The sequence below is a fragment of the Flavobacterium sp. SORGH_AS_0622 genome, from assembly GCF_030818825.1.
In the GTDB taxonomy this organism is placed as follows: Bacteria; Bacteroidota; Bacteroidia; order Flavobacteriales; family Flavobacteriaceae; genus Flavobacterium.
This window is the reverse complement of sequence record NZ_JAUTAX010000001.1, coordinates 5,075,091-5,132,761: the sequence shown is the minus strand read 5'-3', so window position 1 is coordinate 5,132,761 and position 57,671 is coordinate 5,075,091. Positions and strand designations below refer to the sequence as shown.

Here is a 57,671-nt window from a genome sequence, read left to right as displayed (position 1 = left end):
GCTAAAGACGATCAACCTGCTGCTAAAAAACAAGAGGAAGAAACAAAATAGTAACCTTCAACTTATTAATTAATCCCAGACTATAATTATAGTCTGGGATTTTTTTGTGCTAAAAATCCCAGTAAATACAAAATTTTAGCTTATAAGTGTTTTCTTTAAAAAATAAAAAAATCAACGTAGTTATACGGTTTTTATTGTTCTTTTAACATAATTTTATCATTTGCATTTTTCTTTTACTTATTTTTATCAAGAATTTGTAACTGATAAGCAGATAATTATGATTAATTCAACACGTAGGAGTTTTATAAAAAACGTTGGCATTGCAGGAGCTGCAACATTATTCAGCAGTTCTCTTATTGCCCAAAATACCTTTACAGACTTTTGGGATTTAAAGCATTCAAATGATGAAAATATTCTATCAAAGTTTTTAAAATTATCCGCTTCAAGTACTTTTCAACTTGACCATTCTTTGCAGGAATGCTATACTAAAGGCATTATAACTTGGCAAAAAAATGGATATGAAGCAGCTTCAGATGTTTGTTACAGTTCTCAGGATGGTTTTTTAAAAATGTTTCCAATGCATCTTCATACCGAAACAACTGGAAAAATAGATGATGTTTTATTATGTTTTGGAAAAAATGAAAACGGCGAATGGAAACCTGTAAAATCTTTATCAGGTTTTGATTTGGAAGCGATTTCTCATGCAATGGCAGAATTAAAGAAAAATAATCCTAATGTTGATTTATCAAAATATTTATTTCCTGCTCCAACGCAGCAATTAAATCCGTATTCTTTTGATACACAAAAAGGAAGCGTTTCTTTTGCAAACTATTTTAGCTTCAGATCAAACTTCAACAAAAATTATCATAAAAGAAGGTAATTCTATTGTTTACCAGAAAGAAGTAATTTCTAAGCATAAGCTTACTGTTAATTCTTTTTTGATTTAAAAAAAATCTTCTTTAACCTATAAATACTCAAAATTATGGCACAACCTTTTTTAGGAGAAATACGCATCATGTCATTTAACTTTGCTCCAAAAAACTGGGCGATGTGTAATGGACAGCTTTTACCGATAAATCAAAACCAAGCATTGTTTTCATTATTGGGAACGATGTATGGTGGAGATGGAAGAGTTAATTTTGCTTTACCTAATTTACGCGGCAGGACCCCTATTCATTTTGGAAATGGACATATTATTGGTGAACAAGCTGGCGAATATGCACATACCTTAAATATTTCTGAGCTGCCACAGCATACTCATGCCTTGAAGGTGAAAACAGATGCAGTAAATACAAATATTCCTGCTTCTGCAAATTATTTAGGAAATACAGCTCCAAATTTAGTTTATAGCGGCCAAAGTCAAAATTTTACTGCTATGAACTCTGGATCAATTACAAATGTGGGTGGAAGTCAGGCACATTTAAATATGCAGCCTTTCTTAACGTTGAATTTTTGTATTTCGTTAGTAGGTGTTTTTCCAAGTCAAAATTAAAATAATTAGAAAAAATTAGATATGTCACAACCTTACATTGGTGAAATCAGAATGTTTGCGGGAAATTTTGCTCCTAACGGATGGCAATTTTGTGAAGGACAAATTCTCCCTATTTCGGAAAATGAAACGCTATTTCAATTAATTGGTACTACGTATGGAGGTGACGGCCAAAGTACATTTGCACTACCCGATTTAAGAGGCAGAGTTCCTATACATACGGGTAATGCTAATTATGGTACAAACTTTACATTAGCAGAAACAGGTGGTGCTGAAGAAGTGACTCTTACTGTTAATCAAATTCCTGCGCATAGTCATTCATTATTGGCGGCAACAGATTTAGCAGATACTGCAAGCGCTGCAAGCGCTCAATTAAGTACAACTCCGCCGGGAAGTAAAATGTATTCAAGTGCTACTCCTACAACAGCTCTAAATTCAGCTGTAATTACTCCGGTTGGAGGTAGTCAGCCACATACTAATTTTCAGCCGTATTTATGTATCAATTTTATTATCTCGTTGTTTGGAATATTTCCCATTCAAAATTAGAACTTAAAATTTAATTCTTTTTAGTAAAATATAACAATATAAACTATGGATCAATTTGTTGCCGAGATACGCCTGTTCCCATTTAACTTTGCACCCACAGGTTGGGCTATGTGTAATGGCCAATTATTACCCATATCTCAAAATACAGCACTTTTCTCTTTACTGGGGACAACTTATGGAGGTGATGGGAAAAGTAATTTTGCATTACCCGATTTACAAGGGAGTGTACCAATGCACCCCGGACAAGGTCCGGGTTTATCATTACATAATTTGGGAGAAATTGGTGGATCTGAAACGGTTACTTTACTAGAATCTGAAATTCCATTACATACTCATTCATTAATGGCGGCTACTTTAAATTCTCAATCAACTTCTCCCGCTAATAATAGTTTAGGTCGAGGTAATCCTATAAGAGTTTATACTAATGCTGGTACAGATGCTCTTATGGGAGAAAAGACAATTGCTACCAGTGGATCGAGCATCCCTCACAATAATATGATGCCTTATTTGACAATGAATTTTTGTATCGCTCTTCAAGGAATTTTTCCTCAAAGACCCTAATTTTATTAATGATTTGGAATTAGAAATAAAAGATATTGGTTTTCGCAGCATTGAGGAAATGGACATGCCACTTCTTCGTGAAATATATGGCAGTACACGTCAAGAAGAATTAGATAAAGGAACGAATTGGAATGATGAACAAAAAAAGCTTTTTATTGACCAGCAGTTTTATGCTCAACATCAATATTATCAGAAAACTTTTTTAAAAACTAAATACTATATAATTGAAAAAGAGAATATACCAATCGGAAGATTATATATTGATTTTTCTTTTGAAAACGAAGGGATTAAAATTATAGACATTACAATATTACCAGAGTGGCGAAATAAAAGTATTGGCAGCTCTATTTTAAAAGAAATTCTGAAAAAAGCGGCTGATCATAATCGAAGTGTAGAGATACATGTAGAAGTTTTTAACCCTGCGATGGAATTATACAAAAGATTAGGATTTAAAAAAATAAGCGAAACAAATGGAGTTTATCATTTAATGGAATGGACCTCTAAATAATTGAAATATAACGACTAACTATACTCTATGGATATAACTTTACTCTCTGTAAATAACTTTAATTCATTACTTAATACAATTTTTGTCATTAAAATTTCGGAAGAAGTTCAGCTTGACGCGGAATTAATTTCGGCAACAGAATTCAACAGTTATTCTCCCTTAGAAAGAACTCCATTTTCTTTAGTTTTTCGTACTCAACAAAAAGATGAATATTACGAGCAGGGTATTTTTACTGTAATCCACCCTCAAGAAGGCAATTTAGAATTATTTCTGACTCCACTTGGTTTTGATGAAGTGGGAATGAAATATGAAGCAGTATTTTCTTAATCAGGCAATTTAAAGCAAAAAAAATGAAAAATAACAAACTCTTAGTTGTAATAATATTATTAGGATTTCTAAGCTTCGGTATGAAATACAATAGTATTATCAAGAAAAATGTTGTTGCCCCTATAGTTGAAAGTTTAGCAAAAGCTGAAATAACTTTTATTAATCAAAAAGAAGAAAAAAATAAAAGTAAAAAGCCTGAGATTAAGAAAATCCAGAAAACTACCTCTGCAGTTGCTGCAACTGTTACTCTAACAAATGCTGTAGCTGTAAATGGTGGTGGGAATGCACAACCTGGTTCTCAGCTTGATTATACTATTACAATTGCAAACACGGGCGCAGATGATGCATTAGGAACCACTTTTCAGGATATATTAGATTCAAATTTAACCTTAGTGCCTAATTCTTTTAAAGCCACTCCAATTGGTAATAATGATTCTTATTCTTGTATAGGAAATGTTGGTATTACTGTAAATGCTGCACAAGGAGTTTTAGTAAATGATATAAGTCCAGACGGAACAACTTTAACCGCTGGTGTTTTAACTAATCCGACAAACGGAACTGTTAATCTGGCATCAAATGGCTCTTTTACTTATAATTCTAATGCAGGATATTCTGGAGCGGATAGTTTTACTTACACTGTAACAACTGGAAGCGGAAAAACCTCAACAGCCACAGTAAACATTACTGTTACTACACCTATCATATTTGTTAACGGAGCCGCTGCAACAGCAGGAAACGGTACTTTGGCTACACCTTATAAAGCTTTAAGCAGTATTACAGGTACAAGCGCAAATCCTATTTTTATATATAGTGGAACAGCTCTTGGAACTTTGAATTTAAATAATGATCAAAAAGTAATTGGCCAAGGTGCGGCGCTAAGTTTAGTTTCTATATTAAGCCTTACAGTGCCAAGTTATAGTAACACACTACCTTCAACAGCAGGAACAAATCCTATTATTGCAGGTATTAATTTAAAAGCAAATAATGATATTCAGGCTGTAGCAATGACTGGAACCTTGTCTGGGTCTGCTGTTGGTAATTTAAAAATCAAAAATGCTACGATTAATGTAACAAATGGTCAAGCTGTAAGTATTGGTAATGCAAGTACAGCAAGTACCATAGATTGCGTTTTTCAAAGTATTTCTTGTAATAATGCTGTAAAAGGAATCTCGGTTACAAATGCTGCAGGAAATTTTCAAATAACAGGAACTGGAACTACAGCAGGATCTGGAGGTACTATTTTAAATATTCAAGATAGAGGTGTTGAATTTATTTCATGTGCCAATATCTCACTTAAAAACATGAATTTTACGAATGCAAATAGTTCAACTTCAATCGCAAGTAATCCAGAAGATGATAACAGCAGTTCTTTTGGAGCGATGTTTTTTAAATCTATTTCTGGTGGTGTTACTTTAGATAACATTGCTATTACAGGAACAACTAATTCTATGGGTATTAACCTTAATAATGTTACTAATTTTGCTTTAAGTAATAGTACATTAACTGGTTGCGGAAGTTATAATGGCGGAAATGTAAATGTCGGCGGAATATTTGCTCTTAACTTAAAAGGAACTTGCTCCATAACCAACACAAATGTAAATGACTCTTGGGGACGAGGCTTTTTTGGATTTAATGGACTTCTTTCTCAGAATCCAAATCTTTCATTGGCCGTTACAGGATGTCAATTTAAAAATTCTTTCAATAAATCAAACGGAGATAGTAACTTTATTTTTCAGGCTAAAGGGAGCACCATTAACAATTTAGTTTTTAAGAAAAATGATTTTTCGAATTCTAAAAGTACTGGTTTAGCACTAAACTTTTATGGAACATCTTCAAATACTGTACAAATAGGTGGTAATAATGCTGCTACAGATGCAAATACTATAAATGCAGCAACCTCTAGTCCAGGAAGCAGTGGTTTATCATTACAAGTAAATGAATCTGCAACTGTAAATTATAATATTATAAACAATACTATAAAATCAAGTTATAATGCCCTTTATACATGCAATGTTGGAAATCAAGGATCTGGAACTGTTAAAGGACGAATAAATAATAATATCATTGATGCAGGTGGTGTATCATCTTCTACTACTGCAATTACTGTTTCTGCATACGGAAGTGCCAAACATATTACTGAAATAATTGGTAACACCATTACCAATGCTGGTACTTATGGTATTTCTTCTGAGGCAAATGATAATAATATAGTAAGTACTGCTAGAATCGATGCTACAATTAAAAATAATAACATATCGCTTATTAACGGTGGCTATGCTCATATAGCAATAGTATCTTATGCTGATAATAATTCAAGTAACATGATAAGTGCTGCCAATATAACAGGAAACATAACAAACGCTCCTACTGGATTAATAGCAGGAACATTTGATGTTGTCTCTCAAGGTACAAATTCTCAAGTAATATTGCAGGGTACAGCTGCCTTTGTTCCTGGAACAAATTTTACCAATAATTCTGTGCAGCTAAAAACATTCTGGGACGCAAATAATAGCACTGGGACAGCATTACATGAGCCTCCATATACTGGAAAAATAGTTTCAGGTACAGTTACTGCTCCTGACAATGCTTCAGCTTCAAAAATGGCTCCTACTCAAACCGTTCCTACAGAAGAAACAGCTCCAACAGTAGAAACTGTTGCTGCAAATCTTCAAAACAATAATTCAGTTACTGCAAAAAGTGCATCTGCTGCTGCAACAACACTTTCTGCTGGACCATTTACTTTACCAGCAGGGAAATCTACAGTAATTACATTTAGTGCAACAATTAATGCTGCTGCGACATTACCACAAAACACTTGTTCTGTTACAAATCAAGCGACGGTAAGTGGTTCAAATTTTGCAACGGTAAATTCAAATATTACTACCACATCGATCAAACCAGCAAATGCTACAGTTACTACTGATACACAAAATATTACTTGTTTAGGAAGTACTGCAGTTACTTTGAACGCTGTTTGCCCTCTTAATACAACTGCTACTTGGTATACTGCAATGACTGGAGGAACAAGTTTTGCAACTGGAGCTTCCGTTTCAGCAACTCCAACGGCAAATAATACAACTTACTGCGTAGCGTGTGAAACTGCATATTGTGCAAGTGACAGAGTTTTGGTAAAAACGGTTACTGGTACACCTTCCACTGCTTCTCCACCAGAAAATGTAGTCGCGTGCGATACTTACAAATGGAGTGTAAATGGAACAACTTATACTAGTTCAGGTACATATACATCGACTGTAGGCTGCGATACTAAAACGTTGAATTTAACCATAACACCTTCTACAACTTCTGCACCAGAAAATGTAGTTGCATGTGATACTTATAAATGGAGTGTTAATGGAGTAACTTATAATAGTTCTGGTACATATACAGCAACTGTTGGCTGTGATACTAAAACATTGAATTTAACCATAACACCTTCTACATCATCTCCTGTGGAAACAATTTCTAGATGTGATTCATATACTTGGCCTGTAAATGGACAAACATACACAGCTTCTGGAACTTATACAGATAAGATAGGTTGTGATACAAAAACTTTAGCATTAACAATAACTAATACAACGAATTCTACACAGACAGAATCTGTTTGTGACAGTTACACTTGGCCAGTAAATGGAGAAACATACACAACTTCTGGAACATACACAAAAACTGTAGGATGCGATACTAAAACTTTAGTATTAACAATAACTAATACTACAAGCTCTACCCAAACAGAATCCGTTTGTGATAGTTATACTTGGCCTGTAAATGGGGTAACATACACAACTTCTGGAACATACACAAAAACTATAGGATGCGATACTAAGACTTTAGTATTAACAGTAACTAATACTACAAGTTCTACGCAGACAGAATCCGTTTGTGACAGTTACACTTGGCCTGTGAATGGAGAAACTTATACAACTTCTGGAACATACACAAAAACTGTAGGATGCGATACTAAGACTTTAGTATTAACAGTAACTAATACTACAAGTTCTACGCAGACAGAATCTGTTTGTGACAGTTACACCTGGCCTGTGAATGGGCTAACATACACAACTTCTGGAACATACACAAATACTGTGGGATGTGATACTAAAACTTTAGTATTAACAATAACTAATGCAACAAATTCTACGCAGACAGAATTAGCTTGTGACAGTTACACTTGGCCTGCAAATGGGGTAACATACACAACTTCTGGAACTTACACAAATACTGCGGGATGTGATACTAAAACTTTAGCATTAACAATAACTAATGCAACAAATTCTACGCAGACAGAATTAGCTTGTGACAGTTACAGTTGGCCTGTGAATGGGGTAACATACACAACTTCTGGAACTTACACTTATAGTGCTGGCTGTGATACTAAAACGTTACAATTAACTATCAACAATTCATCTGCCATTTTAAAATCTGTAAGTTTAAATTCAGGAATATTAACATCTGATCATGCAGGAGCCGCATACCAATGGTATAAATGTCCAAATACATTATTAGCTAACGAAAACAATCAATCCTTTACACCATCTGTTGTTGGAGAATATAAGGTTGAAATTACAGTGGCAGGCTGTACAATTGTTTCAGATTGTATAAATGTATCAACATTAGGTGTTGATGATTTTAAATCAGCCGAATTTAGAATGTATCCTATTCCAAGTAAAGGAATATTAAATATTGTAACTAAATATAATGGAAATTATATCATTATTGATGCTTCTGGTAAAATTGTAAAATCAGTAAATCTAGATTCAAATATTCTAAATACAATTCACATAGAAAATCTTTCTGATGGTGTTTATTTAATTAAAAACAGCAATCATAATACATTTAAAGCTCAAAAATTTATTCTAAAAAAATAATATATTTTAATATTTAAAGCAGCCCCGAATTAAAATTTAATTCGGGGTTTTTTATATCTAAAAAATCTTACTTTTAGAGTCCCTAAATCTATTAAACAATAATTATGAAAAACCTACTTCTAATTACTGTTGCTTTTTGGTGCCTCAAAAGTAATGCACAAAAGCAGCCGTTTCCTGCCAATGTTGTTTTTGCAAATGGCTTAATGCCCTCGCCCAAAAACAGCCAAGATGCCCAAAACAATTATGATCTTTGGAAAAACAATTTTGTTGAGCCTTGTTCTAACGGAAGATACAGAGTAAAATTTGATGATCCATCTCAAACCGTTTCTGAAGGAATTGGTTATGGAATGCTATTATCTGTTTATAAGGCAGACAAGGACCTTTTTGACGGACTTTGGTTGTATTACAAAGACAATGTAAACGGCAACAAAGTAATGAACTGGAAAATTAATGGCTGTTCTGGAGCTATTGGTCAAAACGGAGCTACAGATGCAGAGCTTGATGCTGCATTTGCCCTTATCGTTGCCGATTATCAATGGGGAAGCATTGGAATCATTAACTACAAAACCGATGCGACTGCTTTAATTTCTGCTATTAAAAATTATGAAGTGGAAGCCAATACTTATGTTTTAAAACCTGGAGATCAATTCGGCGGTAGCCAAATCACAAATCCTTCTTACTTCTCACCTGCTTATTACAGAGCATTTGGAGTTTTTACAAATGATGTCGTTTTTTGGAATCAGGTTGCAGCGAAATCTTATACAGTTATTAACAATAATCTTACTGTAAACAATGCTGTTGGCGGATTAGTTTCGGACTGGTGCGAAGCTTCTGGCGCTTATTCTGCTATAGCTGCAGCAAACGGATATAACAATGCCGGAAAAAGTTATACGTATGATGCTGCCAGAACGCCTTGGCGTATTGCGGTTGATTATTTATGGTATGGAAATGCCGATGCCAAAACGTATGGTAAGAAATCATCTGATTTTGTTCGTGTTAATCTTGGAGGTTCGGCAAATATTAAAGATGGATACAATCAAAACGGAACAGTAAGCGGCCAATGGCACAATGCTACTTTTGTGGGCGCATTTGCCTGTGCTGCTATGGCGGGAGAAAATCAAGCGCATTTAGATGCTTCTTACACCGATTTAAAAAACCTCAACGAACCAAACAGCTACTTCAATCACACCCTAAAAACATTATATTCTTTTTTACTAACTGGTAATTTTTATCTGCCTCCAACTGCTACTTTGTCCAATGAAAATTTTGATATTGAAAAATCTACTGTTACGCTTTTTCCAAATCCGAGCGCTGATCGAATCACAGTTAGTGCACCTGGGAAATCTACTATCTCGATAATTTCTCCTTCAGGAAGTGTTATTCATCAACAAAAAACAACTTCAGAATTGACAGAAATAAATTTAGCCAACCAAGCGCGAGGAGTTTATTTGGTAAAAATATCCAATGATGATTTTAAAAACATTACCAAAAAAGTGATTTTGAAATAGTCTAAAAATAGAAACTCCCAAATTACAATTGTAATTTGGGAGTTTTTCATTTAAAGATTCCAAACAGTTTGGAATTTGGAATTTTATAAATTGGAATTTTATAAAATCATCGTCAGTTGAATTCTCTTTCTATCTTCATCAACTTCCGTAACCTTCACATCAACATGCTGATGTAATTTTACAACCTCGTTTACATCGCTTACAAATCCAGCTTTTAACTGTGAAATATGTACTAAACCGCTTTCTTTGATTCCGATATCAACAAAACAGCCAAAGTTGGTAATGTTATTCACAATTCCAGGTAAAATCATTCCTGTTTTCAAATCTTTGATTGATTTTACATTGGCATCAAACTCAAATACCTTAGCCGACTTTCTTGGATCTAAACCAGGCTTTTCAAGCTCTTTTATGATGTCTTTTAGCGTAAGTAAACCAATTTCAGGTGTAATATAGTTTTCGGCCTTAATAAGCGCTGTTTTCTCTTTATTAGCAATTAATTCGTTTACAGAAATTTTCAAATCTTTTGCCATTTTCTCCACAACTGGATAAGCCTCTGGATGCACTGCCGAATTATCCAGCGGATTTTTAGCATTTGTAATTCTAATGAACGCTGCTCCTTGTTGATAAGCCTTATCTCCCAAACGAGGCACTTTTTTCAACTGTTTTCTGTCTTCAAAAGGTCCGTTTTCAGAGCGGTATTGTACAATGTTTTCTGCCAGCTTCTCTCCTATTCCACTCACATAACTCAGTAAATGTTTACTTGCGGTGTTGATGTTAATTCCAACCGAGTTTACGCAGCGAATTACGGTGTTATCCAATTCTTCTTTTAATTTCGTTTGGTCAACATCGTGCTGATACTGTCCTACTCCAATCGCTTTTGGATCAATTTTTACCAATTCGGCCAGAGGATCTGAAAGTCGTCTTCCGATAGAAACCGAACCACGAACCGTTACATCATAATTTGGAAATTCTTCCCTCGCAATTTTTGATGCCGAATAAACTGAAGCTCCAGCCTCAGAAACTATAAAAACCTGCACTGGTTTGTCGAACGCGATTTTTTTGATGAAAAATTCGGTTTCGCGCGAAGCAGTTCCATTTCCAATAGAAATCGCATCAATTTGATAGGCATTTACCATCGAACGGATTTTTTTAATCGCCATAGTTTCCTCATGTTGAGGCGCGTGCGGGTAAATCGTTTCGTTATATAACAAATCGCCTTTTTCGTCCAGACAAACTACTTTACAACCACTTCTAAATCCTGGATCGATTGCCAGAATACGTTTTTCTCCCAAAGGCGGCGCCAATAATAATTGTCCTAAATTGTTGGCAAAAACCTGAATGGAATTCGCATCGGCTTTTGCTTTTGCTTCCTGTAGTGTTTCGTTTCCAATTGCTGGGTTTAATAAACGTTTGTAACTATCTTCAATTGCTAACTGCAAATGAGCTGTTGTGCTATTTTGTTTTTTAATAATGATTTCGTCAATAACATCGTAAGCATCATCGATATCAACATCTATTTTCATTTTAATAAAACCTTCATTTTCAGCGCGAAGCATTGCCAATAAACGATGCGCCGGCGCTTTTGTCAAAGGCTCCTCCCAATCAAAATACTGACTGAATTTTTGTGCTCCTTCTTCTTCCGCTTTCTTTTTTACGACTTTGGTTGCAATTGTTGCTTTTCGTTGATATAATCTACGAAGCTGTTTACGAACATAAATATTTTCATTAATCCATTCTGCCACAATATCTCGCGCGCCTTGCATAGCCGCTTCTTCATTAATCACATTTTCATTAATGTATTGTGTCGAAACAAAATCGACATCAACATCACTTTCAGACATTATGATTTTTGCCAAAGGCTCTAAACCAAACTCGCGGGCAACATCTGCTTTTGTTTTTTTCTTCTTTTTGTACGGAAGATAGAAATCTTCAATTTCCTGCAGATCAAAACTGTCTTCAATTTTTTTCTTCAAATCCGCCGTGAGCGCTTTTTGTTCTTCAATAGATTTCAGAACTGCTTCTTTACGCTTTACAAGTGTGTCATAATCTTTCTGCAATTTTGCAATCTGCTCAATTACAGTTTCATCAAGATTACCAGTCGCATCTTTTCGATATCTCGAAATAAACGGAATTGTACAATCTTCCTCTAATAATTTTACGGTGTTTTGAATGCTGACTGCAGGTGCCTGAACAGATTTGGCAATGAATTGAATATTAGTCATACGTTTAATGAAATAAATTCTTAATTACAACATGATATAATTTACTTGTTAAAACGATTTGTAAATTCATCAATGATTCGGCTAAAATAATATCTTTGTTTTTAATTTTACGCCAATGGAAATTTTTTTACTCTATTTTTTATTTATAAATATTCTCCTTTTTATTCTTGCTGGATACGATAAATATCTGGCTCGAAAAAATAAACGAAGAATTCCTGAAAATACTTTGTTTTTTCTTCAAACAATTGGCGGAACAATAGGTTTATTAACAGCTATGTTTTTCTTTAAACATAAAACGAGTAAAACTTCATTTATTGTCAAATTCTTATTGATTCTTTTACTACAAGTTGTTTTAATTTACTTCATGCTAACTCAAAAAATATAGATATTAACATTGTTAATAACCTTAAAAAGTATAATTTAAAATAACTTCAATATATTGAATTTAAGTACTTTAAATAAAAAAACCGGATGAATTTTAAAAATCCGCCCGGCTTGTTTATTTACATTGGTGCGAAGCACCCGATTTTTTTTGACTTTTTACGAACAAGCAATCTTATTAACTCTGTTTTGATGTCTTCCGCCTTCAAAAGCTGTTGTCAGGAAAGTTTCAACGATTTCAACTGCTTGATGAATAGAAGTAAAGCGCGCCGGAATACTTACAATATTAGCATCGTTATGCAAACGTGTTAAATAAGCAATTTCCTTAGTCCAGCATAAACCAGCTCTCACTTTCGGATGTTTATTAACAGTCATTGCAATTCCGTTACCGCTTCCGCAGATCACAATTCCAAAATCAGCTTTTCCTTCAGATACATCATTTGCAACAGGATGCCCAAAATCTGGATAATCTACAGAAGCATCAGTATCAGTTCCGTAGTTCGTTACTTCATATCCTTTTGCTTTAAGCATTTCAACAATTGCTTTTTTATATTCTGGTCCAGCGTGGTCGTTTCCTATCGATATTTTCATTTTCTATACTATTAAGTTGTGTAGTACAAATTTACTCAATTAATAAATGGTTGCCACGAATTACACCAATTTTCACAAATTATTTTCTTTTTGAATACTATATAAACATTCCAATAGAAATTCGTGTACATTCGTGAAATTCAAAGCAAAAAGCTTAGAACATAACTTACTTAATATCAAATCCTTACCACTTATTAACAATTTTGATAACTTCATAAGTATCTCATAATCAATAAAGAATAACCAGAATATTTGTTAAAATTTTAAGGTGTTAATAGGAGTTTGTAATTCGTTGATATTCAGTTAACTTTAAATTAACAGAAACTGTTAATAAGTTCGAAAAGAAAATTAGAAGTTTTTTTTGGTTGTGTCGAAAAAAAAACTAATCCAAAACTGGAATCAAAAAACCTAATAAAGTTTCGGGAATTTTTAGAAAAGTTATCAATATCAAAAATGCCATTTTCAACAAATATCAACATATGAACTTATCTACAAAATCAATTCATTTTTGGTTGTCAACCGTTGTTAATTAAAATACAAAAAGTCTTATAAATTAATCTTTTAGCTCAAAATAACTATGTTGATAACTCAAAATAACTAAGAGAAACTTCATTTCAATGCTTTTAAAAATAAATTTATTCGACATATTAACACACTATAATAACCAACAAATTTTTTTAAATTTTTAAAAATCTTTTTTGTTGTATTTAATATATGTTGAAAACTAAAAAAGTTTAAAAAGAAAAAATTGAATTTAGTTTGAAAAAAGAATCTCTTTAAACGATTTTGAGAGGATTGTTTAAGTTGTCAAGGATTTCCTGAACTTGTTCGAAATCGTTGGGATGAACTTTGAGTTTGATTCCACCCAGCGCCGAAGTGTACATTGGAACGACTGAAAGTGTCATTTCGTTTTCGAAAAAATAAGGGATTTGTTCTTGTTCTAGTAAGTGTTTGAGAACCACTGTTTCGTGCTGATAATTGAATATGGCGATGGTCTTAAAGCTTTCCATATGAGGTGTTTTTGTAAATGTACGAAAAGTTATATTTTTAATAATTCTATTTGTTAAAAAGTATTATCTGATTTCTTATTTGTAATTTTAAACCTTATAAGAAAAGATATATGAGTAAGAAAATTAGAAAGCCGATAAAAAAAGAGAAAGATTTCTCTGGAAAAATAATAAAGATTTTATCGCAAAATGCTAATAAACCATTCAATTATAAACAAATAGGAGCAAAGCTTGAACTTGACGATACCAATAGCAGGAATCAAATTATAAAAGAATTAAAAATTCTAGCTTCGCAGAAGAAAATTATAGAAACAGAACCTGGAAAGTATCTAGTAAAAGCCGAAAGTCAGGATTACTACGAAGGAACAATAGATATGACAAGCAGAAAAACGGCATATTTTATTTGTCCAGATTTTGCAGAAGATGTTTTTATTCCGACCAATAATTTGAATCGTGCATTAGATAAAGACAAAGTAAAAGTCTATGTTTATAATAGAAGAAAAGGTAAAAGACCTGAAGGTGAAGTAATTGAAGTTGTAGAAAGGGATAAAACAGAATTTGTTGGTGTAATTGATATGCAGCCAAATTTTGCATTTGTTTCTACTGCAAATCCTAAAATGTATACCGATATTTTTATTCCGAAGGATAAAATTGGTGAAGCAGAAAACGGTGATGTTGTTTTAGTTAAGATCGAAGATTGGCCAAAAAGAGCTGATAGTCCGTTTGGATCTGTCATAAAAGTTTTAGGAAAACCTGGAGAACACAATACTGAGATTCACGCTATTTTAGCGGAATATGGACTTCCATCAGATTTTCCGGTAGAAGTAGAGGTTTATGCACAAAAAATAGATACTTCGATCCAGGAATCTGAAATTGCGAAACGTCGTGATATGCGTGATACGCTTACGTTTACGATAGATCCAAAAGATGCAAAAGATTTTGATGATGCCTTGTCTTTCAAAAAGTTAGAGAATGGAAACTTCGAAATTGGAATTCACATTGCCGATGTTTCTTATTATTTGGAAGAAGGTACAATCTTGGATGATGAAGCTTATCAAAGAGCTACTTCTGTTTACTTAGTAGATAGGGTAGTGCCAATGCTTCCTGAAGTTTTATCTAATTTTGCCTGTTCACTTCGTCCGAATGAAGAGAAATATACATTCTCTGCGATATTCGAAGTTTCGCCAACTGCACAAGTTATTAACCAATGGTTTGGTAGAACAGTAATTTATTCAGATCAGCGTTTTGCTTACGAAGAAGCACAATATATCATTGAAACAAAAGACAATACAATTCCAGTTGATGTTTCAATTACTGGCGAATCTTATGTTGTTTCAGATGAAATTACAGAAGCAACTTTAAAATTAGATGAATTAGCGAAGATTTTAAGAAAGAAAAGAATGCAGAATGGTGCAATTTCTTTTGATAAAGTTGAAGTGAAATTTAATTTGGATGCAGAAGGTGAACCAGAAGGAGTTTACTTTAAAGTATCTAAAGATGCCAATCATTTGATTGAAGAATTTATGCTTTTAGCCAACAGAAAAGTGGCTGAATACATTGGAAAACAAAAGAAAACATTTGTTTACAGGATTCACGACGAACCAAACGAAGACAAATTAATTGCGATGCAAACCGTAATTGCTAAATTTGGTTATAAAATAGATTTCCGTAACAAAGGCGATATTTCAAAGTCTTTGAATGCATTGATGGAAGAAGTAAATGGTAAAAAAGAACAGAACTTAATCGACACTCTTGCGATTAGAAGTATGAGTAAAGCCAAATATTCTACAGATAATATTGGTCATTACGGTTTAGCTTTTGATTATTACAGCCATTTTACATCGCCAATTCGTCGTTATCCAGACGTTATGGTACACCGTTTGCTGCAGTATTATCTGGATGGTGGAGCTTCTGTAGACGAAGAAGTGTACGAAACAAAATGTCTGCATTGTTCCAATATGGAAAGTTTAGCGACAAATGCTGAGCGTGACAGTATTAAATACATGCAGGTTAAATACATGCAGGATCATCAGGACGAAGAATTTTTGGGAGTTATTTCAGGAGTTACAGAATGGGGAATTTATGTTGAAATTGTTTCTAACAAATGCGAAGGAATGGTAAGAATCAGAGAAATAAAAGATGATTACTATACTTTTGATGAAAAGCAGTATGCTTTAGTTGGAGCAACTTCAAACAGTATTTTACAATTAGGAGATGAAATTTATGTTAAAGTAAAAAATGCCGATTTAGTTAAAAAACAATTGGATTTTCATTTTTTAAGAAGAGCAGAATAAAGTTTAATTTTAAAAAAATAAAAGTATGAAAAAGTTAATTATAGGAGCTGCAATTTTATTTGTTCAAATGTCTTTTGGTCAGGTTACCAAAGAGTTAGGTGAATTCGATACCGTAAAAGTTTACGATAAATTAAGTGTAAAATTAGTTCAATCTTCAGAGAATAAAGTTGTTATAAAAGGAGCAAGAGAAGCAGAGGTTGAAGCTGTCAATAAAAATGGAATATTAAAATTAAGAATGCCTTTTCCTAAACTATTATCAGGAAATGATTTAGATATTACTTTGTATTACAAAAGAATAGAATTGATTGATGTTAATGAAGGAGCAGAAGTTACAAGTAAAGAAACACTAAAAGCAACTTCGTTTAAAGTAAGTGCGCAGGAAGGTGGAAAAATTAATGTAGATTTGAATGTTGATAAGTTAAAAGTAAGTTCAGTTTCTGGTGGAGAAATCACTGCAACTGGTAAAGCAGATAACCTTGATGCCAGTTTAGGAGCTGGTGGTTATTTCCTTGGAAGTAAATTAGCGACTTCTCAGACTAATGTAAGCGTTTCTGCGGGAGGAAAAGCTGATGTTAATGCTTCGACCTTAGTTGATGCAAAAGTAAGCGCAGGAGGCTCTATTTACATTTATGGAAAACCAAAGCAAATAAATCAAAAAACAGTTTTTGGAGGTAAAATCGAAGAAGTAAAATAACAAGTTGTATTTTGATGGTAAATGATATTTTGGCTGGACTGCCATGGGGACTTTTTCTAAGTTTTATGGTAGGTCCAGTATTTTTTATACTACTAGAAACCAGTATTACAAAAGGATTCAGAGCAGCAATTGTATTTGACTTCGGTGTAGTTCTAGGTGATATTTTTTTTATAGCTATCGCGTATTTAGGAAGTTACAGATTAATTCAGAGTTTAAAAGATAAACCAGCTTTGTTTATTTTTGGAGGAATAATAATGCTGGCTTATGGTATAATTTCTTTCGTTCGTTTAAAAAATGAAGAAAAAATAGATGATGAGGAAATTGACCGTGATATCATTAAAAGAAACTACGGAAGTCTATTTATAAAAGGCTTTTTACTCAACGTTATCAACATTGGAGTATTAGGTTTTTGGCTGGCTGTTATCATTTCTGTAGGACCAAAATTAGAAATGCAAAACTCAAGAATGATTACATTTTTTGCATCCGTAATCATTACTTATTTACTTGTGGATTGTCTTAAAATATTATTAGCCAAACAATTAAAATCAAAAATGACACCGACCAATATTCTTAAAATCAAAAAGGCAATTAGTATTGTTTTAATGGTTTTTGGAGTTGTGTTAATAACTCAGGGATGGTTTCCAAAAGAAAAAGAAATGGTTCGAAATGCTTTCGAGAAAATCGAAAAGTAGTTTGTTAATAACTCTAAAATACAAAATTAAGCCTCTGAATTTCAGGGGCTTTTTTGTGTTTATAAGTCCTTACGAGGAACGAAATAATCTCACGAAGTAATATCAACATTTAAAATATTACTTTGTTCCTCGCAAGGACCAAAAGAGCATAAATAAAATCTTCAAATTGCTTTGAAGGTTAGAAGCATCGTCTGGATTCGAACATAAATCTTTATCTAATTTTTTCTAAAAATTAAACATAAAAAAACCTCCAAGTTTCCTTGAAAGTTTTAAAACATTTTTGGAATTTTAACGTACATCTTTATCTATTTTTTCTAAATTAAACATAAAAAAACCTCCAAGTTTCCTTGAAGGTTTTGAAGTATCGTCAAGATTCGAACATAAATCTTTATCTAATTTTTTCAAAAAATTAAACATAAAAAACCTCCAAGTTTCCTTGAAGGTTTTTGAGGTATCGTCTGGATTCGAACCGATATATTTTAATTAATTTTTTCTAAAAATTAGACATAAAAAAACCTTCAAAGTAATTTGAAGGTTTTAGAGGCATCGTCCGGATTCGAACCGGAGTAGGAGCTTTTGCAGAGCCCAGCCTAGCCGCTCGGCCACGACGCCATTGCTTGAACGGATGGCAAAAGTAACTAAAATCTTTAAATTTCAAAAGTTTCATATGAACTATTTTGAAAAAATACGATTTTAAATAAAATAATTACTTTCTAATTTCTGTCATTTTTATAGTAACTGACTCAACATCACCACCAATAGGAGGATTAATTTTAGAAACCCAAACTGTTGTTTTTTCTACAGTTTCTATCTCTGCCAGCACACGAATATTGATTCTTTTGGCTACATGTTCTAGTAAATGCGAACGAATCGCCATTTCTTCGGTAACAATTTTGTTCAAATGAACGTAATCAACAGTGTCTAAAAGATGATCTGTTTCAGCCGATTTCTGAAGATTTGTTTTAATTTTTAGATCTACAGTGTAGTCAGATCCTATTTTTCCTTCTTCAATTAAACATCCGTGGTACGAAAAAGTGCGAATGTTTTTAAGTTTAATAACTCCCATTTTTATCTTGTTTCAAGTTTAAAGTTTCAGGTTTTGCGCTAGTTAAATGACTTTAAACCTGAAACCTGAAACCTTTTTTTTATCTTTGCTAAAATTACTATAAAATAATGGCATCAGAAGAGAAATCACTCAATTTTATTGAACAAATCATAGAGGAAGATCTAAAATCAGGTCTTTCACAAACTAAACTTCATTTTCGTTTTCCACCAGAACCAAACGGTTATTTACACATTGGGCACGCTAGTTCTATTGCTTTAAATTTTGGTTTAGGTATTGATTATCAGTCACCTGTAAATTTACGTTTTGACGATACAAATCCAGAAAAAGAAGAGCAGGAATTTGTTGACGCCATTAAAAAAGACGTTGAATGGCTCGGTTATACATGGGCAGAAGAACGTTATGCATCAGATTATTTTCAACAATTATACGATTGGGCTGTTTTATTAATTAAAAAAGATAAAGCCTATGTTGATAGCCAGTCTTCTGAAGATATGGCCATTCAAAAAGGTACGCCATCAACTGTAGGAACAGATAGTCCGTACAGAAATCGTTCTGTTGAAGAAAATTTAGATTTATTTGAAAGAATGAAAAATGGTGAATTTGAGGCTGGTACACATATTCTTCGTGCAAAAATAGACATGAAATCAACCAATATGTTGATGCGTGATCCTATCATGTACAGAATTTTACATAAGCATCATCATAGAACTGGAGATGCCTGGAAAATTTATCCAATGTACGATTGGGCACACGGACAAAGTGATTATTTAGAAGAAATCTCACATTCATTTTGTACACTTGAATTCTTGCCTCACCGTGAATTATACGATTGGTTTTTAGACCAGATTTTAGACGAAAATAAACTGCGTCCGAAACAAAGAGAATTTGCCAGACGTAATTTATCACATACCGTTGTTAGTAAAAGAAAATTACAGCAACTAGTTAAGGAAAAGCATGTTAACGGTTGGGATGATCCTAGAATGTCAACAATTTCTGGGTTAAGAAGACGTGGTTATACAGCAGCATCTTTACGTAATTTTGCCAACACAATTGGAATTGCAAAACGTGATAATTTAATTAATGTATCGGTTTTAGAATTCTGTATTCGTGAAGATTTGAACAAAATTGCACCTCGTGTAATGGCTGTTTTAGATCCGGTAAAATTGGTAATTACAAATTATCCAGAAGGGAAAGAGGAGTGGTTAGAAGCTGAAAATAATCAGGAAGATGAAAATGCAGGTTTCAGAAAAGTACCTTTTTCTCGTGAATTATACATCGAAAGAGAAGACTTTTTAGAAGAAGCTCCAGCTAAATTTTTCCGTTTGACATTAGGAAAAGAAGTACGTCTTAAAAATGCATATATCATTAAAGGTGAATCTGTTATAAAAGATGCAGAAGGAAATATCACAGAAATTCATGTAACATATGATACTGATTCTTTAAGCGGAAGCGGGACAGAAGCAAGCCAAAGAAAAGTATCTGGAACATTGCATTGGGTTTCAATTCAGCATGCATTAGAAGCAGAAGTTCGTTTATACGATCGTTTGTTTACAGATGAAGCTCCAGACAGTTATAAAGAGAAAAATTTCTTAGATTTTGTGAATCCAAATTCATTAGAAATTGTAACTGGATATGTTGAACCAAGTTTAGCTACAGCTCAAAATGAAGATAAATTCCAGTTTCAACGTTTGGGTTATTTTACTGTTGATAAAGACTCAACTGCTTCAAAATTAGTGTTTAACAAAACTGTTGGACTAAAAGATGCTTGGGAAGAAAAAGGTAAAAAAGAAGAAAACAGCATTAATAATTCGTTAAAAGAAATCAACAAATATTTTAAAGTTGAAAGTAAACCAGAACGTATTGCAATTGAAAGTGCAATAGGGGAGAACATTAAAAATGTTACTAGTTTTTCACTTTTACAAAATTCTTTAAAGAAGAATATCAACAATAATAAGGCTTCGTTGTTGTTTGCTCAATTTATTTTGAAATATGGAAGTTGGAAATCGACCGATTTTGAAGAACAAGATATTAAGAAATTATATTTAATGTCTTTAAAAAGTGAATCAACTTATGTTCGATCTAAAGCATTATTAAATTTGAGAGATATTGAAGAAGTAAGTTTCAAAAATCAATTTGATGATGAAATTTTAAAATTATATTCAAATCCTCCCAAAAATGCATCGGAGAGAGAAATTGAAATTCTTGCCGAGATGGTAAAAAAATAAAATAATTAGAATCTATGGAGAAGCGCTTTTTAAAAGCGCTTTTTTATTATATATAAAATTTATTAAAATATTAAAATCTATAAATTTTATAAATTAAAAACAGCTTTCATAAATTAATTTTAAAGCATTTTTTTAATTCTTCCACCTCATTAATCTTATTTTAAAAGATCTTTTATTAAAAGTCTTTATTTTAAATTTTACTTTTTTTACTACCTATTTTACGTTTTTTGAACCAGATTTTTTTCTTTAAAAATTTTTAAATGAAATTTTGGTATAATTTTTTAGTGTATTTTAAATTATAAAATAGTTTTATCGATATTTTATATATGATAATTTATTTTTATTATTATTAAAATTGATGTGTATAATAAAAAATATAGATTTTATAAATAAAAAGTGACCTTTATAAATTTATTATAAGAGGCTTTTTAAATTTATCCATCTCTAGAATCCTATTTTTTAAATTGATTGAAATTTGCTGCTTATTTTAAGTTTTGAATTTTTTGACCCAATTTTTACCTTCTACTAACTTTTTTATTTTTTCATAATGTAAAACCGATTTTTATTATATAAATTAATATGATTAAAATTTTAAAACGATAGTTTAATTTAATAATTAATATAATTGATTAAAATCATATTTATTATAGTTTTTATATATTAAAAATAGCTTAAATAAATTAATTTTAACGCATTTTTTTATTCAAGTTGATATGTAACTCGTTTTTTGATTTATTGTTTATTTATGAGCTTTATTTTAGTTTTAGCTGTTATTTTTGTCAGTTTAACGGGTTGTTAACATACAATTGTTTATAAAGTTGCTATTTTTAACTCAATACCAAAAGTCAGAGATGATTTTTATAAAAATTAAAATTTGCCGTTAAAGAAACTAAACTGAAATTTATTGTTTTTAAAAACTCGAAATTTTTACAACAGTAAATTTTCAAAATTGATTTCTTGAAAAGACAATTTTATGTTCTCATTTTTATTGTGATGTAATCCTGATAATATTTCGCGTAAAAGGTATTTTTCAAATTGTATCATAATGTACAAAATTCCATAATGTTGAATTTGTGTTAAGCTTTAGTTTTTAAATTTCAAATCTGATCATTTTTAATTTAAATCTAATTATCATGAAAATTTTATATTTTACGCTAGCAATGTTATTTGCAAATGTTGCAATTTCACAAACACATCAAATTACAAAACATAATGGTGAACAACTTGATGTTAATTTCATAAAAAACGAAAATGGTTTAATTTATTATTCACTAAACGGAAGTTCAGAAGAAATTAAAATTAGCAAACATGCTGTTTCATCAATTACGAATAAGCAAACCAAACAAACTCAAAAAATTTCTGATAAAATAATAGTAGATTCAAAAGACGATTACAAAATGGTAACTGTTCTGCCTCAGGAAAAGACAATAGGACTGAAGCAAGCTGCTAGTTTTACTGGTGTCTCGACAAGGACAAAAGGTGAACCGCCAATTGCAAACCAGAAACAAACTGCTATGAGAATAAAATCTAAGTCGGCTTCAAATGGTTCTCCTTTTGTGAGTATTGTTGAAAAAGGTGATGGAAAATATGAAGCAGTTACTTATGTGTATTAATTCTATTGTTAAATTTTGAATTTTACTGTTTAGCATTTTAAAAAAGAACTATCTTTATTAATCACTTAAAAAGAAATATTATGTCTAATAATTCAAATACAATTGCAGCAATTTTAGCTGGTGCTGCAGTAGGAGCGGCAATCGGGATTTTATTTGCTCCAGAAAAAGGATCAAAAACCCGAGCTAAAATTAAAGAAGGAATTGATGATGCAAAACATAATTTGCAGGATTCATTTGAAGCAAGTTCTGAAGTACTACGTGAAAAATTCACAGGTGCAACAAAAAATCTTGATGGAACTTTGAATGATTTACTTTCAAATGTAAGTCATAAGACAGAAGAAGTGATCACTTTTTTAGAATCTAAATTGGCTGATTTAAAAGCACAAAACGCTAAACTTCAAAAATAAAATCTATTAATTTGTACCAAAAGCACTTAACTTGCTTATTTTTATAAGACAGTTTTGTGCTTTTTTTATTTTAAAAATCTATTTATGGCTTTTGAAGAATTAAAAGAAAACACCGAAAAAATTCAGGATCAGACTAAAGTTTACATCGACAGTCATTTGGCCTATTATAAACTTTGGGGTTTTAAAGTAGCAATGAAATCAACAACTTTAATTTTTAAATTCACGTTGATATTATTGTGTTTTAGTATGGTTTTGATTTTTGGATCTTTTGCAGCAGCTTATGCTTTTGGAGATTTGTTAGGCAGTAATGCTCTAGGATTTTTAGCAGTAGGAGGGATTTATCTATTATTTACTATTTTACTTTTCTTTATAAAAGATAAAATGGTTGAAGGTCCAATTTTAGAAAAATTTTCAGAAATATTTTTTAACGATTGAGAATTATGGAAAAGAAAAAATACTCATCTTATGCTGAAATTGACAGAGATTTAGAAATCTTAAAATTGGAAAAAGATATCAATTATCAGAAATTGGTTTTAAGTTTTCAGAGAACAAAAGAAAGCATAACTCCTCAAAATATAGTAAACGGATTTGTTTCATCGTATACAGATTATTTTAAAAATTCGTATCCGCAAATACTTCAATCTATAATACCATTTGTTATCAATTGGTTTACCAATAAAAAAAGAGGCCGTTAAGCCTCTTTTTTATTTTACAATTATTGTTGAACATCTGGTTGAATATCATCTTCATAACCAGATTGAGGTTTTATTTGTTTTGGTTTTTCTACTTTTTTATTATTTTTCTTCATCATTTCGCCAACTTGGTTAGAAGCTGAAAAAGAAGCAACCATATTATTCAACATGTCACTTCCGGCTTGTGGTGAGTTTGGTAAAAGAATCAAGTTAGAGTTCGTATCAGATCCGATAGATTGTAGAGTATCATAATGTTGTGTAACTACAATTAAGGCAGATGCTTCTTGAGAATTAATTCCAACATTGTTCAAAACTTCAACACTTTCTACAAGACCTCTAGCAATTTCACGACGTTGATCTGCAATACCTTGACCTTGTAAACGTTTACTTTCTGCTTCTGCTTTTGCTTTTGCAACGATTCTAATTCTTGAACTTTCTGCTTCAAATTCTGCTGCAGTTTTTTCTCTATCAGCAGCATTAATTCTGTTCATTGCATTTTTTACCTGGATATCTGGATCAATATCAGTTACCAAGGTATTGATAATATCATAACCGTAAGTAGTCATTGCTTCATTCAATTCTCTTTTTACCGCAATTGCAATATCATCTTTTCTTTCAAAAACATCGTCCAGTTTTAGTTTCGGAACTTCGGCACGGACAACGTCAAAAACGTAAGCCGTAATCTGATCGTGTGGATATTCTAGTTTGTAAAATGCATCATACACTTTGTCTTGAATTACTTTAAACTGAACTGAAACTTTCATTTTAATAAAAACGTTGTCTTTAGTTTTAGTTTCGATGATAACATCTAATTGCTGGATTTTAAGATTTACACGTCCGGCCAATCTATCTACCAACGGAATTTTAAGTTGTAATCCTGAATTTCTAACACTCTGAAATTTTCCGAACCTTTCTATTATGACAGAACTCTGTTGTTTTACTGTAAAGAAAGAAGACATGAAAATGAAGAATGCCAATACTAAAAAGATAATTAATCCTGTACCCATGGTTATAAAATTTATGTTTATGATTTTGGTAAATTACGAAAATTCTTCTAAAATAAAATTTTTAGACATTAAAAAAACGCTAAGAACATTTGTGATATGTTTCTTAGCGTTTCAATTTTAATTCGAATTCTAATTATAAAGTAGCTATCGCTTTCTGAATTCTCGAAATAGTTTCTTCTTTTCCAATGATTTCAACAATGTCAAATAGGTGAGGACCTTTAAGTGCTCCAACCAAACTTAAGCGGAAAGGCTGCATAACTTTACCCATTCCGATTTCGTTTTTGGTTAACCAATCTTTTACAATTGCTTCGATATTTGCAGAATCAAAACCATCAATATATTCTAGAGTAGAAATCAATTCCTGCATTAAAGCTGGAGTTTCTTCTTTCCAGTTCTTGCTTGCTTTTTCATCATAAGATGTTGGAGCTTGGAAAAAGAAATCTGTTAGATCCCAAAATTCAGAAACAAAATGCGCTCTTTCTTTTATTAATGAAACAATTCTTGTGATGTCATATTTAGAAATGTCAATTCCTTTTTCTTCTAAAATAGGAGTGAAGGCTTTAGCTAAATTCTCGTCATTTTGTTTTACTAAATATTGGTGATTGAACCATTTGTTTTTCTCCGGATCAAATTTAGCTCCAGCTTTATGCACTCTGTTCAAGTCAAAAGATTGAGCTAATTCTTCTAAAGAAAATAATTCTTTATCAGTTCCATCATTCCATCCTAATAAAGCCAGGAAGTTGACAACCGCTTCTGGGAAAAATCCTTTTTCTCTGTAACCAGATGAAACTCCTTCTTCAGTTTTCCATTCTAAAGGAAATACTGGGAATCCCATTTTATCACCATCTCTTTTTGATAATTTACCATTTCCAATTGGTTTTAAAATCAAAGGTAAATGAGCAAATTCTGGAGCTTCCCAACCAAATGCTTTGTATAACAAAACGTGAAGTGGCATAGATGGCAGCCATTCTTCGCCACGAATAACGTGTGAAGTTTCCATCAAATGATCATCTACAATATTTGCTAAATGGTATGTTGGCATTCCATCACTTTTAAACAAAACTTTATCATCCAAAAGATTAGTTTCAAACTTCACATCTCCGCGAATAATATCTTTCAAATGTAAAGTTTCATCAACCGGAGTTTTAAAACGGATTACATAATGTTCGCCATTTGCAATTCTTTTAGCAGTTTCTTCTGCAGAAATTACTAAAGAAGTATCTAATTTTTCACGGTTGTGATGATTGTAAATAAATGTTTTTCCTTCAGCTTCGTGTTGTTTTCTATGTGCATCCAAAGCTTCAGAAGTATCAAAAGCATAATAAGCCCAGCCAGAATTTATTAATTGATCTGCATATTGCTGGTACAAATCTTTACGTTCGCTTTGTCTGTATGGACCAAATTTTTCATTTTTCCCTACAGTTTCTTCAGGAGCAATTCCTAACCATTCAAGTGCTTCCATAATGTAAGCCTCTGCACCTGGAACAAAACGGGTCTGATCTGTATCTTCAATTCGAAGATAAAAAACACCGTTATGTTTTTTTGCAAATAAATAATTAAATAGGGCAGTACGAACTCCGCCAATATGTAATGGTCCAGTTGGACTTGGTGCAAAACGCACGCGAACTTGCTTTGACATTTGTTTAAAATTTTGATGCAAAGATACAACTTTAGATAAATCCCAATTTTTTAAAATTCCAAATTCCAAACACAGTGAATAGTTGGAATTTGGAATTTAATTTTTTGGAATTTGAATCTTTATAATTACTACTTTTATAGGTTATAATCAAAACAGATTTATTTTGAAAACAACATCTGCTATATACCAGAAGCTCGAGGCTTTCATTAAGAAATATTATACCAACGAACTGATAAAAGGAATGCTTCTTTTTACTGGTTTTGGATTATTGTATTTTTTATTTACGCTTTTCGTAGAGTACTTTCTATGGTTAAAACCTTTAGGAAGAACTTTTCTATTCTGGTTATTTATTGCAGTTGAAGTTTTCCTTCTGGTTAGATTAATTATTTTCCCTTTGTTTAAATTATTTAAACTTCAAAAAGGAATAGATTATACTCAGGCATCTAAAATTATTGGAAACCATTTCACAGAAGTAAGTGATAAGTTGACTAACTTTTTACAATTATCAGCTGATAATAATGCTGAAAGTTCTGAATTGGTTTTGGCTTCAATAGAACAAAAAGCAAATTCTTTACAGCCAATTCCTTTTGGAAATGCCATTAATTTTAAAGCCAATAAAAAATATCTGCCATTAGCATTAGTTCCAGTTTTGCTTTTTGCAGTGTTTTATATTTCTGGAAATAGCAATATAATTTCGCAGAGTTTGAATAGAGTAGTGCATTTCAATTCTGCATTTTTGCCACCGGCTCCTTTTAAATTTGTCGTTTTAAATTCTAATTTACAAGCAGAACAAAACAAAGATTTCGTGATCAAAATGGAATCAGTTGGGAATGTTGTTCCAGAAAATGTCATGATCCATATTGGTGATGAAAGTTATTTTATGGAATCTTCACAGCCAGGAAAGTTTGAATTTAAAGTTGAAAAACCAGCAGAAGATATTAGCTTTTCTTTTGAAGGAAATAATGTTACTTCTCAAGAATATGAATTGAAAGTTATTACAGTTCCATCTATTGCAAACTTCGAAATGGTTTTAAATTTTCCTTCTTACTTAAAGAAAAAATCTGAGACAATTCAGGGAACTGGAAACGCAATTGTACCAGAGGGAACAACAGTAACTTGGAAAATGAATACCAAATCAACTCAAGAAATTATATGGAAAAGAAATAATGAAGTTTTTAGATTTAATAAGATAGAAAATGACTTTAAATTGGCTAAAAATATTAGTCAAAATACAGAATATCAAATTCTTACGTCAAATGATAAGGTTAAAAACTACGAGAAATTAGACTATCAGCTATCTGTTATTAAAGATCAATATCCAACCATCAATGTTGGTCCAGCACCAGACAGTTTAAAGCTGGATAAGAACTATATTTTAGGAAGATTAGGTGATGATTACGGACTTTCAAAACTACAAATTGTATACTACGAACGTAACAAACCTCAGTCTGCTAAACGTGGAAACATTCCGGTAAAGGCTGGTGTATTTGATCAGTTTGTTTTTAATTTTCCGAGTAACCTTCCAGTAGAAGAAGGAGTTTCATACGAATACTATTTTGAAGTTTTTGATAATGATGCGCCACATGGTTTTAAGAGTACAAAGTCTTCAACGTTTTCAGATCGAGTAGCTACAACAGAGGAGATTCAAGATCAAGAATTGCAACAGCAAAATCAAAACATTAATAGTTTATCTAAATCTTTGAAGAACCAAAACAAGCAGATTTCAGAAATGGATAAGCTTCAAAATACCGGAAAAGAGAAAGATAATTTAGAGTTTAAAGATCAGCAGAAGATCAATGATTTTATCAAACGTCAGAAACAACAAGACGAAATGATGAAACAGTTTTCTGAAAAAATGAATCAGAACTTAGATAAATTTAAGGATGATAAGAAAGATAAAACGGCTGAAGATTTACAAAAACGTTTAGATAATGCACAAAAAGATTTAGAAAAGAATCAGAAATTATTAGACGAATTGAAGAACTTAAACGATAAATTAAACAGTGAAGAATTGTTTGATAAGATGGAAAAGTTCAAACAAATAAGCAAAAACCAATCTCGTAATTTAGAACAATTGGTTGAGTTGACCAAGCGTTTTTATGTTTCTAAGAAAGCAGAACAAGTTGCTGAGAAACTAAATAAACTGTCAGAACAACAGGAACAGTTATCTAATAAAGAGAAAGAAAACACTAAAGAAAAACAAGATGAAATCAATAAATCTTTTGATAAGATTCAAGAAGATTTAAAAGATTTGAAAGAGGAAAATAAGACTTTGAAGAAACCTTTGGATATTCCATCTGATGCTTCAAAAGAGAAAGATGTAGATAATGATCTTCAAAAAGCTTCAGAAGAATTAAGTAAAAAGAATACTTCTTCGGCTAAGCCAAAACAGAAAAGTGCTTCAAAGAAAATGAAAAGCATGGCTCAGGAAATGCAGAGCGAAATGGAAGGCGGCGAGCAAGAACAGATGGAAGAAGATGTAGCAATGCTTCGTCAGATTCTAGACAACCTTTTAGCATATTCTTTATCACAAGAAGATGTAATGAAACAGTTTAAATCTATGAAATTAGGTTCATCTGCATTTACAAAAAATATTAAAATTCAGCAGAATTTAAAACAACAATTCAGACATGTTGATGATAGTTTGTTTGCACTTTCACTACGTAATCCAAAAGTAGCTGAAGACGTAACCAAAGAAATTGGCAACGTACAATATAACATGGATAAAGCTATAGAAACTCTAACCGATGTTCAAATTCCAAGAGGAGTTTCACACCAGCAATATGCAGTTTCATCTGCGAATAAGTTAGCTGATTTCTTGAGTGATTTATTGAATAATATGCAGATGTCCATGTCTAAACCGGGAGCGGGAAAACCTAAACCAGGAGATGGTCAAGGGATGCAACTACCAGATATTATTCAGAAACAAAAAGGACTTGCTGATAAAATGAAAGAAGGAATGAAACCAGGTCAAAAGCCTGGTGATAAACCGGGGGAAGGTCAAGAAGGAAAGTCTGGTCAAGGACAAAGTGGAAAAGGAAAAGAAGGTCAGGGTAAAGAAGGGCAAGGTAACAAAAGCGGTGATAAAGGTTCTTCTGGTAAAGATGGAAAAAGCGGTAAAGGAGAAAAGGGAGATAAGAATGGAAATGAAGGTGAAGATGGAGAAGGAGATGCAGAAGCTATAATGGAGATATACAAAGAACAGGTTAAACTTCGTGAAGCTTTACAAAAAGAATTAGCGAAGAAAGGTTTAGATTCTCAAGGCAAATCTGTAATCGATCAGATGAAGCAATCAGAAAAGCAAATTTTAAATAAAGGATTTAAGAATGAAAACCTGCAGCGTATCTTAAATATTCAACAAGAATTATGGAAACTAAACAACGCAGTTCAGCAACAAGGACAAGATACACAAAGGCAATCTGAAACCAATAAAGCTGAATTTAGTAATCGTTCGAATGTTTTACCAAGTTCATTATTGGAATATTTAAACAGTGTAGAGATATTAAACAGACAATCACTACCTTTGCGCTCGAATTTTAATCAAAAAGTTCAAGAATACTTTAATACAAAATGATAAATTTTAATTACGAAACTGATTTTACTTTAGGAGACGAGCAGGCTTTTAGTGACTGGCTTAGTGCTGTGATTGTTTCTGAAAAGAAAAAAGAAGGAGAGATCAATTATATATTTTGTGATGATGAATATCTACATAAGATCAATGTTGAATATCTAGATCACGATACACTTACAGATATTATTAGTTTTGACTATACTGTTGGCAACGAGTTAAATGGAGATATTTTTGTATCTGTAGAACGTGTTGCAGACAATGCTAAAGACTTCAATGTTTCGTTTGCTGAAGAATTGAAAAGAGTACTTTCTCATGGAATACTTCATTACTGCGGTTACAAAGACAAAACAGAAGAAGATGCTCAATTAATGAGAGCAAAGGAAGAAGAAAAGATGAAGATGTTTCACGTGGAACAGTAATTAAATCTCTTTTTTATTTTTCAATGTTCCACGTGAAACGTTGTGGTTTTTAATTTTTAAGAACGTTCCACGTGAAACATGTTTATAGGAAATGAAAGTTTTTTATAACGTTCCACGTGGAACATAAAGTAATGAATTCAATAAAACAATAAATCGTTCCACGTGGAACATGATTCTTGATAGGTTTTTAGAAGTAGAGAATGGAAGTTTAGGAAATGTTTCACGTGAAACATTTCGTTTTAAAGATTGTATTTTGAAAGTATGGATTTGAAGTTCTATTTTGAAGATTCTGTTTTGAAGATTCTGTTTTGAAGATTCTGTTTTGAAGATTCTATTTTGAAGATTCTATTTTGAAGATTCTATTTTGAAGATTCTATTTTGAAGATTCTATTTTGAAGATTCTATTTTGAAGATTCTATTTTGAAGATTCTATTTTGAAGATTCTATTTTGAAGATTCTATTTTGAAGATTCGGGTTTGAAGACTCCAGTTTTGGAATTTGGAATTTTATAGATTGAAAATTAAATATGCGTTCCACGTGGAACAAGGAAAATATAAATGTAATTCTAAAAACCGCGTTAGAGGTTTTTGGAGAATAATAAAACAAAATGTTTTTAGAAGAATACGATGTTATTGTGGTGGGTGCAGGCCATGCTGGTTCTGAAGCTGCGGCTGCGGCTGCAAATTTGGGATCGAAAACTTTATTGGTTACAATGAGTTTGCAAAACATTGCACAAATGTCTTGTAATCCTGCGATGGGAGGAATTGCAAAAGGACAGATCGTTCGAGAAATTGACGCGCTTGGTGGATATTCGGGAATTGTTTCGGATAGAACGGCAATTCAATTTAAAATGTTGAATAAATCAAAAGGACCTGCAATGTGGTCGCCGAGAGTTCAAAGTGACAGAATGCGTTTTGCTGAGGAATGGAGAATGATGTTGGAGGGAACTCCAAATCTTGATTTCTACCAAGAAATGGTAAAAGGACTGATTATTGAGAATGGAAAGATAAAAGGAATTAGAACTTCACTTGGTGTGGAGATTCGTTCCAAATCTGTGGTTTTGACAAATGGTACTTTTTTGAATGGTTTAATTCATATTGGAGAAAAACAATTCGGAGGAGGAAGAGCAGGCGAAAGTGCTGCGACTGGAATTACCGAGGATTTGATTAAAGCAGGTTTTGAAGCTGGAAGAATGAAAACAGGAACGCCACCTCGAGTAGATGGACGTTCTTTAGATTATTCTAAAATGAATGAAGAAAAAGGAGATGCGAAGCCATCTAAATTTTCGTATTCAGATGTGACAGCTCCATTAACACATCAGCGTTCTTGTTACATGACTTACACTTCGTTGAATGTTCATGATATTTTAAGAGAAGGTTTTGATCGTTCTCCAATGTTCAACGGAAGAATCAAAAGTTTAGGTCCGAGATATTGTCCTTCGATTGAAGATAAAATAAATCGTTTTGCAGATAAAGAGCGTCATCAATTATTTGTTGAACCAGAAGGATGGAATACTTGTGAAGTTTATGTAAACGGATTTTCAACTTCGCTTCCTGAGGATATTCAGTTTAAAGCGCTTCGTTCTGTAGCAGGTTTTGAGAATGTAAAATTCTTTAGACCTGGTTATGCTATCGAATATGATTTCTTTCCGCCAACACAATTGAAACATACTTTGGAAACAAAGTTGGTAGAGGGATTATATTTTGCTGGACAAATAAATGGAACAACTGGATATGAAGAAGCAGCTTCTCAAGGTTTGATGGCTGGAATAAATGCGCATTTAAAAGTGCACGAAAAAGATCCGTTGATTTTAAAACGTGATGAAGCGTATATTGGAGTTCTAATTGATGACTTAATTACCAAAGGAACTGAAGAACCATATCGTATGTTTACATCTAGAGCAGAATATAGAACATTGTTGCGTCAAGATAATGCCGATTTCAGATTGACTCCAATGTCGTATGAAATTGGTTTAGCTTCTGAGGATCGTTTACGCAGAATGGAACAGAAATTAAACGAATCTGAAAAGATGGTTTCGTTCTTCAAAGAAACAAGTGTTAGTGTTGCAGAAACAAATCCAATTTTGGAGACAAAAGAATCTGCTCCAATTACACAAGGAGATAAAATGTTTAAAATTTTCTCTCGTCCACAAGTTGAATTAGAGGACATGGTGAAATTTGAAAAAGTCGCATCATATATTCAAGAAAATGATTTGGATGAAGAAATTGTTGAGCAAGCAGTTATTCAAGTAAAATATTCTGGTTATATTGAGAAAGAAAGAAATAATGCTGATAAACTAAATCGTTTAGAAGAAGTAAAGATTCCAGAGAATTTTGACTATAACAAAATTAAATCAATGTCAATTGAAGCAAAACAAAAATTAAGCAAGATACGTCCTGTGACAATTTCTCAAGCTTCAAGAATAAGCGGGGTATCACCAAGTGATATTTCTGTGCTTTTGATTTATATGGGAAGGTAGTCTAATTTTATATTTCAGATTGTTGATTTTAGATTTTAGTTTTTTAATTTATATTATAAATCTAAAATATGAAATGTTCCACGTGAAACCTTTTACAAAATAAATAATCTAATTTATCGTTTCACAATCTGAAAAAGACATCTTTTCGAGTGTAATATTTTCTAAAACTTGTGCAAAATAAGATTTGCAATTATGTTGAATATTAATCTCGTGAGAACGAAAAGAATTTAAAAGAATAAAATAAAAAAACTAAAAATCCTAAAAGCGATAAAATTTCGTTTTTAGGATTTGCTATAAATTAAACCCAATATCTATAAAATTTAAAAATGAACGTTTTAAACAAAAAATACTTTCTAACTGTAAAAGACCATTCTGTTTCAAAAGAAATTTTTGATTTGTATTATGATGAAGAATTAGATATGCTAATTACTTCTCCACAACCCGAACTTCAAAATTTAGGAAAATACTACGAAAGCGAAGATTATATTTCGCATACAGATAACAAACGTTCATTATTTGAAAAAGCTTATCATTTTGTAAAAAATATTGCACTTCAAAACAAATTGAATTTAATTAATTGTGAACAGCCTAAAAAAGGTAAACTTCTGGATATTGGAGCTGGAACTGGAGATTTTCTTTTAACAGCAAAAAATAATGGCTGGGAAACAATTGGAGTTGAACCAAGCGAAAGAGCAAAGAATATTGCCAAACAAAAAGGAATTTTATTTGTGGAAGAAATAAGCAGTTTAGAAAATAATTCATTAGACGTGATTACAATGTGGCATGTTTTAGAACACGTGCCAAATTTAGAATTTCAGATTCAAGAATTGAAACGTTTACTAAAACCAACTGGAACATTAATTGTTGCGGTTCCAAATTACAAATCGTTTGACGCAAATCATTATCAAACTTTTTGGGCAGCTTATGATGTGCCAATTCACTTTTGGCATTTTTCAAAAAAATCAATTCAGCTGCTTTTTGAAAGAGTAGATATGAAATTAGAAAAAATACTTCCAATGAAGTTTGATTCATTTTACGTGAGTCTTTTATCAGAAAAATACAAAACAGGAAAGATGAATTACATCAAAGCATTTTTCATTGGTTTGAAATCAAATTGGAAAGCTAAAAAAACAAACGAATTTTCGTCACACATTTACGTGTTGAAAAATAAATAAGATTTTATAAAGCTATTTTGCCCTCGATGGGTGAGATGGCTTTTTTAGATTAAAAAAAATCGTAAAAAATGCGATTTTATTCTAATAGTGTCAGTTTATTGTAAATATTTTTTCAATAAATAAAAACAATATCATAAAATTTGCGCATTTTTTAAACTTTATGCTGATGCTATTGATTTTTTTATATTTTTGTCTTCAATACTTAAAAAATAGAATTAAAAAAAATGAAAAAAGCATTAGTTATTATCGCACTTTCAGTTTTCGCAGTTTCTTGTAATAAAACAGCAGAGGTAAAGGAAGTAAAAACAGCTTACGTGGATACTTCGGTTTTGATGAAAGAGTACACTGAGGCAAAAGATTTAGAGGCAAAATACAAAGCTCAAGCGGAAGAAAAAGGAAGACAATTACAAGCTGAAATTTCACGTTTTAAACAAGACGCTGCTAATTTTCAAAGTCAAGCGCAGGCTAATGGTCAAGCATGGGCACAGCAAAGAGGTGCTGAATTGCAAAAAAGAGAGCAGCAATTAGGATATGCTCAACAAGCACTAGCACAACAATTACAACAAGAAAGTGGTGTAGAAATGGATTCTCTTGTTAGTGGAGTTAAAAAATTCATCAAAGATTACGGAAAGAAAAACGGTTATTCTTACATCTACGGCACTGGAGATGCTGCAAGTATTTTGTATGCTGAAGATAAATATGATATTACAAAAGATATTATTAAAGCATTAAATGATAAATATAAAGCAGAGCCAAAAACAGATGCAAAACCAGCAGCTGAAGCTAAAGAAGGCGAAGCAAAAAAATAAAACTACCAAACTAACTAAATTACTGAAAACCTAAATCCACTAAGATTTAGGTTTTTTCTTTTTATAAAAATGCGGTAATTTTATTTTTTAATACAAGCCCAATGCAAAACGTTTCAGAAGCGGCAGCTTACACTTTACAATTCATCAATCAGACGCAAAAATCTATTTTCCTTACTGGTAAGGCAGGAACAGGAAAAACTACGCTTTTACGCGAAATTATTGCCACAACACACAAAAATACAGTGGTTGTAGCTCCAACAGGAATCGCTGCCTTGAATGCAGGTGGAGTAACAATTCACTCGATGTTTCAACTTCCTTTTTCAGCCTTTATTCCGTCTTACGAGGGGAATGCGCAATTTACAGACACGGTTAAGTTTGAAAATAAAGAATCGCTTCGCCGTCATTTTAAGATGAATAACGTCAAAAGAAATGTAATTCGAAATATGGAGCTTCTGATAATTGATGAAGTCAGTATGCTTCGCGCAGATTTATTGGATGCAGTCGATTTTATGATGCAGTCTGTGCGACGAAACAGCCAAGCTTTTGGAGGTGTTCAAGTTTTATTTATTGGAGATTTATTACAGTTACCGCCGGTTATTCGCGATGAAGAGTGGAGAACTTTGAAAAATTACTATCGAGGAAAATTCTTTTTTCATTCGCATGTGTTGCAGCTCAATCCGCCGATTTATATCGAGTTGTCTAAAATTTATCGCCAGACAGACGATACTTTTATTTCGGTTTTGAATAATCTGCGAAATAACCAGATTACACCAGAAGACGTTGCGGTTCTAAATCAATATGTTAAGCCCGATTTTGATTTCAAGGAAAACAAAGGCTACATAACGCTTACAACGCATAACGCTAAGGCAGATTCTATTAACTCACAGTCAATCAATGATTTAAATGGTAAAGAGTATATATACACGCCGTTTGTTGTGGGCGATTTTCCAGAAAAGATTTTCCCAGTCGAAGAAGAATTAAAATTGAAAGTCGGAGCACAAATCATGTTCGTTAAGAATGATTTGTCTTTCGAAAAAAGATATTTCAACGGAAAAATGGGTGTAATCAAATCACTTTCAGACGAGGAAATCTTTGTTCATTTTCCAGAAGAGAATATGACACTTGAAGTGGAAAAGTACGAATGGAAAAATATTCGGTACAAAGTCAACGAACAGACAAAAGAAATCGAAGAAGAAGTTTTGGGCACATTTGCGCATTATCCCATCAAACTTGCTTGGGCGATTACGGTTCACAAAAGTCAAGGTTTAACTTTCGACAAAGCTGCGCTCGATGTATCGCAAGTTTTTCTGCCGGGACAAGCCTATGTTGCACTTTCGCGTTTGCGTTCGTTAAACGGGCTTATTTTGCTTTCTCCGATGCAGATGAATGGCATTTCGAACGATCAAGATGTGATGGATTATGCTTTGAACAAAGCAACAGAAGAAGTTTTGAAAAACTCACTGCATTTTGAAACCAAGAATTTTATTCATAACTATTTGATAAACAGTTTTAATTGGACAGAACTCGCGCAGGAGTGGCGCAATCATCGTTTTAGTTATAACGAAAATGCAGCAGGTTCAGAAAAATCAAAGCATACCGTTTGGGCACATAAGCGTCTAGACACAATCGAACAGCTTTTAGAGCCTTCGCAGAAATTCATCATTCAGCTGAATAAAATTTTCAGCAAAGAAACGGTTGATTTATTTTTTGTGAAAGAAAGGGTAGAAGCGGCCTATGATTATTTTTTCAAACCAATGGACAAATTGGTCGATGACTTGATTTATAAAATTGCTGAAATCCAAAAATTTAAAAAAGTAAAAGAGTTTTATGAAGAGCTTCATTTTTTAGAAGATCTGCAGACAAAAGCAGTTTTGAGATTATTGAAAGCAAAACTGTTGATCGAAGTTATGGTTTCTGGCGAAGCAATCTCCAAAGAAAAGCTTTCATCTCCATTTATTAGAAATTATAAAAGCAATAAAGCCGAAAGGATTCGTGATGAGCTTAAAATAACAAATACAGACATTTTTAGAACCGAAGAACCAGTTGTTCGATACAAACCAGCTAAAGCAGATAAAAATGAGCTTAAAACGGCTAAAAAAACAACAGTAGAAGAAACGTACGATTTGTGGCTGGAGAAAAATTCTGTTGAAGATATCGCAAGAATGCGTAAATTGAATGTTCAAACTATAGAAGGGCATTTGATAAGACTTATCCAAGCGAAGAAAATTGAAATAACGGATGTTTTACCTTATGATAAAATTTTGGCTTTGCGAGAAGCGTTTGAGTTTTATCAAGAAGAATCTCTAAGCGGTTTGAAAGAAAAACATGGAGATGAATTTACCTGGGATGAACTAAAAATGTTCAAAGCCAGCATTAATTGATTTTCGAGACGTCCCACGTGAAACATCATTTTCGTTTTTCAAAATACTTATTTATAACGCATTAAATTATTTTGATATGAAAATAGTCAGATTGTTTTTAATTTATTTTATGTTTTGTGCTTTGAGCATGAGCGCACAGGATTTGAAATCTGAATACCAAAAATTTGTTTCAAAATTTATTTCAGAAGTAAAAAGCGGTAATAAAACTGCCGTTTCAAATCGGATAAAATTTCCATTAAAAAGAGATTATCCAATTCCAGCGATAAAAAATAAAACAGATTTTGTTAAAAAATACGATCAAATTTTCGACCCGATTTTAGTTGAAAAAATTAGCAAATCAGATCCTGCAAAAGATTGGTCGGAAATGGGTTGGAGAGGAATTATGCTGAATCAAGGAGATTTGTGGATTGATACTGATGGAAAAATCATCAGCATAAATTACCAGTCAGAAGCAGAGAAAAAATTAAAAAATTCGCTGATTGCTTCTCAGAAAAAAAATGTAAACAGTTCGATTTCAGATTTCAAACAACCTGTTGCGGTTTTAGAAACGTCAAAATTTCGAATCAGAATCGATGATTTAGGAAATGGCAAATATCGCTACGCTTCTTGGTCAATCAAACAAAAAATGACAGACAAGCCAGATTTAGTAATTGAAAATGGAGTTTTCTTTGCCGATGGAACAGGAGGGAATCATCATTACGAATTTAAAAAAGGTGATTTTAGATATGAATGTCATTTTATCGTTTTGGGCGAAAAAAATTCGGCGCCTGCGGCGTTAATTGTATATCAAGCCGAGAAAAAAATTCTATCACAAGATGCAAAAATTGTTTCACGATAAACATTAAAAAAGCCTAATTCATAACGAATTAGGCTTTTTAATTAGATTGCTGAAATCACTTTTTCAAGTTCTTTTTCCTGAGTAATTTGAGTCAGTTTAAGCTTCTGAATGTTGACCTCATTTTCTTTAGTTTTGATTCTCTGCTTTTGAATTTCTTCATCAGAAATTGAAGATGTTGTAATCTTGTTTTCAATTTTCTGATTAGCAAGTTCAAGTTTGCTGATTTTTTCCTTCGTCGATTTCAAATTGTTTTCAGATTTCGAAAGGTTTTTCTTTTTGCTTTCCAGTTCTTTCTGCTCCTTCTTCAGCTGTTCAATTTTGTCATCCAATCTTTTATAATTTTCTTTTAAGATTTTTTGCGTTTCAGCTTCAGCTTTTTTCAGTTCTAAATCTGGAGCATTATTGTTTTGAATTTGCTGCGCAAAAAATGACTGCGAATTAAGCAATAATAAGAATACTAGGGTTTTGAAGATTTTATTCATTTTGTTTTAAATTTTTACGGGACGAATTTATTCGAAGGAATCTTCAAAAAGTGCCAGTCAAATTTTTTAAAACAACAGAATAGGACAAAAAAAATCCCGTTCAAAAGAACAGGATTTTTAAAATTATAAGTTTTCGACCAAGATCCAGGCTTGTGGATTTTCGCCTTTTTGTATTTCTTTCTGAGCTACTTCAGCTTCTTTCATTGTAGCATAACTTCCGTATAAAACCGGAAATAAACCGTGCTTATTTTCTTTTAGCATTCTAGCTTTAAAACCATCTTTAATTAATTGATTATAAGCTTTTCTAGCATTTTGTTCGCTTCTAAAAGCACCGGCCATAATGTGGTATGGCATTGTTGGCTCAACAGTTTCAACTTTAGCAGAATCTACAGAGAGTGTAACAGCTGGAAGCGGACTTTTGATAAAAAATGTTGCTTCTTGAATTTTGTCTTGTACTTTTTTCTGAACCGATTTTTCTACCAAAAGGGTTTGGTTATCAATTTGGTTTTGGTACAATGGATAACCGATGCTTCCTGTAATTCCAAGTCCTAAAACTAGAATAGCAGCATATCTTAAGAATGAATTTGAAGATTTAGTCTGTTCTTCGTTTTCATATAACAAAACAGCGTCTTTTTCTTTTGCCGCGATCTTTTCGATTTTTTTCTCGAAAATTTCTTTTTTCACAACTGGAGAAACAAAAGGACTTAATCCGAAAGAAGTAGCCAAATAGTTAGTTTGATCGTTTGGTCTGAAAACAATATTCCCTTCAGAATTTAAACGAAGCTCTCCAATATTTTTTAAAAGAATAACACCGTTTTCATCTAAAGTTTTTTTCCAATTTAAAACCTCAAAAGCAATTGCGCTAACTGCAAAACCATAAGATGTTTTTTCAGCTTGAGCAATATGATTTGCCAGCAATCCGTCATTATTTTTGATACGGCTGTTGAAAGAAATGGTTTTTTTTGGAGGAAAAAACGAATTAGTGCTCTCATTCAGCTGAGCCGAATGAATTTCGGTTAAAAATGCACCAAATCCTGGAACCGTTACACACTGATAACGATACAATAACTGCGAGATATATACTTCGATTTTCATAGTAACAAAGTTATGCATCGCTTATAGTTATCAAAATTTTATTCACAATTTTTATTAACAATTCACAATTATTTTTAGACAATTCGTTTTCAAATATTTAGCTCAATGTTTTGGCTTAGTACAAAAAGTAAATAGATTTTAATTCTAAAATTTATTAAGAAATTACTTTGTTTTAATGATATTTGCGCCTTCTAAAAAGTAAAATTATTTTTTCTATTTTACATAATGTTTTAAAAGATGACCGATCAAGAATTGTTTTATTTATTAGCCCTGCTAAAGGTTGATGGAGTGGGTGATATAATGGGTAAAAAGCTGCTCCATTCATTTGGCAGTGCTCAAGCTATTTTTAATGCAAAAAACAATCAACTAGCAGCAGTTGACGGAATTGGAACGGTTTTATTGAAGAACTTAAAAGATAAAAGTGTTTTTGAAAAGGCTCAAAAAGAATTAGAATTCATACAAAAGAACAATATTCAGATTTCTTGCTTTAAAGATGAAAGCTATCCCGAAAGATTAAAGCATTGTGTTGATGCGCCAATTTTAATTTTTACAGCTGGGAATATTGATCTTAAAAACAAGAAAATAATCAGCATTGTCGGTACACGGCAGATTACTTCGTATGGAACTGAATTTTGTAAAAAACTGATCGAAGATTTGGCGCCCTTAGACCCTATAATCGTCAGCGGATTTGCTTATGGTGTTGATATTGTTGCACATCAAGCCGCGATGGATTATAATTTGCAGACCATTGGAGTTTTGGCTCATGGTTTAAATCAAATCTACCCCAGAACGCATAAAAAGTACATGGCAAAAATGGAGGAGAACGGCGGCTTTATAACCGAATTTTGGAGCGATTCTAATCCGGATAAAGAAAAATTTGTACGCCGAAATCGAATTGTAGCAGGAATGACCGAAGCAACAATTGTAATCGAATCTGCAGACAAGGGAGGTTCGTTAATAACGGCAAATATGGCCAATGAATATAATCGTGATGTATTTGCTGTGCCTGGAAGAGTTACAGACAAATACAGTCAAGGCTGTAATAATTTGATTAAAACTCAGAAAGCAAATGTGTTAACATCTGCCGCCGATTTGATTTATATGCTGAATTGGGATATTAAAGAAAAACAAAAAAATATACAGAAACAGCTTTTTATAGAACTAGAACCTGACGAACAGAAGATCTATGATTTTCTTCAAAAAAACGGAAAAGAATTGCTGGACATTATTGCTGTTAAATGTGATTTTCCAATTTATAAAATGTCGGGAATTTTAATAAATATGGAACTTAAAGGCTTAGTACGACCACTTCCTGGAAAACTTTTTGAGTCAATTTAACGCAGAAAATCTTATTTTTTATTTTTAAAGTGTTTGTACAATTTGTAAAGTATAAAAATCAGTAATAGCCCAAATAGGATATTTAGAATTTGAAATAAATAGGGCGGTACATCATAATCTTCGATATATTTATTCATCTTTTTATTTTTTAAAAGATTAATATAGATGAAGTTACAAAAAAATATTCAGATATTTTACAAAAAAAACGTTGACCAGTTTTGAAACTTGATCAACGTTTTAATTTATGAAATTTAAATTTTATTTTGCGAAACCAAGTACTTCGCGAACTTTTGCTAAAACACCATCGGCAACAACAGAAGCTTTTGCTGCACCTTTTTTCAATAGAGCATCTACCTCTTCAAGGTTATTGATGTAGTAATTGTAGGTTTCTCTTTCAGTTTTAAATTTCTCAGTAATCAGTTCAAACAAAGCTTGTTTGGCGTGACCGTAACCATAATTTCCGCCTAAATAATTGGCTCTCATTTGTGCAATCTGCTCTTCATTTGCTAATAAAGAATAAATAGCAAATGCATTACAAGTATCTGGATTTTTTGGATCTTCAAGCGGCGTACTGTCAGTTTCAATACTCATTACTTGTTTGCGTAATGTCTTGTCATCCAAGAAAATATTAATAATATTATTAGCAGATTTACTCATTTTTCCTCCATTTGTTCCAGGAATCAGCATTATGTCTTCTTGAATTTTTGCTTCAGGAAGAACAAAAGTTTCACCCATTTGGTGATTAAAACGAGCGGCTACATCACGAGTAATTTCTAAATGCTGCAACTGATCTTTTCCAACAGGAACAAATTCAGCATCATATAATAAAATATCTGCAGCCATTAACATTGGATACGTAAAAAGTCCAGCGTTAACATCGTCTAAACGATCAGCTTTATCTTTGAACGAATGTGCTAAAGTCAATCTTTGAAAAGGGAAAAAACAGCTTAAATACCAAGTCAATTCAGTAGTCTGCACCACATCAGATTGTCTGTAGAACGTCACTTTTTCAGGATTTAAACCACATGCAAGCCAAGCCGCAGCGGTGCTATAGGTGTTTTCTCTTAAAGTTTTTCCGTCTTTAATCTGAGTAATCGAATGTAAATCAGCGATAAACAAAAAAGATTCGTTATCCGGATTGTTTGACAATTCGATTGCTGGAATAATTGCTCCTAATAAATTTCCTAAATGCGGTGTTCCTGTACTTTGAACACCCGTAAGTATTTTTGCCATTCTAGATTTTTTCTTAACTGCAAAGTTCGTTTTTTTACTGTAAAGTGTATAATTTTTTTTAACCGAAAATTTTTTAACCACAGAGAACACAAAGTTTTTCACAGAGTTTATAGAGGATTTATTATAGGGATGTTGTTAAGTTTACTTAAGCTCACAGAGAATATCTGCTTTTAGCTAATCATTGATAACCCTTCTTATTCCATTTTTTAAAAGAACTTCATTGAAATTTATGAGTAAACCGAGTTTATATTTTCCAAGTTTTAAGTAGGTCAAAGTCTGTGCTAAATGAATTGTGGTTAGTGATTCCACACTTTTAATTTCAATTATAAATTTGTTTTCTACAAGGAGATCAACTCGATAGCCACAATCTAGTTTTACACCTTCAAAAATTAATGGCATCGCTTTTTCTTTTTCAACGATGAGTCCTCTTTGCCTAATTTTGTAAAATAAACATTCTTTATATGCATTTTCTAGTAGACCCGGTCCTAATGATTTATGAATCTCAATTGCTAACCCTATCATAATCGTTGATATTTCGTTTTCTGTCATAAATAAAAATCAACAAAATTAATAATTATTTTCTTATTTTTATTACCTATGTAATTGGAGATAAACTGTGAGGTTACAACTTACAATAGTAGTGGAAAATTAAAAATGTTTTATTAATCTTTGCGAACTTTCAAAACATGTTTTTATATCTTTTCAGTAGCTCGGAGTAACTCTGTGAAAAACTTTGTGTTCTCTGTGGTAAGAAAGAAATTTCATGAAAATCCTCTGTGGTCTTTGTGTTAATAAACATTTTGCCATGGCATTAATAATTCTTTTTGTAAAATTCGCTTCTGTTTTTCTTACTTTTGAAACTATGAAAATATTTAAAATTGCTTTTTGGGTTTTATGGCGCATTTGGTTTTACATTTTAATGGCCATTCCGATTTTGATTATGCTGCCGTTTTTACTGATTTCTATTATCTCAGAGAAAGGTTATCCCTATTTTTTTAAAATGGCTCGGATTTGGGCTAAATTCATTCTTTTCGGAATGGGTTTTTACTATACCGTAAAACGCGAACAGAAGCTCATTAAAGGCAAAAGTTATATGATTGTGGCCAATCATACCTCAATGACAGATATAATGCTTATGCTGGCCATAATTAAAAATCCGTTTGTTTTTGTTGGAAAAAAGGAGCTTGTGAAGATTCCGCTTTTCGGATTTTTCTATAAAAGGACCTGCATTTTGGTTGACAGAAGTTCGTCTAGAAGTAAAAATGAAGTTTTTAAAAGAGCTCAAAGCCGTTTAAATCAAGGTTTGAGTATTTGTATATTTCCAGAAGGCGGCGTCCCAGACGATGAAAGTATTTTGCTCGATGAATTTAAAGACGGGGCTTTCAGACTAGCAATAGATCATCAAATTCCGATTGTTCCAATAGTTTTTGCCGATAATAAAGAACGTTTTTCGTATACTTTTTTAAGCGGAAGTCCTGGCAGAATGAGAGTTAAAGTTCTTCCTTTTATAGAAACAAAAAATTTGACCATTGATCATAGAAAAGAACTTAAAGATCAAGTTCGAAATATAATTTACGATGGTTTGGTTGATTTCCAGAAGACCAAATAAATATAAAAGCCGATAGATTTCTTAAATCTATCGGCTTTTGTTTTTGAATTAAAAACCCCCCATTTTTATTCAAAAGTTATCTATGAATTATTTTTTCAGAAATAAAACGCAATACTTTTTTAAATTTCAATTTGGTTTTTCTTCGGTTTTTATTGTACAACAATTCTATTTTTTCTTTCATGGTTAAAAATATTAATGGTTGATAATAAAGAGTTTAAATTAATAACTCAAGTTAATGTCACATTATTATAGATAGAGAAAAATAAAAATGGTTGCGTCAAAATTGGAAAAAAAAGTAAAAAAAATTTGATAAAACCCGTCAGTATGAATTACTAACGGGTTTTAATTCAAATAACCAACCAATTTAAATTCTAAAAAAGCCTCAAATTGATATATGGCTTACCAATTTGGAAACCCTGCTTTTTTTAATAGATGCACTTTTGTCGAAAAGGTTGCGTCAAGTTTTTATTTTTATTTGAATAAAAAAATCCTGACAGATTTTATAGTCTATCAGGATTTAGATTAGTCATTTTTTGACTTATATGAGATTAAGCATTTGCTAATTCTTTAATATGTTCTTTAATTTTAACTTCAAGTTCGTCAGCAAGTTCTGGATTATCTTTAATTAAAGTTTTAACAGCATCACGACCTTGTCCTAATTTTGTATCGCCGTAGCTGAACCAAGATCCTGCCTTTTTAACGATGTCAAATTCTACAGCTAAATCTAAAATTTCTCCTGTTTTTGAAACTCCTTCTCCATACATAATGTCAAATTCGGCAGTTTTAAAAGGCGGGGCAACTTTATTTTTAACAATTTTAACTTTAGTTCTGTTTCCAATTACATTTTCACCGTCTTTGATTTGTGCAGAACGACGAATGTCTAGACGCACAGAAGCGTAAAATTTAAGTGCATTACCCCCAGTTGTAGTTTCTGGATTTCCGAACATTACACCAATTTTTTCACGAAGCTGGTTGATAAAGAAAACAGTACAATTTGTTTTGCTGATAGTTCCAGTAAGTTTTCTCAAAGCCTGAGACATTAAACGAGCATGAAGACCCATTTTCGAATCTCCCATTTCACCTTCGATTTCGCTTTTTGGAGTCAACGCTGCAACCGAGTCAATTACGACAATATCAATTGCTCCAGAACGAATTAGATTCTCTGCAATTTCTAAAGCTTGCTCACCATTGTCCGGCTGAGAAATAATTAAATTCTCGATATCAACATTTAGTTTTTCTGCATAGTTTCTATCAAAAGCATGTTCCGCATCGATAAAAGCAGCAATACCTCCAGCTTTTTGAGCTTCTGCAATAGCATGAAGCGTCAAAGTAGTTTTACCAGAAGATTCTGGTCCGTATATTTCAATAATTCTTCCTTTAGGATAACCATTCACTCCAAGAGCTAAATCAACGCCAAGTGAACCAGAAGAAATCGTTTCTACCTCCACAATGGCTCTGTCGCCCATTTTCATTACGGTTCCTTTTCCGTAGGTTTTGTCAAGTTTGTCAAGCGTTAATTGTAACGCTTTTAATTTGGCTTCTTTGTCTGAACTCATCTTTTTATTAAGTGTCTAATTGTTATTTTCTTTCAAACAAAAATCAAAAAGAGCAAATAACTTCCTGGTTTTTATTTGTGACTTGTAATTTGGTAAAATTAGTTCTTTTTTTTGAAGTTAATTGTCCCAAATTGTATCAAATTTGCACAAATTGTACTATAAAAATAAAGCCTTTAATTCTGTTGCATCAGATGGTTTTATCTTTCCGGCAAGTAGTAAACTCAGCTGTTTACGACGAAGTGCTGCGTCAAAACGTTGTATTTCAAGATCGGTTTCAGGTACAATCGCTGGTACTTCAACTGGTCGTCCAGTGTCGTCTACGGCAACAAAAGTATAAATTGCTTCATTTGCTTTTGTTCTGTTTCCAGATTCGCGGTCTTCTACCCACACATCAATAAAAACTTCCATAGAACTTTTGAATGATCTTGAAACTTTTGCTTCTACCGTTACAACGCTTCCAAGCGAAATAGCTCTGTTAAAAGCAACGTGATTTACAGAAGCCGTAACTACAATTCTACGTGAATGTCTGCGGGCAGCAATACTTGCAGCGCGATCCATTCGGGCTAATAACTCGCCGCCAAAAAGATTGTTTAAAGGATTAGTTTCGCTCGGTAAAACTAAATCAGTTAAAATAGTTAGAGATTCTGAAGGATGTTTTGGATTCATTTTTTTAATAATAAAATTTTGTTTGGATGCCCAATAATTGGACTTTTTTTAGCACAGATTACACAGATTAAAATCTGCTAGAATTTGTGAAATCTATGGCTAACTTTTAAAATATTTACGGTTGTTAATTCAACCAATAAACTGCCATTACAGCCGGTATAAAATATATGACAATGGTTCTCGCGCCATCGTAATCTTTTGCTAGTCTTTGTCCGAAAAGCATCATTAAGAGACAAATACATGAAAATATAGCTCCATAAAAACCAAATTCTCTTCCGTTATTTGTTAGCAATTGAATACCGCCGACAACACATAAGATTCCCGAAATTAATTCTAATATCAGTAAGTGTAAAAGAGCAAGCGGTACTTGATTTTTTAGTGGTGTTTTGGCAAAATGTTCTTTAAGCCAAGTTACATTATCATTCCAATAAAAAATTTTTTCGTAGCCTGATTGTAAAAAAGTTAAGGCTAAAAATGCCAAAAGCAGGATTGAAGCAACATTGTTCATTTGAAATCTATTTTTTATGAATTAAACGAGTCAGTTTGATAGACAAATCAGTTAGAATTATTTTTGCATTTCCGTTTCTTTCAATATGGTACATTGCATCTGAAAGTTCTTTAAAAATTTCGTGAATGTTGTTTCCATTTACAAAAGGCGCAAAATTTTCGAGTTTAAATTTATCAACTTTTGGTTCTATGTAAACTAAACTCGGCGCTTGATAATTTAACATCAGAGCTTGTCGGAACATTTCGATACAATACTGTATGAATTTTTTCTGGCTTTCGCGTCCAAGCGCAGCGATTTGCTCGCTCCAGGAAATTAAATCCTGAATGGCTGCTGCATTTCCTTTTGCTCTAAAAGCTGCTCGAACCCAATTTACAAACCATTGTTCAAACGGAAATTCGTCATCATCTTCTTTTAATAAATGCAGTGCTTTGCTAAAATTACCCTGCGCTTGATGCGCAATTTTTTTAGCTAAATTCGGATCTATATTTTCTTGTGCAACCAAAGCTTCGGCGATAACTTTTTCCGGAAGTCCGTTAAAGTGAATTACTTGGCAGCGCGAACGGATAGTTTGAATAATATCTTCTTCATTCTCAGAAATCAGAATAAACATAGTTTTATCTGAAGGTTCTTCTAAAAGTTTCAAAAGTTTATTAGAAGCGGCGATATTCATTTTATCGGCCATCCAGATAATCATGATTTTATAACCGCCTTCATAAGATTTCAAAGCAAGTGATTTTAACACTTCCTGAGCATCTTCAACACGAATCTCTCCCTGTTTGTTTTGTACACCAAGAATTTTATACCAATCAAACAAACCACCGTAAGGCATTTCTTGAATGAAACTTCGCCAGTCTTGTATAAAATCTAAACTTTTGGGTTTGGTTTTTACATCTTCGGTAGTAACGGTTGGATAAATAAAATGCAGATCTGGATGTGAAATGTTTTCAAACTTAAGATTACAAGAATCGTTTCCGTTTGAATTTTCGTCACCTGTATTACTGCATAAAATGTACTGGGCATAAGCAATGGCAGTGATTAATGTGCCGCTTCCTTCTGGACCAACGAATAATTGTGCATGCGGGATTCTACCAGAAGCAGCACTTTTTATCAAGTGGCTTTTGATGTAATCTTGACCTAAAATTTGAGAAAATTGCATGGAGCAAAGATAAAAGAAAATGATGTAGTCAAAAATTTTACAGATAAGATTATTTCGTAGTTATAATTTTGAAATTACAAACTCATTTTTCGATTTTTTTCGGATGACTTTCGACATAATTTTGTTAATAAATGTCTCAACCTGAGCAGATATCAAGATTTTTTTGTTAATATTTTTTTTCAAAAAACGCGAAACGTAAGTATTTTTTTATTATTTAAAAGAAAGAATTCGTTTTTTTTATAGCGATTATCCTACGGTTTCGATTTTAACAAATTTAACAAAAAGCACGTTAAAACGCACATTTTCTCGACATAACACTGGTTTTTAAGGTTTTTTTAAGGTTTTTTTTTGAAAAAAAAAATCATTAGAGTTGTAATTTAAGTTAATTTATATATTTTTGTTTTTATCAACAACCAATTATAAATAAGAATCTATGAAAGGGAAAATTACTCTGTTAAGTGCACTTTTTATCTTAACTACTGCAGCCGTTTCGGCACAGGCAAAAAACGCACCAAGAAGTATTATTAGTACAACAGCTCTTATTCGTAAATACCATGATCAAAAAGAATTGAGCGGTATGCAAAAAGGAGAACTTTTGGAATTATACATTGAGCGTATCAAGGTTCTTGTAAAAACCCTTCCTTACATTGCTTTGGTTACAAAACCTGGAGTTACTATGGCCGATCTTGGTATTCCAGACGATAACGAACACAAAAAAGTTTTAGATGCTCAGGCAGTTGGTACATCAACATTTTTGGATACTACAGTAGAATTCCAAAGAAAAATGATGCCTTACTCTGATAAAGGAAATCTAATTGCTGCAATCTTGTTCTACGAAAGTACATTGAAATCATTACACGAGTTCAACGATTTGAACGAAATGTAATAAAGATATTTTTTTTTAAAACCTTTTTCGAAATGTTTACGTAGATGGATGAAATCTATTTGAACATTCTTGAGAAACAAAATAAAAAAAAACTCATTCTCGAGGGTTCTGATAATTTCGGAAAACTCGAGAGGAGTTTTTTCATTTACGCATACCCAAATTTATTATTAACCGTAATACCCCCCTTATCATGAAAAAAATTACTCAATTAATCTGCGTTCTTTTGACAGTTACGAGTATGAGTGCTCAACAAGAGAAAGGAATTATGGGCTACAACAATTGGTTAAACAATTGGACTGAATTTAAGCCTAACAAAGTGGACTATGGAGAAGCAAACCAAATTTTAGCAGGAAATATTTCTGTTAATACTAAATTGCTGAAAAGAAATATCTACGTTTTGCAAGGAAACGTATATGTTACAAACAATGCTGTTTTAACTATTGAACCAGGAACTTTAATTATTGGTGATTTCGAAACAAAAGGAACATTGGTAGTTACAAAAGGTGCACAAATTGTTGCAGACGGTTTAGAAACAGATCCAATTGTATTTACTTCAAACCGCAGCATGAAAAAAGCTGGAGACTGGGGTGGACTTGTAATTCTTGGTGATGCTCCAATTAATAAATTTGGAAATGTAGGTTCTTACAACCTTGATCTTGACCCAACTCTTACTACTTACGGTGGAGACAACGTAGCTTCAAACTCTGGAATTTTAAGATTTGTTAGAATCGAGTTTGCTGGTAAAAAAGTAAAAGGTTTAGATACATTTAACGGTTTAACTATTGCAGGTGTTGGTAACAAAACGATTATTGACAATGTAATGGTAAGCTACTCTGGAGGTGATTCATTTGCTTTCTTCGGTGGTGATGTTAATGCTTCTAAATTAGTTTCTTATAAATCTATCAACGACGACTTTAAATTTACACAAGGTGTACAATGTCGTTTATTCAACTCTTTAGCAGTTAGATCTTCTTACTTATCAAGTAACAAAGACGGATCTCGTTGTATGGAGGTGAAATCTTATGAGAAAAAGAACGAAACAGACTTTACAAAAAAACAAACTCTCGTAGCTGCTACAAATATTACTATGCTTAATGACAGTGAAAATATCAAAGCTGATATTCAAGCAGGGTTAGTAAAAGAATGTGTATATGTTGCAGAAGCTGCTTCTCTTGAATTAAAGCGTAGTGTAATCTCTGGTTTCAATCCTGCTGTTTTATTAGACAGTAAAATTGAAATCAACGATGCTAATCTTAAAAAAATCAAATTTGAAGAAATGTACTTCAACTTATGTAACGGAAACATCTTTACAGAGTACAATTCTAATAATGAAGATTTAGAGAGCTGGTATGGAAATAGCGTGTTTTTTAACGTTTATTCTCAAAGCAGTAACAATGAAACATTCATTGATATCGCAAACCCTAAAAAACCAGATTTCAGATTACAACTAGGAAAAATCACGGCTTCAAGCGGCAATAGATAAATAGATTTCGATTTTTATTTCCACGCGTAAATTTTATTAATAAAGTCCCCAGACACAATTTATGTATCGTCTCTAACGGACCCAAATAAAGATCAAAACATAATGGTATCTACGAAAAAATATTTTTTATATATAATATTTTTGGTTTCGCCTATTTCGTTAACTCTATATGCACAGAATACAGCAGAAAAACCTACAAAGGCTGCTGGTTCTGAGTGCACATTAACTTTAGGTAATGTTAACCAAAACAGTACTAATGCTGTAATAGAAAACAGCAATTCAGATAAATTTAATCAGTTTATAGTAGGGATGTCCAACCCCAAGGACAGCCTTACTATAGCAGCTGAACCAAATACAGTATCTGACGAATGTCAAGAAAAATCATCAATTACTGCAACTTCAATTCTTGCAAAAGATATAATTGAAAACTACAAGTATGATTTTTCAGAAACATTCATTGATATTTTGTTTTTTGAGCGTATAGACTTAGCAAGAACACGCACTATATGATTCAAAAAATTACTTTATCTTTTACTAAATTTTTACTTTTATTTAGCATTTTGTTCTTTGCTAAATCGAATTCTTATGCGCAAACTATAGTGCCTCAAACATTTGATGGTTTAGAAAAGCTTTGTGCTGGAAATTCGTTTAATGAATTTTATGCTAGTTTCAGTTATATAGATTTTCCCGCAGGTACTACTTTTGTAGTTGAGCTTTCAGACGCTGCGGGAAATTTTACTTCTCCTATTGCTACGACACTGCTACAGACAATCGATGTTTCTGCTACTCAAAAAACAATTAAATACGCAGTGCCAACAGATTTAGTTGGTTCTGACATCTACAGTTTAAGAGTGAAAAGTTCAACTGGAGTTACTAGTACGAGATTTAAAAATTCTTTGGGAAATACTTCTTTTCCTGCTTATTTTAAACAATTCGAAGGTCCTTTCTTTATTAATAACAAAAGTGATGTTGCTATGATTTGTTCTGGCGGTAATTTAACACTTTCTATTAGTTCAGAATCACCTTCTCCTGCCAGTATCGCTAATATCAAATACAAATGGTATAAAGACGATGTTCTAATAGCAGGACAAAGTTCTAAAGAGATAGTTGTAAACAGTACAGGAAAATATTATGCAGAGATTGATTACGGACAATGTTCTGATGTAAACTTTAGTTCTAATCGTGTCAATGTCACTTCTTCAAGCAGCGGTTCTGCTGTTACTATCGATTCAAGCTTAGGTAACCCATTTTGTGCCAGCGGTACAGGAACGGTTTTAACAGCAACTTCAGGAAATAGTTATGTTTGGAAAAAAGACGGAGTAGTTATAGCAGGTGCAACAAATCGTACGTATTCAACAAATGAATCTGGAGTTTATACTGTCGAAGTAGATTTTGGAGGATGTAAAGCTACAGGAAGTATTAATCTTCAAAGCAACGGATTTGAAGCAAGCATAGATGCTCAAGATGGATATAAACTAAGTGAAGGTGAAACATTAACGGTTAATGTTACAACAGATGCTACAAATGCTACTTTCGAATGGTACTTAAACAACAATTTAATTGCTGGAGAAACAGGAAGTTCATATGTGATATCCGTAAAAGGTAATTACAAAGTAAAAATTTCTCAAGCCTCTGGTTGTATTGCAAACAGAGAGTTTTCATTTAAAATTAATGGTGATTCCGGACCGTCAACAGTTATTCCAAATATCATAAAGTTGAGCGGGATGAATCCGTATTGGAATATTCCAGATGAATATAAGAATGCTTCTACCAGTGTAATTATTATTAGTTCAAACGGAGATAAGGTTCTCGATGTAGTGAATTATCAAGGCGATTGGCCTCAAAACAATATAGATTTTAAAAATGTAAATCCCGTTTATTACTATGTCATTAAAGGCGACACAGGTGAAAAAAAAGGATCAATAACTGTGATAAAATAATATGAAGAAAATTTTACTATTCATCACTTTATTTTACGGTTTTTCAAATGTACTCTATTCTCAAAATGCTTCTGAGGATGGAGTTGTTTCGTTTTCATTACCTATCAGAAATTCTTTAAAGTTTAATAGATATTTAATTAACCCAACATTCAGTTTTGTTCGAGAAACAAATCCATATATAAGTTTTTATAATAAGAGACAGTGGGTTCAGTTTGATGATGCTCCACAGACTTATATTGCCAATTATTCTGGGCGTATCAAAGAAAATGATGCTTTTGCAGTTGCATTATTTCAACAAAATTATGGATTAATGATTGTTTTTGGAGGTGTTGTCAATTTTGCGCACAACATTGTTCTTCAAGAAGACAGTAATTTGACTTTTGGTTTAAATGTTGGTGCTTACCAAAGCGGTTTAAATACAGGAAAAATTATCTCAGACGATTCAGATATTCTAACTGGAGAATTTCCTAAAAGTACACTTCTTACCGTAAATCCAGGTATTAACTATGGTACAACTTTTCTAGATTTCGGATTGTCGATCAACAATTTAGTGCTTTACAATTTTGGGTCCGGAATGGTTAAAGATGATCCAGAAAGAGCAATTGAACTTCATGCTATGTACACTGGGTACATTGACAGCTATGGATTTTTTGACAGAAGTAAATTTTCAGGTATTTTAAAAACAGAGATTAAAAAAGACAAAACAGTTATTTCCGGACTTGGTATGCTGACTCTTCAACAAGGAGTTTGGGCACAAGCAGGTTACAACACTTTATATGGAGTTTCAGCGGGACTTGGGGTTAATATTTCTCCAAGCATTGCTATTGAATATAACTACGAAAGAGGAATGGGCAATTTCTCAAACCTAGGCGGATCACACGAATTTGCCATTGCCTATAAATTCAAAAACAGAAATTATTATTACGGAGATGATGATGAAGGATCATTGATTGATCCATCTAAACCAAAGCCAGTACCTGCAAAACCAAAATCAGAAGCAACTCAAGTTAACAGAACTGAGATTGCTGAAAAGAATAGACTGGCAGCCGAAGCAAAAGCAAAAGCCGATGCTGAAGCAAAACAAGCCAGACTTGCCGCTGCAGAGAAAGTTAAGGCAGATGCCGAAGCTGCTGCAAAAGCAAAATTAGAAGCTGACAACAAAGCTAAAGCAGATGCTGAAGCTATTAAGATAAAATTAGCGGCAGATGCAAAAGCAAAAGCCGATGCTGCTGCTGCTGCGAGAGCACAAACAGCCACAGCAAATAGAGCAGTTGCTGCAACACAAAAAACTGCTGCACAATTGGCTGCTGATAAAGCAAGAGCAGATGCAGAAGAACGTAGAATAAAATTAGTTGCAGATAATAAAGCTAGAGTGGATGCTGCTGCCGCTGCAAGAGCACAAGCCGCTGCAAACAAGCCAGGAGCAACTGCAGCACAAAAAACACAAGCACAACTTGCAGCTGACAAAGCGAAGGCTGATGCAGAAGCAATGAAATTAAAATTAGCTGCAGACGCAAAAGCAAAAGCTGATGCTGAAGCTGCCGCAAAAGCGAAAGCTGCTGTTGCAACTCCGCAAAAAACACAGGCACAACTTGCAGCTGACAAAGCTAAGGCAGACGCGGAAGCAATGAAATTAAAATTAGCTGCAGATGCAAAAGCAAAAGCCGATGCTGAAGCTGCTGAGAAAGCAAAAGCTGCCGCTGCAAAACCAGTAGCCGCTCCGCAAAAAACAGCTGCACAATTAGCTGCAGATAAAGCAAAAGCAGATGCAGAAGCTGCTGCTAAAGCAAGGTTAGCCGCTGCTGAAAAAGTAAAAGCTGATGCCGAAGCTGCAAGACAAGCTAGACTGGCAGCAGCAGAAAAAGCTAAGGCAGATGCTGAGGCTGCAAGATTAAAATTAATTGAAGATAATAAAGCGAAAGCAGAAGCTGCTGAAGCAAAACGTAAAGCCGATGCAAAAGCGAAAGCAGAAGCTGCAGATATGCAGTCAATTCTTGCTGCCGATGCAAAAGCGAAAGCAGACTCAGATGCATTACAAGCTAGATTAGCTGCAGAAGCAAAAGCAAAAGCCGCAGCTGAAGCAAAAACTAAAGCATCTATTGATGCTGCTAATAAGGCAAAAGCTGCTGCAGATGCAAAAGCAAAAGCTGCAGAAGAAGCTGCTCTTAAAGAAAAATTAGCTGCTGATGCAAAAGCAAAAGCAGATGAAGAGGCAAGACAAGCTCTAATTGCTGCCGAAGCAAAAGCAAAAGCCGATGCGGAAGCATTAAAATTGAAACAAGCAGAAGATGCTCGTCAAGCACAATTAGCTGCAGAAGCAAAAGCGAAAGCAGATGCTGAAGCACTTCAAGCGAAACTTGTTGCAGATGCAAAAGCGAAAGCCGATGCCGAAGCTGCAGCAAAAGCAAAATTAGAAGCAGATAATAAAGCAAAAGCGGAAGCCGAAGCACAACAAGCAAGACTAGCGGCAGAAGCTGCGGCAAAAGCCGATGCAGAAGCTGAAAAAGCTAGATTGGCTGCAGATGCAAAAGCAAAAGCAGATATGGAAGCTCTACAAGCAAAACTAATTGCTGACGCCAGAGTTAAAGCCGATGCTGAAGCAACTGCAAAAGCAAAAGCAGAAGCAGAAGCGAAAAAATTACAAGAAGCGGAAGAGGCACGTCAAGCTAAATTAGCTGCAGATGCGAAAGCAAAAGCTGACGCCGAAGCGTTACAAGCTAAACTTACTGCAGAAGCAAAAGCGAAAGCAGATGCAGAAGCATTAAAAGCACAACAAGCTGCTGAAGCTAAAGCAAAAGTTGAAGAAGAAGCACGTCAGGCTAAATTAGCTGCCGACGCAAAAGCAAAAGCTGACGCAGAAGCATTACAAGCTAAACTTGCTGCGGATGCCAAAGCAAAAGCAGATGCAGAAGCATTAAAGGCACAACAAGCCGCAGAAGCTAAAGCAAAAGTTGAAGAAGAAGCACGTCAAGCTAAATTAGCTGCAGATGCCAAAGCAAAAGCGGATGCGGAAGCATTAGAAGCTAAACTTGCCGCTGATGCTAAAGCAAAAGCAGATATGGCTGCTCTTCAAGCAAAATTATTGGCTGATGCAAAAGTTAAAGCAGACGCAGAAGCTACAGCAAAAGCAAAAGCCGATGCAGAAGCGAAAAAATTACAAGAAGAGGAAGAAGCGCGTCAGGCTAAATTAGCTGCTGATGCAAAAGCAAAAGCGGATGCTGAAGCATTAAAAGCACAACAAGCTGCTGAAGCTAAAGCAAAAGTTGAAGAAGAAGCACGTCAGGCTAAATTAGCTGCCGACGCAAAAGCAAAAGCTGACGCAGAAGCATTACAAGCTAAACTTGCTGCGGATGCCAAAGCAAAAGCAGATGCAGAAGCATTAAAGGCACAACAAGCCGCAGAAGCTAAAGCGAAACTTGATGAAGAAGCGCGTCAAGCTAAATTAGCGGCCGATGCCAAAGCAAAAGCAGATGCTGAAGCATTAGAAGCTAAACTTGCCGCTGATGCAAAAGCGAAAGCAGATATGGCTGCTCTTCAAGCAAAACTTCTTGCCGATGCAAAAGCGAAAGCTGATGCAGAAGCTACAGAGAAATTAAAAGCGGAAGAAGAAACAAGAAGACTTAGAGAAGAAGAAGATCGTCAGGCAAAATTAGCAGCAGAAAAAGCGAAAGCCGATGCAGAAGCAGCTGCTCTTGCAGCTTCAGCTAAAGATGCTACTGCTAAAGCAATTGATGATTTGACGAAATCTATTGATGATACAAGTAAAACACAAAATGATTTATTAGCACAATTCACAGCAACTGTTGCTAATAAACAAAAAGACTTAAGTGATTTAAAAGAAGAGAATGATTTAAGTGAAAAAGGAATTTATAGAGAGCCAAAACCTTTCAAAAGTGTTGCGGCAGAAAACAGTCAGATTGAAGCTTTAAAATTACAGATTGCTGAAGCAAATAACAGCATGAAAAATGAAATCAATAAGCTGACTAATCTTTATAACGAGAGACTTAAAAAATTCCCTAAAAACGATCCGTTAAACAAAGCGTATCTGGATAAGATAAACGAGCTGAAAGCGGCTCAATTAAGAATGGAAAAAGAAGGCGCTGCCTTATTAGCCGACTTAGAGCGTATTAAAACAGAGACAGAAATTGAGCGTAAACGTAGAATTAAACGTGCAGCTTACGAGAATGATCAAGGAAGATACGCGCAGGACATTGCTGCTCTTAAACGTATTAAAGAAACGACTAAATTAAGCAGTACCCCATTGACGGCAAATGATTTTGATTTTGGTGAAGAGCAGTCAAATATGCAGATTATTAAGAATATTAAAAATTCTGATAGTGGTTATTATTTAATTATTGCGGTGCATAACAGTGTAGAGAAACGTGATGAGTTCTTGACTAAAGCGGTTGCTTCAGGACGTTCAGATGTAAATTTCTTTTACAATGTAGCCACAAGTAAATACTATATCTATTACGAAAAGTATGATGGTTTACAAGAGGCAACCAAAGCATTAGAAGCGAAAGGAACTAAACCATATAACGGCAAAATGGCTATAGTAAAAGTTGAGAATTAGAAGAAGAATTAATTATATAGATGCGGCTTCTTTGAAAAAAGAAGAGGAACATAAAGTAAATTTTAATAAAGAGTATATGCTGTTTTTTAAATGCCCCTTTAAAAAACAGCCGTTAAACTGAAACCATAGAAAAATGAAGAAACCTACTACTTTAAAATTAGTTTTAGCTGTATTACTTTGTATTCAAAGTTTTGTTATTTACTCTCAAAAGAATTTCACCCCTCGTTTTGATACGAGTTTAAAAGGAGATATGCTTTTGATTGGTAACAATATTTTGAATAGAGATGTTAAGGATAATGAGCGTGCGAACGATGCCTTTAATGCAACAAACCAAAACAACAACGACCTTAACATGCAATATATTGACATCGATGGTGATGCCAGTACATTTAGTTCAAGTTCGGCAAAATTAACAATTCCAACAGCAAGCAGGGAATGTTATAAAGTTGTTTACGCTGGACTTTATTGGGCTGGTATTTACAGCAAAGGATCAGTTGATGATAAAACGGTTAACAGAAGTAACCTGGGTTCTATTAAAATTAAACTACCCAATCAAACCGCTTATACTGATATTACGGGTCAGTTGATTTATGACTATTACCCTTCTACTTCAAATGGTGATCAGATGCCTTACGCATATTATTACGATTTGACATCATTAGTACAAGGACTAACAGATCCAGAAGGAACTTATACAGTTGCAAATATTATTTCGGCAAGAGGAAAAATCAATGGAGGTTTTTCTGCTGGTTGGAATTTATTTGTTGTTTATGAGGATCCTAAATCTTCAGCAAAATACATTACTACGTTTGATGGTTTCAGATGGATTCAAGCTAGTAGTGGACCAGTAACTTATAACATTTCAGGTTTTAAAACGATCCCAACAGGTACTGTAAAAGCAAAATTAGCTTTTGCGGCTTTAGAGGGAGACGTTAACTTAACAGGTGATAGATATTCTATTAATAACACTGATATTTCAACCGCACAACGTCCGATTGACAACTTTTTTAATAGTACAATTAATGATACTAATGGACCTTTCACTGACAGAACTCCTGCCAGTGGAAATACTTTAGGTTTCGAAGCAGGTATTCTGAATGTTCCCAATCCCGCAACCTCGGCAAACCCAGGAGGAAG

47 protein-coding genes and 1 tRNA gene (2 of these 48 cut by a window edge) are annotated in these 57,671 nt (G+C 33.0%); 33 read left to right on the top strand and 15 right to left on the bottom strand.

Features of this window, described 5'->3' with window-relative positions; genetic code table 11:
• From QE431_RS21965 to QE431_RS21925, 9 genes are all read left to right on the top strand, one after another.
• Positions 1 to 51, top strand: the final stretch of a protein-coding gene (locus QE431_RS21965; protein ID WP_057115473.1) for a twin-arginine translocase TatA/TatE family subunit. 126 nt of this gene lie to the left of the window's left edge; 51 of the gene's 177 nt are visible here — the last part of the coding sequence; the start codon falls outside the window, past its left edge; it ends in the stop codon at positions 49 to 51.
• 226 nt (positions 52 to 277) lie between these two features.
• Positions 278 to 880 carry a twin-arginine translocation signal domain-containing protein gene (locus QE431_RS21960; RefSeq protein ID WP_307300290.1) on the top strand — a complete coding sequence of 201 codons (603 nt, stop codon included), beginning with the start codon at positions 278 to 280 and terminating at the stop codon, positions 878 to 880.
• 102 nt (positions 881 to 982) lie between these two features.
• Positions 983 to 1,492, top strand: a complete 510-nt coding sequence (locus QE431_RS21955) for a phage tail protein (RefSeq protein ID WP_307300288.1) — start codon at positions 983 to 985, stop codon at positions 1,490 to 1,492.
• Between the two features lie 21 nt (positions 1,493 to 1,513).
• Complete coding sequence (locus QE431_RS21950; protein ID WP_281867015.1) at positions 1,514 to 2,035, top strand: phage tail protein; 522 nt, start codon at positions 1,514 to 1,516, stop codon at positions 2,033 to 2,035.
• A 108-nt stretch (positions 2,036 to 2,143) separates the two neighbouring features.
• Complete coding sequence (locus QE431_RS21945) at positions 2,144 to 2,596, top strand: tail fiber protein (protein WP_348773906.1); 453 nt, start codon at positions 2,144 to 2,146, stop codon at positions 2,594 to 2,596.
• Between the two features lie 13 nt (positions 2,597 to 2,609).
• Positions 2,610 to 3,104 (top strand): GNAT family N-acetyltransferase, encoded by a 495-nt coding sequence (locus QE431_RS21940; protein ID WP_198530105.1) that lies wholly within the window; start codon positions 2,610 to 2,612, stop codon positions 3,102 to 3,104.
• Positions 3,105 to 3,131: 27 nt separating this feature from the next.
• The gene (locus QE431_RS21935) at positions 3,132 to 3,431 is read left to right on the top strand and encodes a hypothetical protein (RefSeq protein ID WP_057115468.1); all 300 of its coding nucleotides are present in this window, start codon (positions 3,132 to 3,134) and stop codon (positions 3,429 to 3,431) included.
• A gap of 23 nt (positions 3,432 to 3,454) precedes the next feature.
• Positions 3,455 to 8,299 carry an Ig-like domain-containing protein gene (locus QE431_RS21930; RefSeq protein ID WP_307300280.1) on the top strand — a complete coding sequence of 1,615 codons (4,845 nt, stop codon included), beginning with the start codon at positions 3,455 to 3,457 and terminating at the stop codon, positions 8,297 to 8,299.
• Between the two features lie 104 nt (positions 8,300 to 8,403).
• Positions 8,404 to 9,807 carry a glycosyl hydrolase family 8 gene (locus QE431_RS21925; protein WP_307300277.1) on the top strand — a complete coding sequence of 468 codons (1,404 nt, stop codon included), beginning with the start codon at positions 8,404 to 8,406 and terminating at the stop codon, positions 9,805 to 9,807.
• Between the two features lie 98 nt (positions 9,808 to 9,905).
• Here QE431_RS21925 and QE431_RS21920 read toward each other — a convergent pair whose 3' ends face one another.
• The gene (locus QE431_RS21920) at positions 9,906 to 12,029 is read right to left on the bottom strand and encodes a Tex family protein (RefSeq protein WP_307300275.1); all 2,124 of its coding nucleotides are present in this window, start codon (positions 12,027 to 12,029) and stop codon (positions 9,906 to 9,908) included.
• 115 nt (positions 12,030 to 12,144) lie between these two features.
• On the opposite strand from QE431_RS21920, the gene QE431_RS21915 reads away from it, so the two are divergent.
• Positions 12,145 to 12,414, top strand: a complete 270-nt coding sequence (locus QE431_RS21915) for a DUF1294 domain-containing protein (RefSeq protein ID WP_307300272.1) — start codon at positions 12,145 to 12,147, stop codon at positions 12,412 to 12,414.
• Between the two features lie 155 nt (positions 12,415 to 12,569).
• On the opposite strand, the gene rpiB is transcribed toward QE431_RS21915, so the two are convergent.
• Both rpiB and QE431_RS21905 read right to left on the bottom strand, forming a co-directional pair.
• Positions 12,570 to 13,001 (bottom strand): ribose 5-phosphate isomerase B, encoded by a 432-nt coding sequence (gene rpiB / locus QE431_RS21910; RefSeq protein ID WP_057115463.1) that lies wholly within the window; start codon positions 12,999 to 13,001, stop codon positions 12,570 to 12,572.
• 776 nt (positions 13,002 to 13,777) lie between these two features.
• Positions 13,778 to 14,011: a putative signal transducing protein gene (locus tag QE431_RS21905; RefSeq protein ID WP_057115462.1), complete on the bottom strand. Its 234-nt coding sequence runs from the start codon at positions 14,009 to 14,011 to the stop codon at positions 13,778 to 13,780.
• 110 nt (positions 14,012 to 14,121) lie between these two features.
• On the opposite strand from QE431_RS21905, the gene rnr reads away from it, so the two are divergent.
• From rnr to QE431_RS21890, 3 genes are read left to right on the top strand one after another with little or no spacing between them, the layout of a single operon-like run.
• Positions 14,122 to 16,302: a ribonuclease R gene (gene rnr, locus QE431_RS21900; RefSeq protein ID WP_281867007.1), complete on the top strand. Its 2,181-nt coding sequence runs from the start codon at positions 14,122 to 14,124 to the stop codon at positions 16,300 to 16,302.
• Positions 16,303 to 16,327: 25 nt separating this feature from the next.
• A complete protein-coding gene (locus QE431_RS21895; RefSeq protein WP_057115460.1) occupies positions 16,328 to 16,996 on the top strand; it encodes a head GIN domain-containing protein in 669 nt (222 codons plus the stop codon).
• Positions 16,997 to 17,010: 14 nt separating this feature from the next.
• Positions 17,011 to 17,688, top strand: a complete 678-nt coding sequence (locus tag QE431_RS21890; RefSeq protein WP_307300266.1) for a LysE family translocator — start codon at positions 17,011 to 17,013, stop codon at positions 17,686 to 17,688.
• Between the two features lie 541 nt (positions 17,689 to 18,229).
• Here the strand turns inward: QE431_RS21890 and QE431_RS21885 are convergent.
• Positions 18,230 to 18,300 (bottom strand) — tRNA-Cys (locus tag QE431_RS21885).
• Between the two features lie 94 nt (positions 18,301 to 18,394).
• Positions 18,395 to 18,754, bottom strand: coding sequence for a dihydroneopterin aldolase (gene folB, locus QE431_RS21880; RefSeq protein WP_057115457.1), 360 nt, complete (start codon positions 18,752 to 18,754; stop codon positions 18,395 to 18,397).
• A 107-nt stretch (positions 18,755 to 18,861) separates the two neighbouring features.
• Between folB and QE431_RS21875 the strand changes: the two genes are divergently transcribed.
• The 5 genes from QE431_RS21875 (at position 18,862) to QE431_RS21855 (ending at position 23,694) form a co-directional block, all read left to right on the top strand.
• A complete protein-coding gene (locus tag QE431_RS21875) occupies positions 18,862 to 20,979 on the top strand; it encodes a glutamine--tRNA ligase/YqeY domain fusion protein (protein ID WP_307300262.1) in 2,118 nt (705 codons plus the stop codon).
• Positions 20,980 to 22,112: 1,133 nt separating this feature from the next.
• Positions 22,113 to 22,592: a hypothetical protein gene (locus QE431_RS21870; protein WP_281867005.1), complete on the top strand. Its 480-nt coding sequence runs from the start codon at positions 22,113 to 22,115 to the stop codon at positions 22,590 to 22,592.
• Positions 22,593 to 22,672: 80 nt separating this feature from the next.
• A complete protein-coding gene (locus QE431_RS21865; protein ID WP_057115454.1) occupies positions 22,673 to 22,999 on the top strand; it encodes a YtxH domain-containing protein in 327 nt (108 codons plus the stop codon).
• 84 nt (positions 23,000 to 23,083) lie between these two features.
• The gene (locus tag QE431_RS21860) at positions 23,084 to 23,434 is read left to right on the top strand and encodes a competence protein (protein WP_134138790.1); all 351 of its coding nucleotides are present in this window, start codon (positions 23,084 to 23,086) and stop codon (positions 23,432 to 23,434) included.
• A gap of 5 nt (positions 23,435 to 23,439) precedes the next feature.
• Positions 23,440 to 23,694 carry a DUF6327 family protein gene (locus tag QE431_RS21855; protein WP_281867003.1) on the top strand — a complete coding sequence of 85 codons (255 nt, stop codon included), beginning with the start codon at positions 23,440 to 23,442 and terminating at the stop codon, positions 23,692 to 23,694.
• 20 nt (positions 23,695 to 23,714) lie between these two features.
• Here the strand turns inward: QE431_RS21855 and QE431_RS21850 are convergent, their stop codons facing one another.
• Both QE431_RS21850 and gltX read right to left on the bottom strand, forming a co-directional pair.
• Complete coding sequence (locus QE431_RS21850) at positions 23,715 to 24,698, bottom strand: SPFH domain-containing protein (RefSeq protein ID WP_057115451.1); 984 nt, start codon at positions 24,696 to 24,698, stop codon at positions 23,715 to 23,717.
• 133 nt (positions 24,699 to 24,831) lie between these two features.
• Entirely contained in the window at positions 24,832 to 26,337 is a 1,506-nt protein-coding gene (gene gltX, locus QE431_RS21845) for a glutamate--tRNA ligase (protein WP_307300257.1), read from the bottom strand.
• 163 nt (positions 26,338 to 26,500) lie between these two features.
• On the opposite strand from gltX, the gene QE431_RS21840 reads away from it, so the two are divergent.
• The 7 genes from QE431_RS21840 (at position 26,501) to QE431_RS21810 (ending at position 38,009) form a co-directional block, all read left to right on the top strand.
• Positions 26,501 to 29,911: a DUF4175 family protein gene (locus QE431_RS21840; protein WP_307300255.1), complete on the top strand. Its 3,411-nt coding sequence runs from the start codon at positions 26,501 to 26,503 to the stop codon at positions 29,909 to 29,911.
• On the top strand, positions 29,908 to 30,327 hold the full coding sequence (ybeY, locus tag QE431_RS21835; protein WP_134138785.1) for an rRNA maturation RNase YbeY: 420 nt from the start codon (positions 29,908 to 29,910) through the stop codon (positions 30,325 to 30,327). The genes QE431_RS21840 and ybeY overlap by 4 nt, the downstream gene beginning before the upstream one ends.
• 607 nt (positions 30,328 to 30,934) lie before the next feature.
• Positions 30,935 to 32,806, top strand: a complete 1,872-nt coding sequence (gene mnmG, locus QE431_RS21830) for a tRNA uridine-5-carboxymethylaminomethyl(34) synthesis enzyme MnmG (protein WP_307300252.1) — start codon at positions 30,935 to 30,937, stop codon at positions 32,804 to 32,806.
• Between the two features lie 326 nt (positions 32,807 to 33,132).
• Positions 33,133 to 33,981: a bifunctional 2-polyprenyl-6-hydroxyphenol methylase/3-demethylubiquinol 3-O-methyltransferase UbiG gene (locus QE431_RS21825; RefSeq protein WP_307300249.1), complete on the top strand. Its 849-nt coding sequence runs from the start codon at positions 33,133 to 33,135 to the stop codon at positions 33,979 to 33,981.
• Between the two features lie 224 nt (positions 33,982 to 34,205).
• The gene (locus QE431_RS21820) at positions 34,206 to 34,790 is read left to right on the top strand and encodes an OmpH family outer membrane protein (protein WP_057115446.1); all 585 of its coding nucleotides are present in this window, start codon (positions 34,206 to 34,208) and stop codon (positions 34,788 to 34,790) included.
• A 101-nt stretch (positions 34,791 to 34,891) separates the two neighbouring features.
• A complete protein-coding gene (locus QE431_RS21815; protein WP_307300246.1) occupies positions 34,892 to 37,171 on the top strand; it encodes a helix-turn-helix domain-containing protein in 2,280 nt (759 codons plus the stop codon).
• A gap of 76 nt (positions 37,172 to 37,247) precedes the next feature.
• Positions 37,248 to 38,009 carry a hypothetical protein gene (locus QE431_RS21810; RefSeq protein WP_307300243.1) on the top strand — a complete coding sequence of 254 codons (762 nt, stop codon included), beginning with the start codon at positions 37,248 to 37,250 and terminating at the stop codon, positions 38,007 to 38,009.
• A 41-nt stretch (positions 38,010 to 38,050) separates the two neighbouring features.
• Here the strand turns inward: QE431_RS21810 and QE431_RS21805 are convergent, their stop codons facing one another.
• Positions 38,051 to 38,491: a hypothetical protein gene (locus QE431_RS21805; protein WP_057115443.1), complete on the bottom strand. Its 441-nt coding sequence runs from the start codon at positions 38,489 to 38,491 to the stop codon at positions 38,051 to 38,053.
• Positions 38,492 to 38,614: 123 nt separating this feature from the next.
• Positions 38,615 to 39,586: an SPOR domain-containing protein gene (locus QE431_RS21800; RefSeq protein ID WP_057115442.1), complete on the bottom strand. Its 972-nt coding sequence runs from the start codon at positions 39,584 to 39,586 to the stop codon at positions 38,615 to 38,617.
• Positions 39,587 to 39,823: 237 nt separating this feature from the next.
• On the opposite strand from QE431_RS21800, the gene dprA reads away from it, so the two are divergent.
• Complete coding sequence (dprA, locus tag QE431_RS21795) at positions 39,824 to 40,924, top strand: DNA-processing protein DprA (RefSeq protein WP_307300238.1); 1,101 nt, start codon at positions 39,824 to 39,826, stop codon at positions 40,922 to 40,924.
• A gap of 258 nt (positions 40,925 to 41,182) precedes the next feature.
• Here dprA and trpS read toward each other — a convergent pair whose 3' ends face one another.
• Positions 41,183 to 42,157, bottom strand: coding sequence for a tryptophan--tRNA ligase (trpS, locus tag QE431_RS21790; RefSeq protein WP_307300236.1), 975 nt, complete (start codon positions 42,155 to 42,157; stop codon positions 41,183 to 41,185).
• 174 nt (positions 42,158 to 42,331) lie between these two features.
• The gene (locus tag QE431_RS21785) at positions 42,332 to 42,706 is read right to left on the bottom strand and encodes a GxxExxY protein (protein ID WP_307300233.1); all 375 of its coding nucleotides are present in this window, start codon (positions 42,704 to 42,706) and stop codon (positions 42,332 to 42,334) included.
• Between the two features lie 313 nt (positions 42,707 to 43,019).
• On the opposite strand from QE431_RS21785, the gene QE431_RS21780 reads away from it, so the two are divergent.
• On the top strand, positions 43,020 to 43,766 hold the full coding sequence (locus QE431_RS21780; RefSeq protein WP_307300593.1) for a 1-acyl-sn-glycerol-3-phosphate acyltransferase: 747 nt from the start codon (positions 43,020 to 43,022) through the stop codon (positions 43,764 to 43,766).
• A gap of 548 nt (positions 43,767 to 44,314) precedes the next feature.
• On the opposite strand, the gene recA is transcribed toward QE431_RS21780, so the two are convergent.
• From recA to QE431_RS21760, 4 genes are all read right to left on the bottom strand, one after another.
• Positions 44,315 to 45,322 carry a recombinase RecA gene (gene recA / locus QE431_RS21775; RefSeq protein ID WP_057115437.1) on the bottom strand — a complete coding sequence of 336 codons (1,008 nt, stop codon included), beginning with the start codon at positions 45,320 to 45,322 and terminating at the stop codon, positions 44,315 to 44,317.
• A gap of 156 nt (positions 45,323 to 45,478) precedes the next feature.
• A complete protein-coding gene (locus QE431_RS21770; RefSeq protein WP_134138772.1) occupies positions 45,479 to 45,988 on the bottom strand; it encodes an acyl-CoA thioesterase in 510 nt (169 codons plus the stop codon).
• Between the two features lie 124 nt (positions 45,989 to 46,112).
• Positions 46,113 to 46,496 (bottom strand): hypothetical protein, encoded by a 384-nt coding sequence (locus QE431_RS21765; RefSeq protein WP_057115435.1) that lies wholly within the window; start codon positions 46,494 to 46,496, stop codon positions 46,113 to 46,115.
• Between the two features lie 7 nt (positions 46,497 to 46,503).
• Positions 46,504 to 47,652 carry an ATP-binding protein gene (locus QE431_RS21760; RefSeq protein WP_307300231.1) on the bottom strand — a complete coding sequence of 383 codons (1,149 nt, stop codon included), beginning with the start codon at positions 47,650 to 47,652 and terminating at the stop codon, positions 46,504 to 46,506.
• A 433-nt stretch (positions 47,653 to 48,085) separates the two neighbouring features.
• Here QE431_RS21760 and QE431_RS21755 point away from each other — a divergent pair, with 433 nt between their 5' ends.
• From QE431_RS21755 to QE431_RS21730, 6 genes are all read left to right on the top strand, one after another.
• Positions 48,086 to 48,538 (top strand): hypothetical protein, encoded by a 453-nt coding sequence (locus tag QE431_RS21755; RefSeq protein ID WP_057115433.1) that lies wholly within the window; start codon positions 48,086 to 48,088, stop codon positions 48,536 to 48,538.
• A gap of 190 nt (positions 48,539 to 48,728) precedes the next feature.
• Positions 48,729 to 50,021: a hypothetical protein gene (locus QE431_RS21750; RefSeq protein WP_057115432.1), complete on the top strand. Its 1,293-nt coding sequence runs from the start codon at positions 48,729 to 48,731 to the stop codon at positions 50,019 to 50,021.
• A gap of 102 nt (positions 50,022 to 50,123) precedes the next feature.
• Complete coding sequence (locus QE431_RS21745; RefSeq protein ID WP_307300229.1) at positions 50,124 to 50,531, top strand: hypothetical protein; 408 nt, start codon at positions 50,124 to 50,126, stop codon at positions 50,529 to 50,531.
• Positions 50,528 to 51,961 (top strand): gliding motility protein SprC, encoded by a 1,434-nt coding sequence (gene sprC, locus QE431_RS21740; protein ID WP_281866988.1) that lies wholly within the window; start codon positions 50,528 to 50,530, stop codon positions 51,959 to 51,961. The genes QE431_RS21745 and sprC overlap by 4 nt, the downstream gene beginning before the upstream one ends.
• Position 51,962: 1 nt before the next feature.
• Positions 51,963 to 56,534, top strand: coding sequence for a type IX secretion system membrane protein PorP/SprF (locus QE431_RS21735; RefSeq protein ID WP_307300227.1), 4,572 nt, complete (start codon positions 51,963 to 51,965; stop codon positions 56,532 to 56,534).
• A 133-nt stretch (positions 56,535 to 56,667) separates the two neighbouring features.
• A protein-coding gene (locus QE431_RS21730) for a T9SS type B sorting domain-containing protein (protein ID WP_307300224.1) crosses the window boundary here: on the top strand, positions 56,668 to 57,671 show its start. Its footprint extends 16,426 nt past the window's final position; 1,004 of the gene's 17,430 nt are visible here — the first part of the coding sequence; the start codon lies at positions 56,668 to 56,670; its stop codon lies off the right edge, out of view.

Excerpts from the sequence above, each read along its gene's own strand:
- QE431_RS21960 (WP_307300290.1), top strand. The coding sequence starts at position 278 with ATGATTAATTCAACACGTAGGAGTTTTATAAAAAACGTTGGCATTGCA.
- QE431_RS21955 (WP_307300288.1), top strand. The coding sequence starts at position 983 with ATGGCACAACCTTTTTTAGGAGAAATACGCATCATGTCATTTAACTTT.
- QE431_RS21950 (WP_281867015.1), top strand. The coding sequence starts at position 1,514 with ATGTCACAACCTTACATTGGTGAAATCAGAATGTTTGCGGGAAATTTT.
- QE431_RS21945 (WP_348773906.1), top strand. The coding sequence starts at position 2,144 with ATGTGTAATGGCCAATTATTACCCATATCTCAAAATACAGCACTTTTC.
- QE431_RS21935 (WP_057115468.1), top strand. The coding sequence starts at position 3,132 with ATGGATATAACTTTACTCTCTGTAAATAACTTTAATTCATTACTTAAT.
- QE431_RS21930 (WP_307300280.1), top strand. The coding sequence starts at position 3,455 with ATGAAAAATAACAAACTCTTAGTTGTAATAATATTATTAGGATTTCTA.
- QE431_RS21925 (WP_307300277.1), top strand. The coding sequence starts at position 8,404 with ATGAAAAACCTACTTCTAATTACTGTTGCTTTTTGGTGCCTCAAAAGT.
- QE431_RS21920 (WP_307300275.1), bottom strand. The coding sequence starts at position 12,029 with ATGACTAATATTCAATTCATTGCCAAATCTGTTCAGGCACCTGCAGTC.
- QE431_RS21915 (WP_307300272.1), top strand. The coding sequence starts at position 12,145 with ATGGAAATTTTTTTACTCTATTTTTTATTTATAAATATTCTCCTTTTT.
- rpiB (WP_057115463.1), bottom strand. The coding sequence starts at position 13,001 with ATGAAAATATCGATAGGAAACGACCACGCTGGACCAGAATATAAAAAA.
- QE431_RS21905 (WP_057115462.1), bottom strand. The coding sequence starts at position 14,011 with ATGGAAAGCTTTAAGACCATCGCCATATTCAATTATCAGCACGAAACA.
- rnr (WP_281867007.1), top strand. The coding sequence starts at position 14,122 with ATGAGTAAGAAAATTAGAAAGCCGATAAAAAAAGAGAAAGATTTCTCT.
- QE431_RS21895 (WP_057115460.1), top strand. The coding sequence starts at position 16,328 with ATGAAAAAGTTAATTATAGGAGCTGCAATTTTATTTGTTCAAATGTCT.
- QE431_RS21890 (WP_307300266.1), top strand. The coding sequence starts at position 17,011 with ATGGTAAATGATATTTTGGCTGGACTGCCATGGGGACTTTTTCTAAGT.
- folB (WP_057115457.1), bottom strand. The coding sequence starts at position 18,754 with ATGGGAGTTATTAAACTTAAAAACATTCGCACTTTTTCGTACCACGGA.
- QE431_RS21875 (WP_307300262.1), top strand. The coding sequence starts at position 18,862 with ATGGCATCAGAAGAGAAATCACTCAATTTTATTGAACAAATCATAGAG.
- QE431_RS21870 (WP_281867005.1), top strand. The coding sequence starts at position 22,113 with ATGAAAATTTTATATTTTACGCTAGCAATGTTATTTGCAAATGTTGCA.
- QE431_RS21865 (WP_057115454.1), top strand. The coding sequence starts at position 22,673 with ATGTCTAATAATTCAAATACAATTGCAGCAATTTTAGCTGGTGCTGCA.
- QE431_RS21860 (WP_134138790.1), top strand. The coding sequence starts at position 23,084 with ATGGCTTTTGAAGAATTAAAAGAAAACACCGAAAAAATTCAGGATCAG.
- QE431_RS21855 (WP_281867003.1), top strand. The coding sequence starts at position 23,440 with ATGGAAAAGAAAAAATACTCATCTTATGCTGAAATTGACAGAGATTTA.
- QE431_RS21850 (WP_057115451.1), bottom strand. The coding sequence starts at position 24,698 with ATGGGTACAGGATTAATTATCTTTTTAGTATTGGCATTCTTCATTTTC.
- gltX (WP_307300257.1), bottom strand. The coding sequence starts at position 26,337 with ATGTCAAAGCAAGTTCGCGTGCGTTTTGCACCAAGTCCAACTGGACCA.
- ybeY (WP_134138785.1), top strand. The coding sequence starts at position 29,908 with ATGATAAATTTTAATTACGAAACTGATTTTACTTTAGGAGACGAGCAG.
- mnmG (WP_307300252.1), top strand. The coding sequence starts at position 30,935 with ATGTTTTTAGAAGAATACGATGTTATTGTGGTGGGTGCAGGCCATGCT.
- QE431_RS21825 (WP_307300249.1), top strand. The coding sequence starts at position 33,133 with ATGAACGTTTTAAACAAAAAATACTTTCTAACTGTAAAAGACCATTCT.
- QE431_RS21820 (WP_057115446.1), top strand. The coding sequence starts at position 34,206 with ATGAAAAAAGCATTAGTTATTATCGCACTTTCAGTTTTCGCAGTTTCT.
- QE431_RS21815 (WP_307300246.1), top strand. The coding sequence starts at position 34,892 with ATGCAAAACGTTTCAGAAGCGGCAGCTTACACTTTACAATTCATCAAT.
- QE431_RS21810 (WP_307300243.1), top strand. The coding sequence starts at position 37,248 with ATGAAAATAGTCAGATTGTTTTTAATTTATTTTATGTTTTGTGCTTTG.
- QE431_RS21805 (WP_057115443.1), bottom strand. The coding sequence starts at position 38,491 with ATGAATAAAATCTTCAAAACCCTAGTATTCTTATTATTGCTTAATTCG.
- QE431_RS21800 (WP_057115442.1), bottom strand. The coding sequence starts at position 39,586 with ATGAAAATCGAAGTATATATCTCGCAGTTATTGTATCGTTATCAGTGT.
- dprA (WP_307300238.1), top strand. The coding sequence starts at position 39,824 with ATGACCGATCAAGAATTGTTTTATTTATTAGCCCTGCTAAAGGTTGAT.
- trpS (WP_307300236.1), bottom strand. The coding sequence starts at position 42,157 with ATGGCAAAAATACTTACGGGTGTTCAAAGTACAGGAACACCGCATTTA.
- QE431_RS21785 (WP_307300233.1), bottom strand. The coding sequence starts at position 42,706 with ATGACAGAAAACGAAATATCAACGATTATGATAGGGTTAGCAATTGAG.
- QE431_RS21780 (WP_307300593.1), top strand. The coding sequence starts at position 43,020 with ATGAAAATATTTAAAATTGCTTTTTGGGTTTTATGGCGCATTTGGTTT.
- recA (WP_057115437.1), bottom strand. The coding sequence starts at position 45,322 with ATGAGTTCAGACAAAGAAGCCAAATTAAAAGCGTTACAATTAACGCTT.
- QE431_RS21770 (WP_134138772.1), bottom strand. The coding sequence starts at position 45,988 with ATGAATCCAAAACATCCTTCAGAATCTCTAACTATTTTAACTGATTTA.
- QE431_RS21765 (WP_057115435.1), bottom strand. The coding sequence starts at position 46,496 with ATGAACAATGTTGCTTCAATCCTGCTTTTGGCATTTTTAGCCTTAACT.
- QE431_RS21760 (WP_307300231.1), bottom strand. The coding sequence starts at position 47,652 with ATGCAATTTTCTCAAATTTTAGGTCAAGATTACATCAAAAGCCACTTG.
- QE431_RS21755 (WP_057115433.1), top strand. The coding sequence starts at position 48,086 with ATGAAAGGGAAAATTACTCTGTTAAGTGCACTTTTTATCTTAACTACT.
- QE431_RS21750 (WP_057115432.1), top strand. The coding sequence starts at position 48,729 with ATGAAAAAAATTACTCAATTAATCTGCGTTCTTTTGACAGTTACGAGT.
- QE431_RS21745 (WP_307300229.1), top strand. The coding sequence starts at position 50,124 with ATGGTATCTACGAAAAAATATTTTTTATATATAATATTTTTGGTTTCG.
- sprC (WP_281866988.1), top strand. The coding sequence starts at position 50,528 with ATGATTCAAAAAATTACTTTATCTTTTACTAAATTTTTACTTTTATTT.
- QE431_RS21735 (WP_307300227.1), top strand. The coding sequence starts at position 51,963 with ATGAAGAAAATTTTACTATTCATCACTTTATTTTACGGTTTTTCAAAT.